The sequence below is a fragment of the Deinococcus aquaticus genome (assembly GCF_028622095.1).
GTDB lineage: Bacteria > Deinococcota > Deinococci > Deinococcales > Deinococcaceae > Deinococcus > Deinococcus aquaticus.
Genome location: NZ_CP115165.1, coordinates 775,172 through 829,354 on the forward strand (window position 1 = coordinate 775,172; position 54,183 = coordinate 829,354).

The following is a 54,183-nucleotide window of genomic DNA, read 5'->3' on the forward strand; positions in this document are numbered from 1 at the left end:
TCAGGTAGTTCAGCTGCGTGGCGCGCTCCTGGAACACGGTGTACACGAGGTTGTGAATGGCGTCCGGGAACGGCAGTTCCCAGGTCTGGGATTTCAGGCGGTCCTTGTACTCCTCGATCCACTTGGGGCTGCGCTGGCCGCTGAACAGCACGGCGTTCTCCCAGGCGTCCGCGTGTTTTTCTTCCTCGCTGCCCCAGCGCATCTGGAAGTGCGAGCGGCCGTGGCTGCGGCGCACCAGGTGAATGAGGTTACTGGTGAAGTCCGGCGCGTACTGCTCGACCGCGAAGAACCCTTCGAGGACGGTGATCAGTTCCTTGGGGAGGTTCTGGTTCAGGGCGCGCCAGTCGAAGGAGCGGTCCGGGTTCCAGTTGCGGGTTTCCTGACTGCGGGCGGTGTACCAGCGGTACAGGCCCAGGAATCCGCGCTCGATCAGGCGGTCCTTCTCGGCGTTGCTCAGCAGGCCTGCGGGGGTGCGCGGGCGGTCGTTCAGCATGTTGGGGGGCATTACGTCAGCCATTGGGAATTCCTCCTCGGGGCCGTCCCGGCTGGGGTGCGGGCGGGGCACGCAAAGAGGTGCAGACGCCGGGGACGGTACCCACCCAGCGTAATCCCACCTGCCGCACGAACCCGTGAACCGGGACGCAGTTCAAAGGTGCAGCGCAGGCTGGGACAGCCGGGCGGGCCGGACACGCAGGCTGGACAACGCCGGGCACGCGGGCCGGACAACTGCCGGAAATCAGGCGGCCCACGGGGGCGCGGCCCGCTACACTGCGGGCATGAGCCTTGTGGGACAGCCTGCGCCGGACTTCACCCTGCCCGCCTCGACCGGCGAGCAGATCACCCTGAGCAGTTACCGGGGCCACAGCGCCGTGGTGCTGGTGTTCTACCCGCTGGATTTCAGTCCCGTATGCTCCATGCAGCTCCCGGAGTACTCGGGCCGCCAGGATGATTTTGCGGACGCCGGGGCGGTCGTGCTGGGCGTGAACCGCGACAGCGTGCACGCGCACAAGGCCTGGGCCGCCGAGTACGGCATCGAGGTGCCGCTGCTGGCCGACATGAAACTCGACGTGGCCCGCTCGTACGGGGTGGCCATCGACGACCGGGGCATCAGCGGCCGGGCCGTGTTCCTGATCGACCGGGAGGGCGTGATCCGCTACCAGCACGTCGAGGAGAAGACCGGGGATTACACCGTGCGGCCCGAGGCCGTGCTGGCCAAGATCCGCGAACTCTGATGGCCCCGGTCGTCCTGAGTTTCATCAACCTGAAGGGCGGCGTGGCGAAAACCACGGCGACCGTGCAGCTGGCCGACACGCTGGCGTTCATGAAGCAGAAGCGCGTGCTGGTCATCGACCTGGACCCGCAGACGAACGCCACCCTGGCCCTGATCGGCGAGGAACGCTGGGAGAAGGCCGACGAGGCGGGCCAGACGCTCGCCCACCTGTTCCTGGACCTGCTGCGCGGCGACGGCACCTTCACGTTCGACGCCACGCGCGCCATCGTGCGCGGCGCCAGTAACCTCAACCGCGTGCCGCCCGAGGTGATGGACCAACTGCCCGAAGGCACCCGCTACGGCCGCGTGGACCTGCTGCCCAGCTCCATCCGCCTGATCGACGTGCAGGACCGCATGCAGGACATCGCGGGCCGCACGCACTACTCGACCGGCCCGATGGAAGTCGTGAAGAAATTCGTCGCGCCGCACTTCGACGCGTACGACTACGTGCTGATCGACTGCCCGCCCAACCTGGGCTTCGTCACGCAGAACGGCCTGGAAATCAGCGACCACTACCTGATCCCCACCATCCCGGACCGCCTGAGCACCTACGGCATCCCGCAGATCGCCGGGCGCATCGCCGAGATCCGCCGCGCCCGCAACCTGCGCCTGAGCTGCCTGGGCGTCCTGATCACCAAGTACCAGAGCGCCAGCAGCCAGCACCGCCAAGGCCTGCAACGCCTCCCCGAAGACCTGAAACGCGCCTTCACCGGCACCGGCGAGAGCACCCCCCCGATCCTGACGACCGTGCTGCCCCAGACGAACGCCAGCGCCGAGGCCATGACCTTCGAACGCAAACCCGGCAACTACCGCGAGAAGTACGGCGGCGGCGTGGTCGCCGGGCAGGGCGCGTACAAGTACGGCCTGGACTTGGCCGACGAGATCGAGGACCTGCTGGCCAGCCGCCCACACCCCGCCCTCCCCTACCAGGACTGGCCGCCGCAGGACTGAGCAGCAAACGCAGGCCAGGGCGACCTACAGCGCCAGGGGGTCCACCAGCAGCGCCGAGTCCGCCTCGAAGGCCTCGGCGTAGCGCACGCGGGCCAGGGTGCCCCAGTAGGTCAGGCGGGCGCGGCGGCGCTCCACGATCTCCGGCGTGACCGTCTCCGAGATGGCCGCCCCCGAGAACTGACTCTCATGCGCCAGGATCGCCGCCGCCCAGGTGTCCTGCACGGCCTCCACATCGACCAGCACGTTCGGGGTGATGTCCGCGTTCCCCTGGTACAGCAGCACCCGCCCCACCCGGTGCGGCGCTCCTCCCAGGTCCGCCTTCGCCAGTTGCGCCAGATGCACGGCCCGCTTGGTCAGGTGGTACGTCCCGAAGTGATCCGGGTGCCGGTCGTGGTGGTGCGGCGCGACCAGCACGCGGGGCCGCACCGCGCGCAGCACCGACGCCAGCGCGTGCGCGCCGTCGAGTGTGTCGCGCAGTTCGCCGTCCGGCAGGCCCAGCTGCCCGCGCCACGTGAGGCCCATGATCGCCGCCGCGCGGGCGCACTCGGCCACGCGCACGTCCGGCGTGCCCTGCGTGCCCCGCTCGCCACGCGACAGCTCCAGAATGCCCACCGCGCGCCCCGCGCGGGCCAGCCGGATCAGGGTGCCGCCCGCACCGATCTCCGCGTCGTCCGGGTGCGGCGCGAGGCACAGCCAGTCCAGTGGCCCTGCCACGCCATGAATCGTCTCGAACGCCTCCGGGGTTCCTGCGGTTGCCATGCCCGCCAGCATAGAGTCACCACCGAGGCCCGCACCCGGCGCCTTGACACTCCCCGACGCACTCCATATACTTTTTGAGCTTCCGTCGGAAGTGTCCCAACCTGTATCCCGCCAGTGTAGCTCAGGGGTAGAGCAACTGATTCGTAATCAGTAGGTCGTCGGTTCAAATCCGACCTCTGGCCCCAAGGAAGGCCCCGCCGTGTGCGGGGTTTTTTCGTGTTCGGGGGTGCTGGTGGGCGGGCTATTGTGTTGACAGGATCTCTGGCCCGGTTGGTGTGCGGTGTACGCTTATTCGCATGACGAATGACGCAGCGGCAGGCAGTGGGCAGGGTCCAGTGGCGGATATCGGTGTGATCGGGCTGGCGGTCATGGGTGAGAACCTGATTCTGAACATGGCGAGCCGGGGGTTCACGGTCGCGGCGTTCAACCGCACGGTCAGCAAGGTCACGGCGTTCACGGGGGGCCGCGCGGCCGGGAAGTCCATCGTGGGCGCCGGGTCGCTGGAGGAACTGGTGGGGCAACTCAGGGCTCCGCGCAAGGTGATGCTGATGGTGAAGGCGGGCGCGGCGGTCGATGAGTTCATCGGGCACCTGCGGCCCCTGCTGAGCCCCGGCGACATCATCATTGACGGGGGGAACAGTCACCCGGCGGATTCGACGCGCCGCACGCGGGAACTCGCGGCGGACGGACTGCTGTTCGTGGGGACGGGCGTGTCGGGTGGTGAGGAGGGCGCGCTGACCGGCCCGAGCATCATGCCGGGTGGGAACCCGGAGGCGTGGGAGGCCGTCAGGCCCATCTTCCAGAGCATCGCGGCGAAGGTCGGGGACGGCACGCCCTGCTGCGACTGGGTGGGGCCGGAGGGTGCCGGGCACTTCGTGAAGATGGTTCATAACGGCATCGAGTACGCCGACATGCAGATGATCGCGGAGGCCTACCAGTTGCTGCGTGACGGCGCGGGCCTGAGCGCCCCGGAGGCCGGTGAGGTGTTCGCCCGCTGGAACGAGGGCGAACTGGACAGTTACCTGATCGAGATCACGGCCGACATTCTGGCCAAGACGGACGACCTGACCGGGCAGCCGCTGGTGGACGTGATCCTGGACGCCGCCGGGCAGAAAGGCACCGGGAAGTGGACGTCGGTGGCGGCGCTGGATGCCGGCAGTCCGGCCGCGACGATCACGGAGGCCGTGTACGCCCGCGCCATGAGCGCCCTGAAGGCCGAGCGTGTGGCGGCCAGCCGCGTGCTGAGCGGCCCGACCTTCGCTGCGCCCGCCGACCGCGAGGCGTTCATCGAGGGCGTGCGACAGGCGCTGTACGCCAGCAAGATCGCCGCGTACGCGCAGGGCTTCCAGCTGCTGCACCTGAGTGCGCAGGACGCCGGGTGGACGCTGGATTACGGCCGGATCGCGCAGATGTGGCGCGGCGGGTGCATCATCCGCGCGGCGTTCCTGGACCGCATCAAGGAAGCGTTCGATGCGCAGCCGGACCTGGCGAACCTGCTGCTGGCCCCGTACTTCCGGGACGCCGTGCAGGGCGCGCAGACGGCGTGGCGCGGGGCGGTCGCGGCGGCCGTGGTGGGCGGCGTGCCCGTCCCGGCGTTCAGCAGCGCCCTGGCGTACTACGACGGGTACCGCGCCGAGCGGCTGCCCGCGAACCTGCTTCAGGCACAGCGTGATTACTTCGGCGCGCACACGTACGAGCGCACGGACCGCGAGCGGGGCGAGTTCTTCCACACCAACTGGACCGGGCGCGGCGGCGATACGGCCAGCAGCACGTACAACGCCTGAGCGAGGAGGCTCCCGGCGGCGGGCGGCGTGACCGGCGCCAGCGGCCCGCGCCGGGGGCATTGTGGGGCGGGCGCTTGGTGTGCCCGCCCCCGCTGGGCTACAGTAGGGGGCTGACGGAACACCCACCCGCCTCACGCGGGACGGCAGTGTTTCAGGGAGGTTGCGAGAATGGCGGAAAAAGACATTGACAAGCTGTTGTCCATGACGGACAGCAAGTACCGACTGAGTGTGGTCACGGCCAAGCGCGCCCTGCAGCTGCGTTCCGGCGCGCCGAGCGTGCTGCCGGTCGAGCAGCGCGTGCGCCACCGGAACCTGGTGACGCAGGCCATGCGGGAACTGGCGACCGGGAAACTCACGGTCGGCACGAACCTGATCGACGAGCCGCGCTTCCAGCAGGATTACGTGCGGCAGCGTCAGGCTCAGCTTCAGGCTCAGCTGAACGCCGAACGCGAACGCGAACGCGACTGAACCCGCGATAGGCAGGACTGACAGCGCCCACACCGGGGCGCTGTTTCCGTTCACCGGGCGGCGCGGACGGATATGGTGGTCGGCATGTTGAGTGCGTTTGCCATCCTGCTGTGCGTCACGGCCCTGCTGGCGTTCCTGAACGAGCGGTTCCTGCATTTTCCGACCACGGTGGGCGTGACGCTGGCGGGCGCGCTGGCCAGCATCGTGCTGATCGCACTGGACGCGCTGGGCCTGCCGGGCCTGCGCGGCTGGGCGTCGGGCGTGCTGAGCACACTGAACTTCACGGAGTTCGTCCTGAACGGCATTCTGAGCGTGCTGCTCTTCGCGGGGTCGCTGAGCCTGAACGCGCGGCAGCTGCTGCGGCAGCGGGGCAGCATCCTGACGCTGGCGTTCCTGAGCACCCTGATCAGCACCTTCCTGATCGGGTTCGCGGCGTACGGGGTGTTCGCGCTGGTGGGCCTGAACGTGTCCCTGATGTGGTCGCTGCTGTTCGGCGCACTGATCAGCCCGACCGACCCGGTGGCGGTACTGGACCTGCTCAAGCGCGCGAAGGTGCCGGTGAAGATCGAGACGCTGATCGCCGGGGAAAGCCTCTTCAACGACGGGGTGGGCGTCGTGATCTTCCTGGCGCTGGCGAGCGCCGCCGGGATCGGCGGGCACACCGGCGACGTCAGCGCCGGGAGCGTGCTGGGCCTGTTCGCGCGCGAGGCGCTGGGCGGACTGGCATTCGGGGCGCTGCTGGGCGGCCTGGGGTACGTGATGCTGCGCAGCATCCAGGAGCACGCCGTGGAGGTCCTGATCACGCTGGCCCTCGTGATCGGCGGGTACGTCGCGGCGGCCGCCCTGGGCATCAGCGGGCCGCTGGCGATGGTCGTGGCGGGCCTGCTGATCTCCGCCTGGAAGGAGGACGTGTTCAGCGACAGCACGCGCGAGCACGTCGAGGGCTTCTGGGAGACGATCGATCAGGTGCTGAACATCGTGCTGTTCGCGTTCATCGGCCTGGACGTCCTGCTGACCGAGACGACGGGCGCGCAGCTGCTGGCGAGCGCCCTGCTGATTGCCGTGGCGCTCGCGGCCCGCTGGATCAGCGTGGCCATCCCGTTCTCGCTCCTGCGGGCGCGCGAGGGGTACGGGGCGTACACGGTGCGGCTCCTCACGTGGGGCGGCCTGCGCGGCGGGATTGCCATCAGCCTCGCGCTGGGCCTGCCGGACAGCCCTTACCGGACGCACGTGGTGACCGCCACGTACGCCGTCGTGCTGTTCACCATCGCCGTGCAGGGCCTGACGATCATGCCCATCGTGCGCCGCGCCGTGGAGGCCTCACCCGAGGAGGGTTAATGGTCAAAAGTTGATGGTTGATGGACTGGGGATTGCCCCGATCTATCAACCATCAACTTTCAACCCTCGACTTATTTCTCGACGAGGTACGCGGTTTCGATCACGTCGGGCGTGCCGCGCATGCCGGGCTCGATGCGGGTCAGGCGGTCGAGCACGTCCAGGCCTTCCACGATCCGGCCGAACACAGTGTGGCGACCGTCGAGGTGGGGGGTGTCGGTGAAGGTGATGAAGAACTGGCTGCCGTTGGTGTTCGGGCCACGGTTGGCCATGCTCAGGACACCCTTGCCCTGGTGGCGGTGCTGGTTGTGCTCGTCCTCGAAGTCGTAGCCGGGGCCGCCCGCGCCGGTGCCGGTGGGGTCACCGGCCTGCGCCATGAAGCCGTTGATGACGCGGTGGAACTTGATGCCGTCGTAGTAGTGGTGGCGCAGCAGATACGCGAAGCTGTTCACGGTGACGGGCGCGTCGTCGGCGTGCAGTTCGACGACCATGCGGCCCTTGCTGGTTTCCAGCACGGCGCGGTAGCTCTTGCCGGGTTCGATGCCGTCCCCGAGTTCCGGGGCCGCCTTGAAGCTGGTCTGGCGCTCGGCGCTGAGTTCGGGGCTGGGCGTGAAACCGTCTGCCTGGTAAAGGTCGCTCATGAGGCACAGTCTACAGAAAGCGCGTGAACGGGGGCACAGAGGACCCTCAAGGAGTGGACGCGCCCCCCTGTACGGATTCCGTCTCGCTCTGCTCGGATTGAACGGCTTTTACAGACCATTCAACCCGGGTCCATCTTACTCGCCGGTGCGGGCGCGGCGTTTCTGGTACGCGCCGGTCAGGAGTTCCGCGACGTACTCGCGCGTGAACGGCATGTCGCTGGCCTCGGCGGCGCTGATTTCCTCGTCGCGGTCGTAGGTGAGGCGCACGAAGGTCGCGGTGTGGTTGGGGCTGTGCGGGTCGAATTCCAGGATCAGGTAGCACGGCAGCGTGGAGTCCAGCGGGTTGCCCACGCTGCCGCAGTTGATCAGCGGGCGGCCTTCCACGTCCAGCAGCAGGGCCTCGTGCATGTCGGCGTATACCAGCGCGTCGGCGTGCTGGGTCAGGCCGTGCTGCGCGTTGGGCGCGAACGCCTCGAGCTGGTCATGCAGGCTGCTGTGCGGGTACAGGCGGTGAAACAGGCCGCGGCTGCTGGCATGCACGAAGCGCCACCACGCGCCCCCGAACTGCTCCTCGATCCCGTAGGGCAGTTCGCCCAGGTACGTGAGTTGCGCGGGCGTCAGGCGGCTGCGCGGCCAGAGGTCCTGGGGGCGGTGGGTGGCTCCGGCCACGCGGGCGTCCCAGTTGCCCTGAATGACGCGCGTGGCGTGCGCCTGCGCCCAGTCGAGCACTTCGCGGGGGCGGGGGCCCTTGCCGACCAGGTCGCCCAGAATCCAGATGTCGGTCAGACCGCGCCGCTGAAGGTCTGCGTGAACCGCGAGCGTGGCCGCCAGATTGGCGTGCAGGTCCGCGAGAATGGCGAGGCGAATCATAATCCGGAGTGTAGCCCACCCCCCCGCGCCGCCCGGACGCACCCGCCACGGCCACCTTCACCTGACAGGCCGGTCAGCTGGGCAGCGTGGGCGTCAGGGCGCGGACCATGGCCCAGGTGATCAGGGCCGCCGTGACCAGCCCGGTCAGCACGAACCACGCCGGCGCGCCGCCCCGGCCGCCCGGCACGCGGGCCGCGCCAGCGTGATTCGCGGCGCCCCACGCGATCCGCAGGTTCACGAGGGCCAGGACCAGCAGCGCGGCGTCCAGCGCGTCCACCCATCCGCTGCCCACTGCCAGCGGGTACGACAGCAGGGGCGTCAGGCCGACCAGCACCAGCGCGATCAACAGTTGCAGCGCGTAAGGAGGCACGCTGCCAGTATGCACGGCACGCGCGGCCCAGTCTGCACGGCCCGTGCGGGCGCGGAAACTTACCCCAGCTCGTGGTACTGCCCGCGGAAGTACACCAGCGGGTCGTCGTCGGTGTAGCGGCTGTACTCCACGAAGCCCATGAACAGCGTGTGATCGCCCGCCGTGATGACCTGCTCCTTGCGGCACACCAGTTGCGCGATGCTGCCGCCGATCAGGGGCAGGCCCTCGTGCTCGAACCACGGCACGCGCTCCTCGGGGCCGGGCTTCCCGGCAAAGTGGTCACTCAGGTGCCGCTGCGTGGCCGACAGGACGTTCACGCCGAAATGCGTGACCGACTCGCCGGACAGCAGTTCATGCATCTGCGCGCGGGTATCCACGCTGACCAGAATCAGCGGCGGGGTCAGGCTGACCGACACGAACGCGCTGGCGGTCATGCCCCGGCGCGTCTGGCCGTCCGTGGCGGTGATAACCGTGACGCCGCTCGCGAAGCGGCCCAGGGTCTGACGGAATTCCGTGGCGTTCAGTCCGGCGGAGGGGGTGTCACTCATGCGGCGAGTGTACCCGCCCCGCCGCCCCCCCGAAGCCAGGTACAGCACCTGCCGGGTCCAGCCCCCGGGGTCTTTACCGCTTGACGGGCAGGACCGGCACGACCGGCGTGTCGCGCACCAGCAGGTCCGGCAGGCGCACCACGCCCCGCTCGGGAATGGTGTCCGCCCAGCGCTGACCGCTGACGCGCACCTCGGTTTTCCCGGCGGGCAGCGCCGCGAACCCGTAGTATCCCAGGGCGTCCGTCACGCTCTCGGCCACCACCCGGCCCTGCTGGATGGCCTGTACAGCCCGGCGGCCCGGCGTGGCCGTGCCCGTCACGCGGCCCAGCAGCCCCCGCACGGTGGGCGGCGCGTCCGTCCAGGCCAGCGGGCGTTCCAGGGGCATACCCGGCGCGCCCAGGACGTTCATGACGGACTTCAGGCCCTGCGCGGTCGACTCACGCTGCCCGTACACCCCGGCGGTCGGCGTGCGGTACGAGTACCCCACCCAGCCCATCCCGGTCTGCACGGCCCGGCGGGCCTGCGCGGCCGTGATGTCCGGCGTATTCAGGTACATGGCCGTCCCGGCTGCCAGCGCAGTCCGCGCGCCGTCCGGGCGGTCCCGGACCGACAGCGCAAACGCGTTCCAGCCGTCAAACCAGTCGGCCTGCGGGGCGACCGTGTCCCGCTTGTAGTTCATCAGGACGTTCAGGTCGATCAGGCCGCTCTGCATCCACGCGGGCCAGTCCTGAAGCACGTCCCCGTACGTGCGGGTGCGCGCGAAGGCGTTCAGGTCGCCGGGGCGAGGCGCCGTCTGGTACGTGATGGTCGCCGCGCTGACCCACGCGTCCGGCCGCAACGCCTTGACCTCCAGCGTGATGCGCCGCACGAGGTTCGTGACCTGCTCGCGCTTCCACGCGGCCCACTGCGGGTCGGTCGTGGCGGGCGTCCCGGCGCGGCCCGTCTCGGCGCGGTAGCGGGCCAGGGTCTTCGGGTCGTAGCCCCACACGTCCCCGTCCGGGTAGCGGATGCGGTCCAGTTGCACGCCGTCCACCGGGTAGTTCCGGACCAGACTGACGACCGCCTCGGCCATGTACGCCGCCGCGTCGGGAATCCCGGCGTCCAGCCACGTATCACGGCCCTCCTGCCAGGTGCCGTCCGGGCGGCGCGCCACCCAGGACGCCGCGCCCGCCTGCGCGCCATGCTGGCGCAGCACGTGCGCCGGGTTGGTGTTCGGCGCGGCCGTGTTGCCCACCCCGGTCACGCTGACCCACGCGATCACGCGCATCCCGCGCGCGTGCGCCAGCGTGGTAATGACCCGCAGCGGATCGAAGTTCTTCTCCAAGTCCGGGTCCGTCACGGTGGGCACGCTGGCCTTCAGGCACAGGCAGTCGGCGCGGCGGATGGCCTGCACGAACAGCGTGTTCACGCCCATGCGCTGCGCGTCCGCGACGGTCTGCGCGACCTGCGCCCGCGTCTTCAGGCCCGGCCCGAACGCATCGATCCACAGGCCCCGCAGGTTCGCGCCCGGCTCGGCCACCGGAGCAGCGGGCGCAGGCACCACAGCCGCAGGGGCCGCAGACACGGGCGCGGCCGGGGTGGACACGGCAGGCGGGGACGCAACTGGCACCGGCACAGGGGGCGTCGCCTCCGGAGAGGCGGGGGCGGCAGAAGCGGGTACCGCCGGGGTGGGCGCGGTGGGCGCGGTGGCCTGAACGCCCCCCAGGGCCAGCGTGCAGGTCAGGATCAGGGGCGCGGCGCGGCGCAGCAGAGGAGGCGTCATAGTCGTTCCCGGCAGGCTAGCGCACCCGCCCACCGGGCACATGAACACCCGCGCTCACTCGCGCAGCCGGGCAGGCCGGTCGCGTGTTACGCTCGACTGGCACCACAACCAACCGGAGGAAACACCATGAACAGACTTGCCCTGCTGGCCCTCGTCGGTACCATCGCCCTCGCCTCCTGCAACATGAACAAGGCTCCAGATGTCACTGGCACGACGAAAAGCGTGGCCTTCACCGCTCAGTTGAACAGCACGGCCGGGTCCGGTTACACGGGCGCCGCCGGCACCGCGAAATTCGTTGACCTGACGGGCGGCGACCGCCGCACCACGCTGACCGCTACCGGACTGAAACCCGGCGTGAACTACATCGCGCACTTCCATGCACGCGGCGCAGCGGCACCGGCCAGCACGGGCGACTGCGCCTCGGGAGGAGCCGTTGTGGGCGGGATGATCGGCGGGGACACCCTGTTCACCGCCGCCGCCGACGGCACCCTGACCATCAAGGGCTTCCAGAGCACGGCCGACCTGAGTAGCGCCGCATACATCAACATTCACGAGAAGGCCGCCGCGTCGGTTATTCCGCTCTGCGCCGACATCTGATCCGGATTCCCTGAGCAGCAGGCCGCCCCGTTCAGCGTGGGCGGCCTGTCTGCGTCTGGTGTGGGCGGAGGTTACACGTCGCTGTCGTCTACGTCCTCGGTGTCATCGTCGCCGGGGGTCACGGTGGGGGGCACGTTGCGGTTCTTGCCGATTTCGCGCACGCGCCCGCCAAAGCGGCTGCGGATGTCCTCGTACATGGGGTGCGCGCGGATGTCGCCCGGACGCGACGGCGCGGGCGCGGCCGCAGCAGTGGGCGCAGGGGCCGACAGTCCAGCCGGGGTCACGGCGGAAGCGGCGACCGGCGCGTGGACGGCGGCGGCGCGGGGAGACGGGGGAGGCGGGCTTTCCTGAACGGGGGTCAGGGGGCCGCTGTCGTCGTAGGGGCCGCCCAGGGCGTTCCAGTCGGGTTCCTCGGTGATGGGTTCCACGATGTACAGTTCGCGGCTGGCACGGGTGGGCGGCAGGCGATCGCCGCCCTGCGCGTCCGCAGGGGCCGGGGGCTGGTCGGCCACGTGGTCGGCCCCCTCCCCGAAGGGTTCCGTTCCGAAAGGATCGTCACCACCGAACGGATCGTGGGGCAGGGGCGCGGGCGCCACGTCGTCCGGGCTGCGCGGCCCGTGGCGTTCCGGGCGGGGGGGCAGCGCGGCGACCAGGGACGGGCTGGGGGCCACGGCAGCCACGGCCTGCTCCGTGTCCTGCTGGACGGCAGACTGGACTGGGCCGGACTGCGCTGGGCTGGTCTGGACTGGGCCGGACGGGGCAGCGCGGCGCGCCGCGGCCCGCACCGGCTCGAACGGTGCGATCTCTTGCACCATTTTCCCCAATGGTGCAGAGCTATCCGAAACGTGCAGTTCACCAACAGCAGCCACGCTGAGATTTTGCACTGATACATGAGTGCCGCCAGAAACCCGTTCCCGATCTCTGCTTTTACTTATAGATTTCTGAACGCCCTTGCTTGTAATGAGCTCGACATCAAGATTAGGGTAGGTTTTCCAAATTAAATCACACAAATCCTGAAATTTATCTACCAACTGATTGGTATGGAATGTCCACTTTGAATCAAGCTCGACAACAAATACTCCTTTATCAACCCTGACTTTAGCTTCTCGAATAAATGGCTTAAAGGATATCGCCGCCGATTCGCGCAACTGCTTCCACTGAGCATCACTAATGTGTAATTCAGCTTCTGATAAATCATGTGAAACGGCAACCGACAATCGCCGCTCCTCACTGCCTTGCCGGTTAACTGGCTGCGTTGCAACTGACCTAACGGCGCCGGGGTCGAAGTCCGCGACCGGGGCGCTCACCACCGGCCCACCGGCGGGGCGGGCGCGCAGGCTGGCGAGTTCCTTTTCCAGTCGGTTGAGGCGTTGCGTGAGGTCCGCCGGGACGGACGCGGCGGGGCCTGTGGCGGCCCCGGCGGCGGGCCGGCCAGCGGCACCGCTGCTGGCGTCGGCGGCCAGCAGGGCGTGCGTGAGGGCCAGTTCCAGGCTCTGCTGGTCGGCGGCGCGGGCAAAGCGGGATTCCTGCTCGTCCAGCGCCGCCTGAAGTTTCAGGAGTCTGGGAACGTCCGCGCCGTCCAGGCGGGCTTCCGGACCGGTGTCTTTCAGGCCCAGTTCGGCGTGCAGGGCCGCGCCAAGCGCCGCGACGAGACCCTCGACGACCGTGCGGGCCGCAAACCCGTCGCGGTACAGGGCGGCTGCGCCGCTGATGGCGGCTCCCGCGTCCCCGCCCACCAGCGCGGCGGCAATGCCGCGCACCCGTTCGCCCGGCGGGAGGCCCAGCGCGTCCTCCACACCCGCGCGGGTGATGGCGGTCCCGGCGGCCAGCATCCGCTCCAGCAGGCTCTCGCCGTCGCGCATGGCGCCGTCGGCCAGTCGGCCGATCAGGTGCAGGGCGTCCGGTTCGGCGCGCGCGCCCTCGCGCTGTACCAGTCCGCCGAGCTTCCCGGCGATCTCCTCGGGCGTCAGGCGGCGAAAACGGTAGTGCTGGCAGCGCGAGAGGATGGTCGGGATGATCTTCTCGGGTTCGGTGGTCGCCAGGATGAAGATCACGTGGCTGGGTGGCTCTTCCAGCGTTTTCAGGAGGGCGTTGAAGGCCGCGCGGCTCATCATGTGCGCCTCGTCGAGGATGTAGATCTTCTTGCCGCCGTGCATGGCGGCCAGACTGACCTTCTCGCGCAGGTCGCGCACGTCGTCCACGCTGTTGTTGCTGGCCGCGTCGATCTCCATGACGTCCGGGTGCGATCCGGCGCGGACGCTCAGGCAGGAGTCGCACTCACCGCAGGGTTTGGGCAGCGGCCCGGTGCAGTTGGCGGTCATGGCGATCAGGCGGGCCGTGGTGGTCTTGCCGACCCCGCGCGGCCCGCTGAACAGGTACGCGTGCCCCACGCGGCCCTGTTCCAGCGCGGCTTTCAGGACGTCCTTGACGTGCTCCTGCCCGACCACGTCCTCCCAGCGCACAGGCCGGGCGCGCTGATAGATGGCGCTCACGGGCGCCCTCCGGCGGCGCGGAGGCGAGGCCCGAACGCTGAACCACACGGCCTGACGCCGCTCAACCCGACCCCACCACTGCACACACGCCGCTTCACCTCAGCATTCTAGAGCCCAGGCGGGAAGCGGCGCAGTGAGACAGGGAACATGGGGGTCGGGGCAGGCACCCTGGAAACGCCCGCTGTCAGGTGGCCGACAGGGGTTCCTGCGGTGAGCGTTGCAGGGCCGCCCTGAATTCAGCGAATTCCTCGCGGGTGACGGGCGGCACTTCCAGCGCATTCATGTGACGGACGATCAGGTAGACGAGGCAAAGCAGAACGACGCACGCAGTCAGCAACACAGAGACCTCCTGTCTCAAGTCAATTAAGGTTGGATCAGGAATATACATGGAAATCAGCTTAAGATCGTGTAGGTCGTCTCATAACATGTGACAACAGTGAGAAAGTTCCCATTTCCGCCTTCCTCCCCACCGCACTGCTGGGCCGGACGGTGGCGTGCCGGTACGGAAGCCGCAGAAGCCCCCGCCACGCACGGTGCTCATGGACTGGCCGACCGGAATTCGTCCCACAGGCGGCGTCCCAGACAGACAGAAGGTGTCGCCTGGCAGGCGACACCTTCTGTCTGTTTCATGTTGTCTTTTTGTCGTTCCGTTGCCTGCCCTCAGGCCGGGCTCTGCTTTCCATCACCCATCACCTGTCAACCATCAACCCTGCCGCAGTGGGAGGTAACGCGGTTGCCACGCGCGGTCGCGGATCACGGCTTCCAGTTCGTCGCGGGTCATGTTGCGGATGCGGCGCTCGGCGCACACGCCGTCCCGGATGCTCTGCAGGGCGACGTTCACGGCCACCTGGATGCTCAGTTCGCGCAGTTCGCTGATGGGCGGGTACACGCGCTCGCCGTACGCCTGCGTGAACTCGGCGAGGGTGCGGGCGGCTTCCATGACCATGTTGTCCGTGATTTCACGGGCGCGGCTGGCGACGGCTCCGAAGCCCAGTCCGGGGAAGATGAAGGCGTTGTTGCCCTGCCCGACCGGGTAGCGTTTCCCTTCGTACTCCACGTCGGGGAACGGGCTGCCGGACGCGATGATCGCGCCGCCGCGCGTCCAGTGGATCAGGTCGGCGGGGCGCGCCTCGACGTGGCTGCTGGGGTTGCTCAGCGGGAACACGATGGGCCGGGGCGTGAAGTCCAGCATGGCCTGCACGCTCTCCTGCCGGAACAGGCCGGGCACGCCCGTGAAGCCCAGTAGCGCGGTGGCGCGGGCGTTCACGATCACGTCGTGCATGCTGGGGTACTCGCCGTCGAACACCCAGCCGCTCAGGTCTTCCGGGCGGCGCGCGAAGCTCAGCTGCTGGTCTTCCAGGTCCGGCTGGCCGTGCATCAGCAGGCCGTAGCGGTCCACGACGAACACGCGGGCGTTCGCGTCCTCAGCGCTCAGCCCGTCGGCCTGAAGGCCGTGGCGGATGGCCATGGCCACGCCGATCCCGGCGGCCCCCGCGCCCACCACCACGAACACCTGTTCGCTCAGGCGTTCGCCCTTGAGGCGCGCGGCGCTGATCAGCCCGGCCAGCGCCATGGCGCCCGTGCCCTGAATGTCGTCGTTGAAGCTGGGCACCACGCGGCGGTAGCGTTCCAGCACCCGGAACGCCGTGCCCCGGCTGAAATCCTCCCACTGGATGATCGCTTTCGGGTAGCGGGCCGTGACGGCCTCCACGAAGGTATCCAGGAACTCGTCGTAGGCCTCGCCGGTCAGGCGGCGGTGGTGCACGCCCAGGTACAGCGGATCGTCGATCAGGTCCTGACGGTTGGTGCCGACGTCCAGCTCGACCGGCAGGGTCTTGTCCGGCCCGACGCCCCCGGCGGCCGTGTACAGCGACAGTTTCCCGATGCTGATCGCCATGCCCCCGAAGCCCTGATCCCCGATGCCCAGGATGGCGCTGCTGTCGGTGGCGACGATCATGCGCACGTCGTTCACGGTGACGTTCTCCAGCATGTCCTCCACGCGGTCGATGTCGCCCGTGCTGACCGTGAACCCGCGCGGGTAACGGTAGTTGCTGGAGTAGTGACGGACCGCCTCGCCCACCGTGGGCGTGTAGATGATGGGCAGCATCTCCTCAAGGTGATCTTCCAGGATCGCGTAGAACAGCACCTCGTTGCGGTCCTGCAGGGCGCGCAGGTATTCGTGCTTTTCCAGGTCGGAACTGCACTTGAGGTAGCGCAGGTACGTGCGTTCCTTCTGCTCCTCGAAGGTGCTGGTGTGCGGCGGCACGAGGCCCTCGAGGCCCAGTTCCCGGCGTTCCTCGGGCGTGAAGGCCGTGGTCTTGTTCAGCAGCGGATTCTGCAGCAGCGCCAGTCCCGACACGTGCACGTCGATGAAGCGCTGTCCCTGAGGGTCGCGTTTCACGTCGTAGTACCGGGAGACAGGAAGATTTTTCGGCATGACGCTCCAGCATAGCCGCCGGCCGTTGTACCCGGTCCAGGCACGCCACGCACACAATGCACGCAGCCGCCCAGACAGGCACGCAGCTCTGTTCAGCCCGTGAACAGAAAGGGGCAGCGGGGCGCGGTTCGCGGGGGGCGGTGGGTCACGGCGTCCCGGTATGCTCCGCCCAGCGTTGCCGGAGGGTGTCGAAATTCGCGTCGATGCGCGCCTGCGGCAGCACCATCTGCGTGGTCGTGCCGTGCCCGATCTGGTCACCGAGTTCGTTCACGGCGACCATGCGGGCGGTCACGCGCCGCCCCTCCTGCCGCTCGAAGGTGGCCGTCACGGTGACGCGCATGCCGGGCAGGGCGCTGGCCGTGTGCGTCACGTCCACCTGCGTGCCGATACCGCCCTCGCCCTCTTCCAGGAACGGCAGGATGATCTTGCGGCCCGCCTCCTCGAAGTGCCGGGCCATCCAGTACGTGGCGTACACCGGGTGCAGTCGGCCCAGTTCCCCGAAGTTCACGGTCATCTCGTCGGTCACGGTCACGCTCAGCGTCTGCGTGAATTCCTCTGGAATGGCTTGCATGCCCAGCAGGCTAGTACGGACCGGGCCTGTCCTGCCGGGGCCGGGCAGCCGGGCGAGCGGTCAACGGTCCCTTAATCCGCTCTGGCGCACAGCTCACCGGGGCGGCACGTACACTGCCGGTCATGAAGGACCGCCCGTGACCCTCAAGCCCGCCGATCTGTTCACGCTGCTGCGCGACGCCTTCCTGGCGTTCGGGCAGGACAAGGCCCCCCGGCTGGCGGCGGCCATCGCGTACTACGCCATGTTCAGCCTGGCGCCGCTGCTGCTGCTGGCCGTGCTGGTCGCCGGGCAGTTCCTGAGCAGCGGCACGGTCCTGGACGACCTGTTCGGCCCGGCCGGGATCGTGGCGCAGAACCTGGGCGTGGAAGCGGCGGACTTCCTGCGCGGCCTGATCGACACGGACGCCCTGCAAAAAGGCAGCGTGATCGCCACCATCGCCGCGTTCGTGACGCTGTTCATGGGCGCCACCGGGCTGTTCGTGCAGCTTCAGGACGCCCTGAACTCCATGTGGGGCGCGGACCCCGGCCCGCCGCAGGGGTTCCTGAACGTCCTGTGGACCCGCGTGAAATCGTTCCTGATGATCCTGGCCATCGGGGTGCTGCTGATCGCGTTCCTGGGCGTGAACACGTACCTGTCGGTCATCGCGCAGCGTCTGGGCGACACCATCGGCGCCGGGGCGTTCTTCGTGCGGGCCGGGACGGCGCTGCTGTCCGTGCTGTTCCTGGCGCCGGTGTTCGCCGGGATCTACAAACTGCTGCCCGACGTGAAACTGGAGTGGCGGGAAGTGTGGGTGGGGGGCTTTTTCACGTCCACACTGTTCACGCTGGGGCAACTGGGCATCGGCCTGTACCTGGGGCAGGCCGCGCCGGGCAGCGCGTTCGGGGCGGCCGCCACGCTGATCGTGCTGCTGCTGTGGATCTACTACTCGGCCATGATCTTCTTCTTCGGGGCGGAGGTCACGTGGGTGTACTCGCAGCGCTTCGGCACGCACGCGGGCGGCGCGGCGAACACCGCCAAGAAGGAAGCCCTGGCCGCCCAGGGAGCCGAGATCGACCCGACCGAAAGCCAGCAGGAACGGGAATCGAAACGGCAGGCGCGGCGCCCGGTCCGTGACAGCCGGGGCCGGGTGCTGGGCGTGCCGGTACCGCGCGTGCTGCCCAGGGTGCCGCGCCGCGAGGAAGGCCGCGTGCTGCCCACCGTCCGCGCCGCCGTGTGGAACGCCGTGACCGCCGTGCTGGCTGTGCCCGCCGTGATCGTGCTGCGCGTGCTGGGCATCACGGGCGGCCGGCGCAGGTAGTTCCCTGGACGGCCGTCAGTCCAGCGTGACGGGGTACGGCAGCGTGCCCTCGTAGATGGCGCGGCCCACGATGGCTCCCTCGATGCCCTCGTCCTGAAGCAGGCGCACGTCGTCCGTGTTGGCCACGCCGCCGCCCACGATCAGGGTGTGGGCCCACAGGCCGCGCACCTGCCGCATCAGGTCGCGGTCCAGGCCGCGCAGGGTGCCGTCGCGGGTCACGTCCGTGAAGATCAGGGTCTCTAGGCCCGCATCGGCCAGGGCGGGGGTCAGGTCGCCGACCATCACGCCGCTGCCCTGCGCCCAGCCGTGCGTGGCGACCTCCAGGCCGCGCGCGTCCAGGCTCACGACCACCCGCTGGGAGCCGTGCTCGGCGATCAGGTCGGTCACCATGGCGGGGTCCTTCACGGCGGCCGTGCCGATCACGACGCGCTGCACGCCCAGGCGCAGCAGTTCCCCGGCGGCCTCGCGGCTGCGGATCCCGCCGCCCACCTCGACCGCCACGCCCAGTTCGGCGGTGATCTGCGCGATCACGGCGCGGTTCTCGCCGCGTCCGGTGGCGGCGTCCAGGTCAACCAGATGCACCAGGGACGCGCCCAGGCTCACCCAGTGGCGCGCGGCGTCAAGCGGCGAGTCGAAGTACACGGTCTCGCGGTCCGGGTCACCCTCGAACAGGCGGACGGCGCGGCCGGACTGGATGTCCACGCAGGGAATGATCAGCGGCAAACTCATGCGCCACAGGATACGGGCCGCAGGCGGCGGCCGGGTCACGCGGGAGGCTGCGGGAAGCTACACTGCCCCCGTGCGCGTCGGGATTGTCACTGCTACCTACCTGCCGTCCCGCAACGGGGTGGCGACCAGCACGGCCCTGTTCGCGCGGGGCCTGCGGGACCTCGGGCACGAGGTGCGGATCTTCGCGCCCCGCCACCCGCAGATGCCGCCCCGCGAGGACGGCGTGTACCGCCTGAACTCCTCGTTCGCGGGCGCGCGGGCGCTGGGCGCTCCGGCCGATTACCCCGTGATGCTGGCGCCCGGGCCGCTGCTGACCTCGCGCCTGCCGCTGCGGGACCTGGACGTGCTGCATACCATGCACCCGTTCCTGGCCGGACAACTGGCCCTGAGGTGGTCGCGGCTGTCGGGGGCGCCCGTGGTGTACACGGCGCACACGCAGTACGACCAGTACCTGCACTACGCGCCCATGCCGGGGCGGGTGGGCCGGGCCGTGCTGCGCCCGCACGTGAGCGCCTTCGCGCGCCGGGTGGACGCGGTGCTCGCGCCGGGCCGGGCGATGGTGGACATGCTGCGCGAGTACGGCTTCGCGGGACGCGTGGACCTGCTGGCCAACCCGGTGGACCTCGCGTCGTTCCGCGCGGCGAGCGGCGCGGCCTTCCGCGCCGAGTTCCACGTGGGACCAGACACGCCGCTGGTCATGTACCTGGGTCGGCTGGCCCCGGAGAAGAACCTGGACGTGATGCTGCGCGCCTTCACGCGGGCGCGGGCCAGCCGCCCGGAACTGCGGCTGCTGGTGGTCGGCGACGGCCCCAGCCGCGCGCCCCTGCAGGCACAGGCCCCGGAAGGCGTGACCTTCACCGGCCCCGTCCCGTACGCCCGCGTGCCCGAAGCCCTGGCGGCCGCCGACGCGTTCATCACGGCCAGTACCAGCGAGGTGCTGCCCATGAGCATGATCGAGGCGCTCGCGGCGGGCACGCCCCTGGTCGCCGCGCAGAGTCCCGCCGCGCTGGACCTGATCGAGGAAGGCGTGAACGGCACGGTCCGCCACGCCACGCCCGAAGCCCTGGCCGACGGCCTGCTGGGCACCCTGCACCCGGACCGCCTGCCGGCGTTGCAGGAGGGCGCGCGCCTCAGTGCCGCCCGGTACGACCTGCCGGTGCGGGCCGCCGCGCTGGCCGCCGTGTACGAACGCGCGCGGCAGGAACGCACCCGCCGCTGACCCGCCGCGCGGACCTTCCCGAAATTCTCAGAGGCCGCCGCCCTGCCACAGCAGCAGGAGTGCCAGTCCGGCCGCCACCGGCAGCGCCAACCACAGCCAGCGGCCGGGTAGGCGCCACACGGCGGCGATCAGGGCGGCCGCCAGGGTCAGGCCGCCTGCCTGCGCGGCCAGCAGCGCCCGGCGCGGCACGCTGAACGCGTAGGCGCTCATGTACAGCCCCAGCAGGGCGCACGCGGCGATCAGGATTGACAGCAGCAGTCTGGCGGGAAGACCCATGTGCAAGCGTACCGCGCAGGAATACCGGAGGCCGGAATGCAACAAGAAAGCCCCGGCATTGCTGCTGGGGCCTTCCTTGTGGTGCCGAAGATGGGACTTGAACCCACACGCCTCGCGGCGCTAGTCCCTGAAACTAGTGCGTCTACCAATTCCGCCACCTCGGCACACCTTTGGTAATCTCGCCCGCGCTCGGGCGCGTTTCAGGGCTCGCTTACTTTATAGGCGAGTGCCAGAACTGTCAACCCCCACCCCGGAAATGAACGGGCCGCGCCGGGTTACCCTCTCCCGGCGCGGCCCAGGGCAGGGGTTCAGGCGACGGGTTCGCCGCGTTCGCGCATGCGTTCGAGCAGTTTGCCGGGTTCGAACAGGCTGGCGCCCGCGCCGTAGCGGGCCTGCACGGCGCGGTTGACCAGCCAGAGCGCGCCGGCCACGCCCACCAGACTGATCACCAGGCCCGGAATGCGCATCAGGGCGTTCACGGCGGCCACCTGCGCGTTGAATTCGTCCGTGCCGAACTTGGCAGTCACGCGCCCGTAGTTCACGACGCTGTTCACGACGCCGCCGATCAGGTCCACCACCGCGAACACGACGGTGCCCAGCACCAGTCCCCGGTGCACGCCCGGGTCGCGCATGGCCTGCTGCGTGGCGGCGCGGTGCTCGGGGCTCTCGCCGATGGAACTGGCGTCCAGGAACACCCGGAACAGCGGCACGCTGGTCGCCGCACTGATCAGGAACAGCAGCCCCGTCAGGTACGAGCGGGCCGAGTCCTTGATGGCGTACCAGAAGCCGTCCACGTACCAGAAGGCCAGCGCGCCGCTGAACAGCGCGCCCGCCCCGCCGATCAGCGCGACCGGGCTGACGTTGCGGTTCACGGTCAGGTCCCACAGCACGTACCCGACGGGAATCAGGGCGGCCAGCAGGTACGCGCGGACGTTCCCGGCCGTGCCGCCGCCGAACACCTGCTCGGCAATGCTGATGCCGCTACCCAGGATGTTCGGGCTGAGAATCAGGATCGGGATGACCAGCGTGAACACCAGGTCCCAGACGGTTTTCGGAACGCGGGCCTTCGGGCTGGGGTGGGCATCGGGAGTGGGGGTGGGGGCCGCTTGGCTCATGGCCGGCATTCTCTCATCCGCAGGTGAGGAGTGCGCCGCGCCTGGCACCGGCCCACCACGTCCTGACCTTCGGCCTGTACGATCCGGAGGATGCGTGTTCTGGAAGTGTTTCTGGTGTTCCTGCGGCTGGGCCTGACGAGTTTCGGGGGTCCGGTCGCGCACCTGGGGTACTTCCGCGCGGAGTTCGTGACGCGCCGCGCGTGGCTGGGCGAGGCGGCGTACGCGGATCTGGTGGCGCTGGCCGGGTTCCTGCCCGGCCCGGCCAGTTCGCAGGTGGGCCTGAGCGTGGGCCTGCTGCGCGCCGGCTGGCCGGGCCTGCTGGCCGCCTGGGCGGGCTTCACGCTGCCCAGCGCCGCCATGATGACCGCGCTGGCGCTGGGCCTGACCCGCCTGGGCGATCCGGGTCAGGCCGGGTGGCTGACCGGCCTGAAGCTCGCGGCGGTCGCAGTGGTCGCGCAGGCCGTGGCGGGCCTGTGGGCGTCGCTGGTCACGGACCGGGTGCGGGCGGGGCTGGCGCTGGGCACGGCGGCGGCGTTGCTGCTGTGGCCCGGCGCGGGCGCGCAGGTGCTGGCGCTGCTGGTGTGCGCGGGCGTCGGCTGGCGCTGGCTGACTGGGAAGGTCGGCGCGGGCGGCGCAGCCTTGCCCGCCGTTCCAGTGTCCCGCCGCGCCGGGACCGCGCTGCTGCTCCTGGCCGGGGCGCTGCTGCTGGCACTGCCGCTGCTGGCGCCGCTGGGGCCGGGCTGGGCCACGCTGGACGCCACATACCGCGCCGGGGCGCTGGTGTTCGGAGGCGGGCACGTGGTCCTGCCGCTGCTGGAGGGCAGCTTCGCGGGCGCGCTGCCGCAGGGCACCTTCACAGCCGGGTACGGCGCGGCGAACGCCATGCCGGGACCGCTGTTCACCTTCGCCACGTTCCTGGGGGCCGCCGCGCACGGCCCGGCCGGGGCGCTGATCGCCACGCTGGGCATCTTCCTGCCCGGCGCGCTGCTGATGGTCGGCGCTCTTCCCCACTGGGCGGCGCTGGCCGCCCGCCCGTCTGCCCGCGCCGCGCTGGCCGGACTGAACGCCGGCGTGGTCGGCCTGCTGCTGGCCGCGCTGTATGACCCGGTCTTCACCAGCGCCGTGCGCGGCCCGCGTGACCTCGCGCTGGCGCTGCTGGCCTACGCCGCCCTGACCGTCCTGAGGTGGCCCGCCTGGGCCGTCGTGCTGGCCTGTGCGGGCGTCGGGTGGGCGGCGCTGTAGGAGCCGCCTCCGTCCTCAGGCTCTACGGACAGGCCTCGTCCTGAAGGCCGTAGATGGTCAGGAAACGCCCCACGCGGGCACCCAGGGTGGGCAGGGGCGCGACCTCGCCGCACACCCAGTCCGGCTGGTACGCACGGCACACGTCGGGGCGCGTGTCGTACACGGCGCACAGGTGCCCGCACCCCTGATCGGGTCCGAGGTTCACGCACGGCACACCCAGCGGTTTGCCCAGCGCGTGAATGTCCGGCGCGGCGCAGCAGGCCCCGCAGGCGGCGCAGTCCCGCGTGACCGGACTGCGCGGGGCCACACCGGCGGGCGGGGTGAACCGGGCAGCCTCCTGCGCGTTGAGGTGCAGCGGCCCGGCGACCCTGGTCAAGCCAGTTCGGCCAGCGCGGCCAGCAGCGCGTCGTTCTCGGCGGGCGTGCCGACGGCCACGCGCAGGCAGCCTTCGAGCAGGTGCAGGCGGTCCTGGCGGCGCACGACGATCCCGCGTGACAGCAGGTGCGCGTAGGTGGTGCCGGCGTCCGGGGAGCGCAGCAGGAAGAAGTTCGAGCCGCTGGGCAGCGCCTCCAGGGTCGGGTGCGTGGCCAGGGCCTCCAGCACCCGCCCCCGCTCGCGCAAGCCCTCGGCCACACGCTCTTGCACATAGGCAGGGTTTTCCAGCGCGACTTCCAGGGCCGTCTGAGCCAGCAGGCTGACGTTGAAGGCCGGCACGAGCTTCTGGAGCTGCCCAGCCAGTTCCGGGTGTGCCAGCGCGTACCCGAGACGCAGGCCCGCCAGTCCCCAGGCCTTGCTGAAGGTGCGCAGGCTCAGGCAGTGGGGGTGCGCGCGGATCAGGTCGCGGTGATCCTGCCCGCCGTACTGGTAGTACGCCTCGTCGATCACCACGATCCAGCCCTGCGCGGCGTCGATCAGGGCGCGGATGTCGCGTTCGGCGTCCACGTGTCCGGTCGGGGCGTGCGGCTGCGTGATGTACAGCACGCCGGGCGCCCGCGCGGCCAGTTCGGCCTTCAGCGCCTCGACCGGCAGGCTGAAGTCCGCCTTCAGCGGCACCTGCACCAGTTCGGCGCCCAGCAGCTGCGCTTCGAGGGTGTACACGCTGAAGGTGGGGTTCACGGTCAGGACCGTCTGCCCGATGCCGCCCAGCTCGGTCAGCAGTTTGATCAGCACGTTACTGCCGGGCGTGACGACCACGCCCGCCGCGTCCCAGTCCTCGAACGCGGCGATGCGTTCACGCAGGGTGTCGGCGTGCAGGTCCGGGTAACGGTTCCAGGGGCGGGCGGCCATGCGCGCCAGGGCCTCGGCCTTCAGGTCCGCCGGGAAATCGTACGGGTTCTCGTTCTGGTCGAGCTTGATGGGTACGTCCAGCGGCGTGAACGGGTAGGCGGGCACGTCGCGCACGGCGGCGCGCACCCCGGCCGGAGTGATTCCGGCATCGGCAGAGGGCGTGGAGGTCATGGGGTTCGTTGTATCACCCGCCCCCCGCCGGGCGTCCACCCAGGCCAGACCCGCCCAGCCGTCCGCACCGGGCCGGGGCCGCGCACCCACCGGTACAGACGCCGCACCAAACGCCCGTTTGGGCGCGTGCTACCCTTCCCTTCAGGAGCGCCGCGCGCCCACCCCACCACCATGACAGACACTGCCAAACCCCGCCGCGAGCAGATTCTCGACTCGGCCAGCCGCCTCTTCTCCGAGCGCGGGTATCACGCGACCAGCATGCGCGACCTCGCCGGGGACCTGGGCATGCAGGGCGGCAGCCTGTACGCGCACATTTCCTCGAAAGAAGAACTGCTGATCGAGATCGTCAATCAGGCGTCCCGGCAGTTCGACACGGCGCTGTTCACGCTGCGCGGCGAGGCCATGCCCGCCGACCAGAAACTCCGAGAGGCCATGTACCGCCACATCCGCGTGGTCGCGGACAACATGGACAGCGCCACCGTGTTCTTCCACGAGTGGAAACACCTGTCCCCCGAGGCGTACGCCCGCGTGACCGGCTGGCGCGACACCATCGACGCCTTCTACCGCGAACTGATCACGCAGGGCGTGCAGGAAGGAACTTTCCGAGCCGACCTGGACATCAAGATGACCTCGTACCTCGTGCTGTCCGCCGTGAACTGGGCGTACACCTGGTACCGCCCCGGCGGGAACCTCGGGCCGCGCGACGTGGCCGAACAGTTCGCGGACATGCTGCTCGGCGGCCTGCGCGCGCCCACCGGAGAGCGGCCGTGAGTCACCCCACCGTCACCGTCCCCATCCGCGAGGCGATCCGCTACGCGCAGGGCCGCGCCGAACGCCTGGGCCGCACCCAGCAACTCGAGATCGGCACGGACCTGTTCATCCGCATCGGCCCCGGCGGCCGCAAGTTCCTGCTGTTCAGCCTGGAAGACGAACCGCAGCGCAGCAGCGCCGAAGCCATCGCCGCCGCCCTGGGCCTGAAAAACCCCACGTACGGCTGGCATCAGGGCGCCACCCTGCGCTCCCTGACCGTCATCGAGGAAGGCGCCCAGAGCCTCCCCGAAAGCGGCCCCGCCGAAGCGGACGACGGCACGCTGTAAGGCACGCCGCGCCGGACGACGCAACAGAACGGGGGTGGCAATCGGCCTGAGCCAGTTGCCACCCCCGTTCCAGTGACTTAATTCTTGGCGTTGCCTTCGAAGGCGGCCTTGAACTTCTGGAGGTCCTCGGCGATCTGCTGGCTGGGTTCCTCACCGAACAGTTTCGCCACGGCCGCGCCGAGCGGGCCGGCCGGGGGGCGGTACGAGAGGGCCACGTGCACGCGGGTGCCGCCGTTGGGGAGCGATTCGAACTGCACGCTGCCGGCGTTGTCGACGGTCGCGCCGGGCAGGGAGTGCCAGCCGATGCGCTGGCCGGGCTTGTCGTTCACGATCTCGGCTTCCCACTCGACGTGCGTGCCCAGCGGGGCCTTGGCAACCCAGCGGCTGCGTTTCTCGTCGAGGGCCGTGACGCTCTCAAGGTGGCTCATGATCTGGGGAAGGTTCTCCAGTTTGCGCCAGAAGTCGTACACGTCCTGCGCGGGGCGGTCGATGACGACGCTGTGCTCCACGAAGATCGGCTTGGCGGCCGCGCTGTTGCCACTCAGGCCGGCGGCGGCCATCACCGGGTCGTTGCCGGTCGCGGCGCGGTACGCGAGGTACCCGCCGACGGCGGCCATGCCCAGGCCCAGCACGCCTCTTTTGCGCAGTCCCATCAGCAGCAGGGCGCCACCGGCGGCGCCGCTGATCATGCGGGTCTGATCCATTCCACTTTCGTTGTTGGTCATAATTCGTCCTCCGTGAGGGTCAGTGTAATAACGCCCGGCACCCTCGGGGTGAAGTTCCGGGCAGAACTCATTAAGTACCCTTGATCTTCGCGGCGCCGTCCGGGGGTGCGTGGCCCTGTTGTTCGCTGCCTGCGTGCTGGTCCTGAATGACCTGCGCGGCCGCCCGGTCCTGCTGCGTGACCGGCCCGCCCTGCACGGACGCGTCCAGGTTGGTGTTGGCGCCCTGGGTCGCGTGGTCACTGCCGGAGTGTTCACTGGCGGCCTCGGGCGTGCTCACGGGGTCAGGGCCGGGTTGTGCCGCCTGTCCGGCGCCGTTCTGTCCGGCTTGCTGCTGTTCAGTTCTGTCTGCCACCATCTACCCCCAGTCAGGAGACCGCTGCGGTCGCGGGTGCGAACGGCGTCCTTGCAGTTTGAGGCTTTCATCCTGGCCCACCGACCCGCCCCGCAACATGTGGCGCGGCCCAATGCACCTCCATACAGTCCCGCCCGCACAGTCCTGCCCGCCATCCGCGTCCCCGGCTGACGTGGGCAGGGCGGCCGGCCTCCAGACGCCCGCTTCCAGACACCTGTGCGGGCCGGTCTGCGGCGGCGGGCGTTCCTGGGCTACCCTGCCCTCTATATGAGATCCTCCCCTGCTCCGGGCCGACTGGACGGCCTTTCACTGGCCGCGATTCTGGTCACGATCGTGTTCTGGGCGTCGGCCTTCGCGGGGATCCGGGCGGGGCTGGAGGTCTTCACGCCGGGGCACGTGACGCTGTACCGCTTTCTGGTCGCCAGTCTCGCGCTGGGCGTGTACGCGCTGATTGCGCGGATTCCGGTGCCTCCGCTGGCGGACCTGGGGCGGATCGCGGCGCTGAGTTTCTCGGGGATCACGCTGTACCACGTCTGCCTGAATTACGGCGAGGTGAGCGTCCCGGCGGGTACGGCCAGCCTGATCATTGCGGCGGGGCCGGTCATCACGGCGCTGCTGGCCACGCGTTTTGGTGGGGAGCGGCTGAACGCGCTGGGGTGGGCGGGCACGCTGGTCAGTCTGGGCGGCGTGACGCTGATCGTGCTGGGCAGCGGTCAGGGACTGAGTTTCACGCGGGGGGCGCTGCTGATCCTGGCGGCAGCTGTGTTCACCAGCGTGTACTTCGTGTTCCAGAAGCCGCTGCTGCGGCGCATGAACCCGCTGCACTTCACGGTGTGGTCGCTGATGCTGGGCACCGTGCCGATGCTGGTGTTCCTGCCGGGCTTCGGGGCCGAGCTGCGGGCCGCGCCGCTGCACGCGCACCTGGCGATGGTGTACATCGGGTTGTTCCCGGCGGCGCTGGCGTACCTGACCTGGACGTTCGCGCTCTCGCGGGTGGGGGCGGGCGTGACCACGTCGTTCCTGTACGTGTCGCCGGTGTTCGCGGTGCTGATCGCGTGGGCGTGGCTGGGTGAACTGCCGACCCTGATCAGCGTGCTGGGCGGCGTGATTGCCGTGGCGGGCGTGGTGCTGGTGAACACGCGCGGCCGCCCGGCGCTCATGACCGCACCCGTGCCCGCTGCGGCGCCGGATGTGCGGTCATGAGCGCCGGGACGGGACCGCTGGGCGTGCAGGACGTGACGGTCCGCCTGGGCGGCGAGGTGATCCTGAGTGGCGTGACGCTGGACGTGCAGCGCGGCGAGTTCCTGGCCCTGATCGGCCCGTCCGGTGGCGGCAAGAGCACGCTGCTGCGCATCCTGGCGGGCCTGCTGAAGCCCGCGTCCGGCACAGTGCGGATCGGGACGCCCCCGGCGCTGGTGTTTCAGGATTACCGGTTGCTGCCGTGGCGCAGCGCCCTGCGGAACGTGGCGCTGCCCGCCGACCTGGGGGCCGGGGGGGGCCTGCCGCCCGCCGAGGCGCTGAAACTGGTGGGCATGGAGGAGTATGGCTCTTACTTCCCGGCGCAGCTGTCGGGCGGGATGCGGGCGCGGGTGGCGCTGGCCCGCGCGCTGGCGCAGAGCGGGGACGTGCTGCTGCTGGACGAACCGTTCGCGGCGCTCGACGCGCTGGTCCGCGAGCGCTTCAACGCCGAGTTGCGGCACCTGCACGAGAAGACGGGCCGGACGACGGTCCTGGTCACGCACTCGATCCGCGAGGCGGTGTGGCTGGCCGACCGGGTGGCGGTCCTGCGGGACGGGCAGATCGTCGAGGTGCTCGATACGCGCGGCGAGGGCCGCGTGAGCGCGTACACGGACGGGCTGGAGGCGCACCTGCGCTCGGTGCTGGGCACCGGGGACAGCACCCGCGTGCGCTCGGACGTGCCCGCCCCGCGCAGCGCCGGGTGGCTGCTGCCGCTGCTGGCGGTGGGGCTGGCGCTGGCCGGGTGGCAGCTGGGCGCGTCGGCGCTGGGTCAGCCGTTCCTGCTGCCCACCCCGGCCGCCGTGTGGCAGGAGGCGGTGCGGACCGCTCCGGCGCTGGCGGCGGCGTTCTGGGTGACGGTCCGCACGGCGCTGCTGGGCACGCTGCTGGGCGCGCTGGGCGGCGTGCTGATCGGGTACCCGCTGGCGAAGTGGCGGGCGCTGGAACGCTTCCTGAGTCCGTTCATCGTGGCGTCGCAGAGTACGCCGATCGTGGTGCTCGCCCCGCTGCTGGTGTCGTGGCTGGGTTTCGGGTTCCTGCCGGCCGTGGTCGTGTCGGCTCTGAGCGCCCTGTACCCGATCATGGTGGCGACCCTGGTGGGCGTGCGCGAACTGGAAGCCACGTACCACGAGCTGTTCAGCACCCTGCAGGCCAGCGCGTGGCAGCGGCTGCGGCGGCTGGAACTGCCGGGCGCGCTGCCCGTCATGCTGGGCGGCCTGCGGCTGGCGGCCAGTCTGGCACTGATCGGGGCGGTCGTGTGGGAGTTCGTGGACCCCAACCAGAAGGGCCTGGGCCTGTCGGTGCAGGTGGCGGGCGTGTACCAGAACAAGGCGGCGCAGTTCGCGGCGATCGCGTTGCTGATCGGGTACGGGGTGCTGGTGTACGCGCTGATCACAGGCCTGGAACGCCGCGTCATGCAGCGGCGGGGTCGGTAGGCGTTCACCCGGACGAATGGGCGCGGCGGGCGCTACCCTGGGCCGCATGGACAGACCGCTGGTGTGTGTGGGGGCGCTCGTGTGGGGCCAGGATGGCCGGGTGCTGCTGGTGCGCACCACGAAATGGCGTGGGCTGTGGGGCGTGCCCGGAGGCAAGGTCGAGTGGGGCGAGACGCTGCTGGGCGCCGTGACCCGCGAGTTCCGTGAGGAAGTGGGCCTGGAGTTACGGGACGTGCTGTACGCGCAGACGCAGGAATCGGTCCTGAACCCGGAGTTCCATAAGCCCGCGCACATGCTGCTGGTGGACTTCTTTGCCAGCACGGACGGGCACGAGATCACGCCGAACGAGGAGATCGAGGAGTGGGCCTGGGTGCACCTGTCTGGGGCGCTGAAATACCCGCTGAACGGCGTGACGCGCACGCTGGTGGAACTGGCCCTGCGGCGGGGTGAGCAGTGACGGAGCGCACCGACACCACGCAGGGTCGGGGGACGGCGCTCGTCACGGGCGCGTCGCGGGGGATCGGGCGGGCGCTGGCCGTCGCGCTGGCCGCCGAGGGCTTCGACGTGGCGGTGCATTACCGGGGCAGCGAGGCCGACGCGCAGGAGACCGCGCGGCTGTGCCACGAGTACGGCGTGCAGGCGACTGCGTTGCAGGCGGACCTGACCGACCCCGCCCAGGCGCGCGCGCTGGTCCGCGCAGCCCACTCGGCCCTTCCGGGGTCGGGGCTGGCGGTACTGGTGAACAACGTAGGCAACTACGTGAACCGCCCGCTGCTGGACACCACCGACGCCGAGTGGGCCGACATGCTGGGCAGCAACCTGACCGCCACCTTCGCCACCTGCCAGGAGGCGGCGCCGCTGCTGCGCGCGCGCGGCTGGGGGCGCATCGTGAACCTGGGGTACGCGGGGGCCTCCTCGAACGTGGCGCGGCCTGGGATCGTGCCGTACGTGATCGCCAAGGCCGGGGTGCTGCAACTGAGCCGGTCGCTGGCGGTGGTGCTGGCCGGCAGTGGTGTCAGCGTGAACGTGGTCAGTCCCGGCGTGATCGAAACGAGCGTGAGTCAGCCGGTCGCGCAGATTCCGGCCGGTCGGCCCGGCACCGTGCCGGAGCTGGTGCAGGCGGCGCTGTCGTTCGTGCGGGCCAGTGATTACCTGACCGGGCAGGAACTGGAAGTCGCGGGCGGCTGGAACCTCTGATACGGACTCCGATTGAATGGCTTGCAAAGCCGTTCAATCCGAGCGGACGCGAGTAGGAGCAATGAGGATTCCGGGCGTGGAGTTGGCAACCCGGTGTGGTTCCGGGTTGTTAACGAAACAGACGGAATCCGTATGACATGGACTCCGGTTGAATGGCCTGCAAAGCCGTTCAATCCGAGTGGATGCCGGGAGGAGAGAACCACCCCTCCGGGTCTGGGGGTCAGCGGAGGTTCAGGACGGCGCGGGGCGTGGCGGGCAGGGGCGCGGGGGTACTTTTCCAGAGGGTCTGTCCGGTGGGGCTGGTCAGGGTCGCCTGCACGGTGTAGGCGTGGCCCCGTTGCAGACGGACGGGGTTGAACAGGACCTGGTAGGGGGCGGGCAGGCGGCTGACCGGGAAGCGGACGGTGACGGGCGCGCGGTCGGGCGCGGTGGTGTCGCGGATGGTGACGGTGGCCTGCGTGCCGGCCGGGAAGTTCTGGCGGGTGTTCGTGGCGGTGCGCAGTTGTCCGCGCAGTTCGTGCCAGCCGGTGGGAATGTCGCGGCTGGGTGCGGCGTCCACGGGTGTGAGGGTGATCTGGGCCAGGACCGGGCTGAGGATGACGCTGCCAGCGCGGTTCTGGGCGTGGGCGGCGGAGAACAGCAGGCCGGGCAGCAGCGCGGCGGGCAGCAGAGCAGAGCGCAGGGTGTTTGTGAAAAACTTCATACCTTCATGGTGCGCGTCTGACCGGGTCCGTGCAAGACCCTGTCGCACCAGCGGGGCAGCGGCTGTCAAGCAGACCTGCCTGCCCGAGGGCTCAGAACCTCATGAGTCTTTGCCGGGCGGCGACTTTCGGGGCCGGGCGTGACGGGAGCGACTTCATAAGACTGCCGGTCAGGACGGCGTTCTGGACGGCACTTTCTCTTTCTACGGACACGCACCAAAAAATGAGCAATATGAGAGCTGGCTCATGACGCGGGTGCTGTTATACACCCGTTCGTCTATTCTGGACAGATAAACAGACGTGAGGAGCGCACTTTTCAGGCATTCCGAACCTGCAAAAAACAAATGTGGTGAATTCGACACTCGTTTCATCCACCCGCGCCCGCAACCTGCGTATGATCACTACCAGTTCCAACCACTCATCTTCAGGGCCGCGCCACACACGACTTTTCCGGTCGTCGTGTCAGAACCTCATCGTTCCTGACCGCCCGTGTCCGCCGCACCCAGCGCCCGCCAGCCCGGCCAGCCGGGTCCGGCGCGGCCCTGAACGCCCCACCCCGGAACGCCCCAGGAGGTCCACCATGAACGCACGTACCGCTCTTGGAACACTTGCCCTTACCCTGGCCCTCGCCTCTTGCGGCACGCAGAACGCCGCCACCCCCAGCGCCGAGACCGCCACCGACGCGGCCATCACCCGCACGCAGGCCCCCCTCCTGGGCACCACCAACCCCGACGCCATCCCCGGCCAGTACATCGTCGTCCTGAGCGGCGGCCAGAGCGCCGGCAGCATCAAACTTCAGGCCGACACCCTGGTCAGCTCGCTGGGCCTCGACCCGCAGGGCGTGCAGGTCCAGCAGGTCTACACCCAGACCATCCAGGGCTTCGCCGCGAAACTCAGCGCCCAGAACCTGAGCCGCCTGCAGGCTGACCCCCGAGTCAAGTACATCGAGCAGGACGCCGTCATGCGCATGAGCGCCACCCAGACCGGCGCCACCTGGGGCCTGGACCGCATCGACCAGCGCAACCTCCCGCTGGACGGCAGCTACACGTACAGCACCACCGCCAGCGGCGTCAAGGCGTACATCATCGACACCGGCATCAACACCGCGCACACCAGCTTCGGCGGGCGCGCCGTGTGGGGCACCAACACCACCGGCGACGGCAACAACAGCGACTGCCAGGGCCACGGCACGCACGTGGCCGGCACGGTCGGCAGCGCCACCTGGGGCGTCGCCAAGGGCGTCAGCCTGATCGCCGTGAAGGTGCTGGACTGCTCCGGCAGCGGCAGCAACTCCGGCGTGATCGCCGGCGTGAACTGGGCCGTGAGCAACAAGGGCACCAGCAAGGCCGTGGCGAACATGAGCCTGGGCGGCGGCTTCAGCCAGGCCGTGAACGACGCCGTGAACAGCGCCGCCAGCCAGAACCTCGTGATGGTCGTCGCGGCCGGCAACGAGAACCAGAACGCCTGCAACGTCTCCCCCGCCAGCGCCGCCAGCGCCATCACGGTCGGCAGCACCACCAACACCGACGCCCGCAGCTCGTTCAGCAACTTCGGCACCTGCGTGGACATCTTCGCGCCCGGCAGCAACATCACCAGCACCTGGATCGGCTCCACGACCGCCACGAACACCATCAGCGGCACCTCCATGGCCTCCCCGCACGTGGCCGGCGCCGCCGCACTCGCCCTGGCGAACGGCGGCAGCACCAGCAGCGGCGTCACCAGCACCCTGACCGGCAACGCCACCACCGGCAAGGTCACGGGCGCCGGCACCGGCAGCCCCAACCGCCTGCTGTTCACGGGCACCGGCACCGTCACCCCGCCGCCCGCCGGCACCACGTACACCGGTACGGTCGCTGCCGCCGGGAACTCGTACCAGCCCGGCACGGCCGGCTTCAGCTACGCGGGCGGCACGCTGAAAGGCAACCTGAGCGGCCCCAGCGGCACGGACTTCGACCTGTACCTGCAGAAGCTCTCGGGCAGCACCTGGACGCAGGTGGCGGCCAGTGAGGGCAGCACCAGCACCGAGGCGATCACCTACACGGCCACCAGCGGCACGTACCGCTGGCGCGTGTACGCCTACAGCGGCAGCGGCAGCTACAGCCTCACCGAAACGAAGTAAACGCATTCCCGGGGGACGTCCACAGCAGCGTGGGCGTCCCCCTGACCGCGCCGCCACTCGCCTCTCCCTCCCCCTGCCCGAGGTCACCCATGTTCAAACCCCTGCACGCCGTCCTGACCGCCGTGGGCATGCTGGCCCTGTCCGCCTGCTCCAGCCAGACCGCCCCCAGCGCCGGGGCCGCCCTGCCCGCCGAATCGCAGACCGTGACCGGCACCACCCCCGCCTTCAGTGACCTGAGCAGCCAGATCGTGTACGGCACGGTCACCAGCGTCACCAACCGCCCCTATCAGGTCAGCGTGACCCCCAGCACCGAACTGGCCGGCGGCTGGTGCGGCGGCACCCTGATCAGCGCCAGCTGGGTCCTGACCGCCGCGCACTGCGTGGAAGGCCAGAGCACCAGCTCCATGCGCGTCCGCGCCGGCATCAATAACCTGACCACCAGCACCGGTCAGCTGCGCAGCGCCAGCAGCATCCTGCTGTACCCGGGCCGCAGCACCAGCAGCGACGCCTACGACATCGCGCTCATCAGGGTCAGCAGCCCCTTCACGCTGGGCAGCACCGTGCAGCCCGCCGCGCTGCCCAGCAACACCGTCGAGGCCATCCTGGACGTGAACGGCAGGAGCGCCACCGTCAGCGGGTGGGGCAAGACCGAAACCGGCGCCTCCAGCCCCACCGCGCTGCGCGAGGTCACCATTCCCATCACGCCCACCGGCACCGACTGCGGCACCCGCCCCGGCAACACCATCTGCGGGAAGTACGCCAGCGGCAAGGACTCCTGCAACGGCGACAGCGGCGGCCCGCTGGCCGCCACGTACAACGGCAAGTTCTACGTGCTGGGCGCCGTCAGCTACGGCCCGACCGCCTGCCGCGGCTACGGCGTGTACACCCGCGTGAACGGTTACATCAACTGGATCTACCAGCAGACCGGCGTCGCCGCGCAGTAAACCCGCGCTGACCACTCCTCTCCGCAGCGAACCGAGGCTTCCCCGCCCGGTTCGCTGTTCTCTGCCGGGCTGCCCCCCGCATCCGCGAGAATGTGGGCGTGTCCTTCTCCACTCCGCTGACCAGCCATACCCAGGCGACCGCGCACCTGTCCCTGGACCCCGTTCTGGCCGAAGTGATCGCCCGCGTGGGTGAACTGCCGGTCCTGACGCCCACCCCGGACCCGTTCGGGACGCTGATCCGCAGCGTGACCGGGCAGCAGCTGAGCGTGAAGGCCGCCGCCAGCATCCACGCCCGCGTGACGGACACGCTGGGCGAGGTGAACGCCGACACGCTGCTCGCCACGAGTGGGGATACCCTGCGCGGCGCGGGCCTGTCGTGGGCAAAGGTGCGGACCGTGCAGGCCGCCGCGCAGGCCGCAAAGACCGGCGCGGTGGATTTCGCGCACCTCGCCGCGCAGGACGACGAGGACGTGATCGCGGCGCTGCTGCCGCTGCCCGGCATCGGCCGCTGGACCGCCGAGATGTTCCTGATGTTCGCTCTGGCCCGCCCGGACGTGTTCAGCCTCGGGGACCTCGCGCTGCGCCAGGGCCTGGCCCGCCTGCACCCGCACGAGGCGCCCGCCGACGTGCTGGCCCGCTGGAGCCCGTACCGCACCCTGGCCGCCCGCTACGTCTGGGCCGACAACGCCCGCGTGAAAGCGGGCGGCCAGCCGGTGTGATGGTTGATGGCGGATGGCGGATGGCGGATGGCGGATGGCGGATGGTCAACAGCGTGTGCGCGGCGAACCTGCCTGCGTCAACCCCACCCAGTCCCTACTGCCCCCGGCGCCACTCCTCATAGGGAATGCGGTCGATGGTGAAGGTGTCGCGGGTGTGCGCGTACGTGCCGCGCCCGCCCAGGCGGCCGATCAGGTCCAGGGCAGCGGTATCCACGTGGTGGCGTTCGGCGTCCTGCACGGCGTCGGCGCGCATGGTCAGGCCCAGCACCTCGCCCAGGATGATGCGGGTGCGGCCGATGGTGAGGGTCTGCACCTCGCGGCATTCCAGGGCGGCGGGCGCGGCGGCCACGCGCGGCACACGGACCTTCACGCCCGGCGTGAGCGCAATGCCCAGCGCGTCGGGTTCGGCGTGCCCGTGCGGGAAGTCGGTGGCGGTGGCGTTCATGGCGTCGGCCAGGGCGGCGCTGACCATGTTCACGGTGAACTCGCCGCCGGGCGGAATGTTCAGTGCGGTGTCCTTGGGGGTGCCGTCGGCGCGGTCACCGGGTGCGAACGCCACGACGGGCGGGTCGCTGCCCATCAGCCCGAAGAACGAGTACGGCGCGAGGTTCACGTGCCCGTCCGCGCCGAGCGTGCCGACCCACGCGATGGGACGCGGGACGACGGTGGCGGTCAGCAGCTTGTAGCGCGCGGCGGCGGGCAGCGCGGTCAGGTCGAAGTGCTGCACGTCCGGCGGGGTGGTGGGGGCCTGGGTCATGCGCGCAGCGTAGCGGTAGCATGCCGGTCATGACTGAGCCTCAGCCCACCCCGCCCGGCCCCGTCCCGTACCGCGAGGCGTACGCACGGCTGTCCCGCATCGCGGCCGAACTGGAATCCGGCGAGGCCGACCTGGACCGCGTCCTGCCGCTGCTGGAGGAGGCCCGCGAGGCGTACGCGCAGTGCCGCGAGCGGATCGAGGCGGTGCGCGGTGTCCTGGCGGGCGACTGGGCGGACAGCGACCCGGAAGACGAATCCGACGCTGACTAGGCAGTAGCGGGTGGGGAGTGGGTCGTGACTGACCTGCGACCCTCCCTCCCGCTGGCTACTGCACTTCCTGCTGGCTACTGCCCGCCGATGGCCTCGCGGACGGGTGTGCTGCCGCTGACGAGTTCGGTGGTCTGCCCGGCGCTGCCCGGTTGTTCCAGGGCGGCCAGAACGGCGGCGGCCACGTCGTCGCGGGGGATCATGCCGCGCGGGGCGGGCATTCCGGCACTGACCTGACCGGTGCCGGGCGTGTCGGTCAGACCGCCGGGGCGCAGGATGGTCCAGTCGAGCCTGCTGGCCTGCACGTGCGCGTCCGAGGTGGCCTTGACGCGCAGCACGGCGTTCAGGAAGGGCGGCATCTGGTCCGGGCGGTCCACGCCCATGGAACTGACGACCACCAGGCGGCGCGGGCCTCCGGTGGCGGCGCGGCCCGCGAGTTCGTCGGTCAGGGCGATCAGGGCGTCCCCGTCGATGGCCTGGTAGCGGCCGCTGGTGCCGGCCCCGGCGGCCCACACGACCGCTTCTGCGCCGTCCAGGGCGTGCTGCCAGTCGCCCGTCAGGTCGCCCAGGATGGGGACAGCGCCGTGCAGGGCGACCATGTCCGCCTGCTCCTGCGTGCGGACGAGAGCGGTGACGGCGTGACCGGCCTGCGCGGCCTGATGCACGACGCGGCGGCCAACGCCTCCGGCCGCTCCGATGACAGTGATCTTCATGCCGCCCAGCCTACGCCCGGCCCCCACGCGGGTCACTGTCGGCCCGCTCACGTTGGGCGGCAGGCGGCCTTCACGCGCTGCTTACCGTTCCGGGTGCGGCGGCCGGTCGGCCTGCGCCTCTGCGGGGGCGCGGCGGGCGTATCCTCTGCATTGATGAGTGAAGTTGCCCGCCCTGACCTGAACGGCTCCGGCTCTCCAGACCACACCGCTTCCGTTCCTGCCGCGCGTACCGCACCGGAACCCGCCGCGCCGCGCGTGATTCCGTCCGTGTACCGCTTCGTGGTGAACGTCACGTACCTGCCGGTCCTGGCGAGCGGCATGCACCTGGAAGTGCACGGCCGGGAGCACGTGCCGGTCGCGGGGACGCCGCTGGTCGTGGCGGCCAACCACGTGAGCAGCCTGGACCCGTTCCTGGTGGCGCGGGCGCTGCCGCACGGGCGATTCATGCAGTTCATGGCGAAAAAGGAACTGTTCGTGCCGCTGGTCGGGGACATCATCCGCGCCGGGGGGTCGTTCCCGGTGGACCGCAGCGGCAACGACCTGGGCGCAGTCCGCACGTCCCTGCGGATCCTGAAGGCAGGCGGCACGGTCGGCATCTTCCCGCAGGGCACGCGCGGCGGCGGCGAACTGCACGGCGGGGCGGCGCTGATCGCCGCGAAGGGCCGCGCGCCCATCCTGCCGGCCGGGATCAGCCGCGACGGGAAACGCTGGATCGTGCGCTTCGGCGAGCCCATCTCGCCGCGCGGCGGGATCAAGAGCGTCACGGCGGAACTGGGCGTGGCCCTGACGGAACTGTCCCACCCGGTCGGGCAGCCGTACTGACGGTCGGGCACACCGTGACGGCTGTCCGGAGGCCAGGAGGCGGCGTGCGGTATGCTGGGGGGTGACGGCTGCGGGGGGAAATCCGGTGAGAGTCCGGTCCTGTCGCGCAACGGTAACCCGCCCCTGGTGGCGGTCAAGGCCGAGCACCCCCGCCGTTCACGCCTGCCCGGCACTGGGGGGGCGTGTGGCATGACCTCTCGCGGAGTAGGGGCACGCCGTGGTTGGCCCGCCCCTGGCGCGCGCCTGCCCACGGACTGCTGATCCCTGCGCCGCCCCACTCCGGGGCGGTGTTGTCGTTCCGGGCGAGGGGCGAGGAGCACCCCATGAACCGCACGTTTCTGATTGCAGCCCTGACCGGCTTCCTGACCCTGGGCGGCGCGTCCGCCGCGACCACCTACCCCCTGACCCTGAAAGACGACCTGGGCCGCACCGTGACCGTGAAGGCCGAGCCCAGGCGAATCGTGAGCATGCTGCCCAGCACCAGCGAGACGCTGTGCGCCATCGCGGCCTGCGAGAAGCTGGTGGGCGTGGACGCGTACAGCGACTACCCGCAGGCGGTCACGAAACTGCCGAAGATGGGCGGCCTGTACGACCCGAACATTGAGGCGATCATCGCGCAGAAACCGGACCTGGTGCTGGTCAGTCAGTACGGGAAGCTGGAGGGGCCGCTGACGCAGGCGGGCATCACGGTGGTGGCCGTGAACCCGGAAACGTACGACGAGGTGTTCAGCAAGACCCTGACGCTGGGCCGCATCGTGAACCGCGAGGCGCAGGCGCGGGGGCTGGTGACCCGCATGAAGAGCGACATTGCCCGCGTGGAGATCCTGACGAAGAACGTGGTGCGCAAGCCCACCGCTTACCTGGAGATCGACCCCACGCCGTACTCGGTCGGCCCGAACTCGTTCATGGGCGTGCTGCTGACCAAGGCAGGCGCGCGGAACATCATTCCGGCCAGCATGGGCGACTTCCCGAAAGTGGACCCGGAATTCATCGTGAAGGCCAACCCGCAGCTGATCCTGGGCGTGGATGCCAGAACGGCGGGTGCGCGGCCCGGCTGGAACAGCATCAGTGCACTGAAGACCGGGCGGGTCGTGAGCATCCCGGACGAGCTGAACACCATGCTGGGCCGCCCCGGTCCGCGCCTGCCGCAGGCGCTGCGCGGCCTGGCGAAGATCGTTCACCCGGAACTGTTCAAGTAAGCCGGTGGAGGCCGCCGCGAGTGACCGCCGGGGAGCGGCCGGTGCCCTGGCGCTGCCCCTGAAGACGGCCGGGCTGGTGCTGCTGCTGATCTCGGCGGTGGTGCTGGGCACCGGGCTGGGCAGCGTGAACGTGCCACCCGGCGAGGTGCTGGGCGCGCTGTGGCGCGGCCTGACCGGTCAGGCCCTGGCCGGGAACGACGTGATCGTGTGGCAGATCCGCCTGCCGCGCGTGGTGATGGGCGTGCTGGTGGGCGCCAGCCTCAGCGTGTGCGGGGGCGCGTTTCAGGGCGTGTTCCGCAACCCGCTGGCCGACCCGTACCTGCTGGGCGTGGCGAGCGGCAGCGCGCTGGGCGCCACCATCGCCATCGTGGCGGGCTGGCCGCGCACCCTGATTCCGGTGACGGCGCTGCTGCTGGCGCTGGCCGCCGTGACCTGCACGCTGGCCCTGGCGCGCGAGGGCCGCCGCTTTCCGCCGAACCGCCTGATCCTGGCGGGCGTGGTGGTGGGCAGCGTCCTGAGCGCGGCCACCACGGCGCTGATCCTGCGCGGCGAGGACCGCGCGCGGCAGGTGCTGGCGTACACGCTGGGCGACCTGGGCTTCAGCGGCTGGCCGGACGTGCTGACGGTCCTGCCGTACGCGGCGCTGGGCGGCGGGGCGCTGCTGCTGCTGGCCCGCGCGCTGGACACGCTGCAACTGGGGGAACTCACGGCCCGCAGCCTGGGCGTGCCGGTCGAGCGGCTGCGGCTGATCACGGTCGTGGCGGCCAGCGTCGCCACGGCGGGCGCGGTGGCGTACGTGGGCGTGATCGGATTCGTGGGATTGATCGTGCCGCACGTGGTGCGGCTGATGTTCGGCCCCGGGCACCGGACGCTGCTGCCGCTCTCGGCGCTGCTGGGCGGGGCGCTGCTGGTGTACGCGGACCTGCTGGCCCGCACCACGCCCCTGTCGCAGGTGGGGATCGTGACCACGCTGCTGGGCGGGCCGTTCTTCCTGTGGCTGCTGAGGCGGCAATCCAGTGAGTAGGCCCATGCAGAGCCCGGTCAGCAGTCCGGACCGGCTGGTGGCGCACGACGTGCACGTGCAGGCCGGGTCGTTCCCGGCGGTGCGGGGCGTCACGGTGGCCTTCGCGCCGGGCGAGTTCACGGCCGTGATCGGCCCGAACGGCGCGGGGAAAAGTACGCTGCTGCGCGCCGTGACCGGCCTGACCCCCGTCACGCGCGGCGAAGTGCGGCTGGCGGACCGCCCACTGCGGAGCTGGAGCCGCGCGCAGCGGTCACGGGCACTGGCGTTCCTGGCGCAGAGCGAGGGCCTGCCGGCCGCCGCGCGCGTGCGGGACGTGGTCGCCCTGGGGCGCGGCGCGGGCGAGTGGCGCTTTGGTCTGCTGCCCCGTTCCCCCTGGACCGCCGAGGACGAGGCCGCCGTGGACGCCGCGCTGGACCGCACGGACACCCGCCGCTTCGAGGACCGGCGCGTGTCGGAACTGTCGGGCGGCGAGGCGCAGCGCGTGGCCCTGGCCCGCGCGCTGGCCGCGCAACCCCGGTTCCTGCTGCTGGACGAACCCACCAACCACCTGGACCTCGCGTACGCGCTGGACGTGGTGCGGTACCTGCGCTGCGAGGTGGCCGGGGGGCTGGGCGTCGTGGCGGTCCTGCACGACCTGAACCTCGCGGCCCGCGCCGACCGGCTGGTGCTGCTACACGCCGGGCAGGTCCTGGCCAGCGGGCGGCCCGCCGAGGTACTGACGCCCGCGCACCTGCACGCGGCGTACGGGGTGCGGGTCAGGGTGGTGCAGGACTCAGACCGCCTGCTGGTTATCCCCGAGGATTAGGGCGATGTCTGCCAAGTACTTCCGAACGAACGGCCACCTGCTGGTCTGCCAGGGCCCCAACTGTCAGGCGCGCGGGTCGGCGCTGCTGCACAGAGCCCTGTGGAACCACCTGGAACGCGAGTCCCTGGCGTACTACAAGCGGGGCGGCACGCTGCGCCTGACCGAGAGCGGCTGCCTGGGCTCGTGCAGTTTCGGCCCGAGCCTGTGCGTGTACCGCGCCGCGCCCGGCGTGGGCCTGGAAGAAGCGTGGTACGCCGCCGTGGATTTCCCGCTGGCCGCCCGCATCGCGCAGGCCGTGCACGAGCAGGGACCGCTGCCCGCCGAGCATCAGTACGGCCCGGAGTGAGCGCGACTGGCCTCCGCTCCAGGCTCAGGGTCGGGGGAGGTCGGCAGCGCTGCGGGGTTCCGGGATGGGTTCGTCGTTGTGCTCGCGGCGGAACTGCACGGACATCTCGTACACGCGGCGGCGGGCGCGCATGGCGTTCCCCATGGGCCGGTGGGCTGCCAGGGCGTGCCACGGGTTGAAGCTCAGGCGTTCGTCCGCGAACACCAGCTTGTCCGGACGGGCCGTGTCCTGCGGCGGCACGGTCAACCGGGCGACCACCTGAAAGGGACTCAGGGTCTCGTCCCACTGCACGGAGCCGTCCTCGATGGGCATGCGCTGCGGGTCGGTGCACAGCTGCACCCGCAGTTCCCACACGCCGCCTTCACGGCCCACCGTGTCGGCCATGGCGCGGCGCAGCGCGTCGGCGCGGCCCGGCCCGAGGACCTTCACCGGCTGGTCTTTCAGCGCGGTCAGGTGCGCGGAGGCCGGCGCGAGCGACACCTTGCCCACGTAGTCTCCCCAGCGCTGCGGCAGTTGCGTGTAGTACGTCTCGCCCAGCGGGTGCGTGTGCGGGTGCCCGCCCAGTTGCTTCAGGGCGCCCGCCAGCGGCCCACTATCCCCCGTGACGCGCGCCGCGACCTGCGCGCCCAGCGCCGCCGCGACCTTCAGTTCCTCCGGGGCGTTCAGGGTCAGGCGGATCGGCAACTGGTTGTTCAGGAAGCCGTTGGTGTCCTTCGCGGCGAACACGGGACCGTTGTTCATCAGGAAGTCCTGCGTCACCTCGCCCACGTGCCCGTCCACCATGTCCTGCCCGGCCGGACCCACGATCTTTAGCGCCAGGGCCCGCGGCGTGGACACGCTGTCCGGCAGGATGTCACCGGGAGGCGCGGACAGCCGCAGAACGACCGGGTAGCGGCCCGCCCGCGCGAACAGCCCCTGCGCCAGCGGGGCCGGCAGGTCGCCCGGCACCTCCAGTTCGCCGATCAGCACCCCGTGGGATTTGCTGTGCACGCTGCGAACGGCATGCTGGTAGCGTCCCTGGAAGGCCTCACTGTACCCGCGCATCACCTGCGCGAGCCGCTCGGCGGTCTGCGCCTCGTCCGGTTGCGCCTGCTCAAGCTGATCGTGGTACCGGGCGAACGCGGAAGTCCCGTCGTGAGTCATGACGCAGGCTAACAAGGTGACCGTGGTCATGACCAGCGGGGGCACTTGACGCTCCGTTCAGCGGGCGTTCATGGGCACGCGCCGACCGGTCACGCCCTGGCCCCGGCCCGATCACGCCCTGATCATGAACGGCATGGTGAACTGTACCCACGAAGACCTGCCGACGCACCCGCGCAGACGGGAACCAGGGACAGGTTTTCAGGGAGACCAGCATGAACAGCCACCGTCCTGCCCGCCGACCGGCCCGCCACCTGACCCTGCTTGCCCTCTGCGCCGCGCTGGGAGGCGCGCACGCACAGAACACCGTCAACCTGAACTTCAAGAACCTGACCCTGCAACCTGTGCGGGTCGCGAACCTGGATCTGAACGTGCTGCGCGTGGACCCGGACCTGTTCCAGCAGACCCTGAAAGCCCCGAACGCCCTGCAACTGAACCTGACTGACCTGCCCGCCCGCATCCAGGCCCGCGACGCCGAGGTGCGCCGTAGCCTGGACGTCGTGGGCACCCTGGCCCGCTCGACCGAACTGCGCGCCGACATTGCCCGCACGACCCTGAGCCTCCCGCGCGGCCTGACCGTGCCAGCCACCGTGAAACTCCGGGGCGGCGAGGACAAGGAAGTGCTGCTGTTCGGGCAGGAAACCGTGGCCCTGAGCGTCGCGAACGCCGAGGCCAGCGCCGACCGCAACCGCGCCGCCGTCCTCAACTCCTTTGGCCTGAGCGACCAGAATCCCGTCCCGCGCGAGTTCCTGTCCCAGGACTCCCCGGGCGGCGTGACGCTCGCCGCGAACAGCCGCATCAACGTCGCGGCCCTGAACACCGCCGCCCTGAACCGCCTGCAGACGCGCCTCGCGCCGCCCAAGCCCTCGCAGCCGGGCGGGGAACTCGGGGACGGGTTCGTCAGCAACCCCAGCGACGGCGCGTGCCGCTTCACGCCCACCAGCGCCCTGTTCGGCCAGATGCGCGGCAACGCCATCGACCAGATCACCACCATCAAGGACCAGGGTCGGCGCGGTACCTGCATGGCCTTCGCGTACACCTCCGCGCTGGAAAGCCTGATCGCGCGGCGCAAGAAGATCACCTTCAACCTGTCCGAGCAGTACGCGTACTACTGGCTGCGCGGCGACGACGGCGTGCTGGGAGACGGCGCCGGCTGGGGCGATTTCGATGACGCCATCACCCGCCAGCGCATGCTGCCGACCGAGATCCGCTGGAAGTACAACCCGTCCCGCAGCCGCGTACGCGTGCCCGCCAACACCCAGCAGCCCATCACGGCCTTCAAGAACTCCTGCGTGAACTACGCCGATCAGGCGTGCAGCGACACCACCGCGCAGGCGCAACTGGTCTGCCAGAACGGCACGAACAACTGCGCCTGGAAACCCGAATGGGACATCGCCCCGAACGCCGCGTTCAACTTCCGCGCCACGCAGGGCAACGAAGTCTGGGTGGCGCTCGCCAACAACGCCCTGGGCAACGGGGACGCCGCCCGCGCCTACCGCCGCGCCATGCTGCGCCAGATGATCGACCGGGGCGACCAGCTGATCCTGGGCTTCACGGTCGACGGCGCCTTCGACTCCATCGGCGCCAGCGGCCTGCCCAACACCGGCCTGATGGGCCAGAACCCACGCGGCGGCCACGCCATCCACGTCGTTGGGTACGTGAACACCGGCACGCAGACGTACACGGCGAAGATCGCCGGACTGGTCAACGTGAAACTGGCCCTGCCCACCGGGTACTTCGTGATCAAGAACTCCTGGAGTTGCGGCTTCGGCGACGGCGGCTACGCCTACCTGCCCGACAACTTCATGGATAAGGAAGTGTACGGCGTGTACAACATCCCCGCGAACGCCGTCGCCAGCGACATGGCCGGATTCTGAACCCAGGGTAAGAGAAGGGGGGCCGCAGCCAGTCGCGCTGCGGCCCCCTTCTGCTGGTGGGTCGTTACTCGACGGTGACGCTCTTGGCGAGGTTGCGGGGTTTGTCCACGTCCTTGCCCAGCGCGGCGGCCGTGAAGTACGCCAGGAGTTGCATGGCGACGGCGTTCACGACGGGGCTGACCATCTCGTGCGCGCGGGGGACGTAGATCACGTCGTCGCCGTGGCGGGCGTTCTCGGTGTCGCCGTCGCTGAGGAACAGGATGACCTTGCCGGCGCGGGCGCGGACTTCCTGCACGTTGCTGATGGTTTTTTCCAGCAGGCGGCTCTCGGTGGCGATCACGGCGACCGGCAGGTTCTCGTCGATCAGGGCGATGGGGCCGTGCTTCATCTCGCCGGCTGCGTAGGCCTCGGCGTGGATGTAGCTGATCTCCTTGAGTTTCAGGGCGCCCTCGTAGGCGGTGGGGCTGTTCACGCCACGCCCCAGGAACAGGTAGTCGCGAGCGTGCGCGTACTTCTCGGCGACTTCCTTGATGCGGGCCACGCGTTCGGGGGCCAGGGCTTCCTCGACCAGGCGGGGCAGTTCGCGCGCGGCTTTCAGGAGTTCGGCGCCCTGCTCCTCACTGAGCGTGCCACGGGCGCGGCCGAGCCAGAGGGCCAGCATCAGGAACGCGCTGACCATGCTGGTGTACGCCTTGGTGCTGGCGACGCCGATCTCGGGTCCGGCGTGGATGTACAGCGTGTCGTCCAGTTCGCGGGTCATGGAGCTGCCCTTGGCGTTGATGACGCCCAGGGTCTTCGCGCCGAACTTCTTGGCCTCGCGCAGCGCTTCGAGGGTGTCGATGGTCTCGCCGCTCTGGGAGACGACGATGGCCAGGGTGTTCTCGCTGACCAGGGGGTCGCGGTAGCGGTACTCGCTGGCGACGTCCACCTCGACGGGGATGCGGGCGAGCTGCTCGATCAGGTACTCGCCGACCAGTCCGGCGTAGAAGGCGGTGCCGCACGCGATGATGCTGATGCGCTTGAAGGAGCCGGGGTCGAGGTTGATGTCGAGGTTGACCTCGCCGGTGTCGTCGTGCAGGCGGCCGATCAGGGTATTGGTGAGGGCCTGGGGCTGCTCGTAGATTTCCTTGAGCATGTACGTGTCGAACCCGCCCTTCTCGGCGGCCTCGGCGTCCCATTCGATGTGCTCGATGGTGCGTTCCTGTGGGTTGCCGGCAAGGTCCATGACGCGGAAGCCGTCGTCGTGCAGGACGACCATGTCGCCGTCGTGCAGGAAGACCATGTTGCGGGTGTAGGCCAGCAGGGCGGGCACGTCGCTGGCCAGGAACATCTCGCCCTCGCCGACGCCCATGACGAGCGGGCTGACGGTGCGCGCGGCGACGATCTCGCGGTGGTCGACGTGCGTGACGACGATGCCGTACGCGCCGCGCACCTGCGCGAGTGCCGCGCGGACCGCTTCTTCGAGGTTGCCCGCGTAGGCTTCCTCGATCAGGTGGGCCAGCACTTCACTGTCGGTTTCGCTCTTGAACTGGTGCCCGCGTCCCTGGAGGCCCTCTTTGAGGGTCAGGTAGTTCTCGATGATGCCGTTGTGAATGATGACGATGCGGCCGTCCTCGGTGGCGTGAGGGTGGGCGTTCGTGTCGTTCGGCAGGCCGTGCGTGGCCCAGCGGGTGTGCCCGATGCCCAGCGAGCCGGTCATGGGCTGGCCGTCGAGGAGGGTGCTGAGGTTCTCGAGCTTCCCGGCTTTCTTCTTCACGTCGATGCATTCGCCGTCATGGATGGCGATGCCGGCGCTGTCGTAGCCGCGGTACTCGAGTTTGGCAAGCCCGGAGATCAGGACTTGCTGGGCTTGACGGGGGCCGATGTATCCAACGATTCCACACATGGTGACTCCATCCCGCCGGCGGCGCTGGGGCCGGGCGGGGGTGCCTGTCTTTGAAGTTGTTGTGCGTCGTGCGCGGCCTTATGCCCACGTTGCCGTGGGGGTTATCGCCGCGCTTCCCGCCCCGGCGTGGGGCGGCGGGTAGGCGCCTGAACGCGCGCCTGGAGGCATCCGCAGATTGCTCGCTGACCTCCACCTCGTCTCCCCCGAGTGTGTCGGGGGCCTTGCGCTGCCCTGTTTGTGTGAACCGGACACCAGCGGTTCATGTCGCAGCATAGCGCGGGCGGGGGGGCGAGCGCATGTGAGTGCCCGCCGCCTGTGAGTACAGCACTCATGGAGGGCAGCAAAGGGACCGGCGGGAGGGCAGCTGAAGAAAGGCTCAAGCCTGCGCCGGGCGGGCAGTGTGGACGCGCGGCCCCTGCGGAACAGACCGGGCGCGGCGGTCCTTGCTAGGATAGGCGCGGACGTGCCCGGAACGCGCGCGCGTCCGGCTGAACCGCCCCGGCGTGCGGAAAGCAGCGGCCGCCCCGCATCCGCTGCGCGGCCAGACGAACGCAAGCACGCAAGTCAGAGCGTCACGACCAGAGGACACCGTAACCACCATGCCCACGTACCTTTACAAGAACATCGAAACCGGCGAAGTCTACGAGTTGCAGCAGAGCATGCGCGACGAGGCCTACACCACGCACCCGGAAACGGGCGTGCCCGTCAAGCGGATCCTGGCGCGGCCCGGCATTGCCTTTAAAGGCAGCGGGTTCTACGTGACCGATTCCCGCCCCAAGGGCGGCGGCGAGGGCGGCGGCGGCGAGTGACTCCGCCCGGCACCCCGGCCCGCCCGGCAGCCCGCACCGGGCGGCTGGGTCTGCGCGTGCTGGGCGCGGCGCTGCTGCTGAGCGGCGCGGTCGCCGGGGCGTACATCACGGGACGGGTCAGCGCCGAGCGGGCCCTGGTCACGCCGGACGAGGTGAACACCGTCGAGGTGGCCCAGAAAGCCATTCAGGCCGTGGTGCGCATCGACAACCGCCTGCAACGCGAGAGGTTGCAGGTCGGGGATGACCCCATCGACACCGGCACGGGCTTCTTCTACAAGAAGGACCTGATCGTCACGAACTACCACGTGGTGCAGTACCAGGAGTCCCTGACGGTCACGCTGTTCAACGGGCGGCGCGTCAGTGCGAAGATCGAGGGCATCGACCCCGGCATCGACATCGCGATCCTGCGCGTGACCGGCGTGACGGCGCCTGCCACCCTGAGTTTCGGGTCGAGCGCGCGCCTGATTCCGGGGCAGAAACTGCTGACCATCGGCACGCCGCTGCGCATTCAGAATTTCGTGGGCAGCGGCGTGTTCAGCGTGGCCGCCAGCGCCCGCGACCTGAACCGCAACGACGGCTTCGCCAACGAGGTCGGGCAGTACATCGTCACGACGGCCAGCATCCAGCAGGGCAACAGCGGCGGCCCGGTCCTGGATTCACGCGGAGCGGTGGTGGGCGTGGCCGACGCGAACGTGTCGGCCAACGGCCTGATTCCAGGCGTGATCGGGATTGCCGTGCCCGGTGATCTGGTCAAGCAGAGCCTGGACGACCTGGAGAAGATCGGGGTACCGCAGCGTGGCACGCTGGGCGTGACCATGGTGGACCTGGACAACCTGGACCCGGCGCTGCGGCAACTGGCGGGCCTGAACAGTTCCGAGGGCGCCCTGGTGGACGAGGTTCCGGCCGGTACGGCCGCCGCCCGCGCTGGCCTGCGCGGCAGCCTGCGCAACAGCAAGGATCAGCTGCTCGCGCCGCTGGGCGACATCATCGTGGCGGTGGACGGCCAGCGCGTGCGCGACTCGTTCGACGTGATCCGGCTGGTGGCTGCCAAGCGCCCCGGTCAGACCGTCACCCTGCGCGTGTGGCGCAACAAGAAGAGCGTGGACGTGAAGGTCACGCTGCTCAAACGCACCCTGCAGTAAGGGTTGATGGGGAGAGGTTGATGGTTGATGGACGGGCGCTCCCCCGCTGTCAACCATCAATCTTTTACTGTTGACCGCTCACCCCTGTCTTTCCTCGCGGGCCGGGCGACTGGTAAATCCTACCTGAAAGTGATATCACTTTGATAGGTATTCGAGATCACCGGAGGGTTCATCATGAATGATCTGACACAGGCTCCCACCCCCAACCCCCACGGCGGCGTCTCCACCCGCAGCGGCGTCGCCAGCACCGAGCGCCCCGCCTTCGGGCTGCCCGGCATCCCGGTATTCCTGATCTGGCTGCTGCTGTGCGGCCTGACCATCTGGACCTTCGTGGCCCGGCAACCGCTCCTGAGTGTCCCCCTGATCCTGGCCGTGATCTTCATGGTCGTGGGCTTCTTCATCGTGCAGCCCAACCAGGGCACCCTGATCACCCTGTTCGGCCGCTACGTGGGCACCGAACGCCGCAACGGCCTGTACTGGACCAACCCCCTGACAGTCCGCAAGAGCGTCAGCCTGCGCATCCGCAACTTCAACTCCGAGCGGCTGAAGGTCAACGACTTGGCCGGGAACCCCATCGAGATCGCCGCCGTGATCGTCTGGCGCGTCGTGGACACCTCCCGCGCCGTGTTCGACGTCGAGGACTACAACGAGTTCGTCGCCATTCAGGCCGAAACGGCGCTGCGGCACCTCGCCAGCCAGTACCCCTACGACAACTACACTGACGACGCCATGAGCCTGCGTGGCAACGCCGACGAGATCGCCGACGCCCTGGCCACCGAACTCGCCACCCGACTGCGTCACGCCGGCGTGGAAGTTCTCGAAGCGCGCCTGTCGCACCTCGCGTACGCCCCGGAAATCGCGGGCGCCATGCTGCAGCGCCAGCAGGCCAGCGCCATCATCGCCGCGCGCAGCCAGATCGTGCAGGGTGCGGTCGGCATGGTCCAGATGGCCCTGAAGGAACTCAGCGAGCAGGACATCGTGCACCTCGACGAGGAACGCAAGGCGCAGATGGTCAGCAACCTGCTCGTCGTCCTGACCAGCGAACGCGGCACGCAGCCGGTCGTGAACGCCGGAAGCCTGTACTGACGGTATGGCGCGCAAGAACTTCCCCCTGCGCATCAGCCCGGAGCTGTACGCCGCGCTGGAACGCTGGGCGGCAGACGACCTGCGCAGCGTGAACGCCCAGATCGAGTACCTCCTGACCCGCGCCGCGAAAGAAGCTGGGCGCCTGAAGGAGAAGAAGAAAGAGGACAGCGACTAGCAGGCGGAGGATGGAACCCACCCCATCCTCCGTCTGCCGTTCACCCCCCGGCTTCCCGCGCGTGTCAAGGCGTTCATCCACCCTTCAGACTCCTGGGGGGCGCTATGCTCTGGCCTGTCATGTACGTTGTCGTCGAAGGGCCCATCGGGGTCGGGAAAACAAGCCTCGCCGGGCGCCTCGCCGCGCGTCACGGCGCCGAACTGAACCTGGAGATCGTCGAGGAGAACCCCTTCCTGGCGAAATTCTACGAGCAGCCCGAAGCGTTCTCGTTTCAGGTGCAGGCGTTCTTTCTGCTCTCACGCTTCAAGCAGCTCTCGGCGCTGTGGCAGCCGGGCCTGTACAAGGGCAGCGTGGTCAGCGACTACCTGTTCGACAAGGACTTCATCTTCGCGTCCATGAACCTGCGCGACGCCGAGTTCGCGCTGTACGAGGACCTGTACTCGCACCTGTCGCCGCGCCTGCCCACCCCGGACCTCGTGGTGTACCTGCGCGCCGACACCGACGAACTGCTGCGCCGCATCGCGCTGCGCGGCCGGCCGTTCGAGCAGGACATGCAGGCCGCGTACCTCGCGGACCTGACCAGCCGGTACGACGAGTACTTCCGCACGTACCCGCACCCGCACGTGATCATCGACGCGGCCGGCATCGACTTCGTGAACAACCCGGGCGACGAACAGGACCTGATGGACCGCATCGACGGCGCCCTGCGCGACACGCAGGCGGCCGACTGATGTACCTCGCGATTTCCGGCAACATCGGCAGCGGCAAGAGCACCCTGACGCGCATGCTGGCCGACCGCTACGGCCTGCGCCCCGTGTACGAACCGTACGCCGACAACCCCTACCTGGAAGACTTCTACCGCGACATGCGGCAGTACTCGTTCCACTCGCAGGTGTACTTCCTGTCCCGGCGCCTGGAGCAACACCTGAACCTCGTGACCGGCGCCCGCTACGTCATTCAGGACCGCACGGTGTTCGAGGACGCCAACATCTTCGCGCGCAACCTGTTCGAGAGCGGACAGATGGCGCGGCGCGACTGGGACACCTACCTCAGCCTGTACGAGGGCGTCCTGAGCGCCCTGCGCGTCCCGGACCTGCTGATCCACATCGACGCCAGCCTGCCCACCCTGAAACGCCGCATCGCGCAGCGCGGCCGCGAGTACGAGCAGGCCATCCCGGACGAGTACCTGGGCGGCCTGAACCGCCTGTACGACAGCTGGGTCACGGGCTTCGACGCCTGTCCGGTCGTGCGCGTGCCCGGCGATCAGCTGGACTTCGTGGCCGACCCGCAGGCCTTCGAGTGGGTGTGCGCGCGCGTGCAGGCCAACGGCTTCGGCCTGCCCCTGCTGCGCTGATCCGGACTCCGGTTGACTGATCTGTAAAACCGTTCCACCCGAGCAGACGGCCGCCTCTGCGGCTCCGGTGCCGACACCCGGGGCGCCGGGCATCCGGTCAGATCTGTGTGCGTCCGGTCAGATCTGTGTGCGGCGGGCCGGGCTGCCCGCATGCGCCTTACCCCTGCCCTGACCCTGACCGTCACCCTGACCGGGCTGATCCCGAACGCCGCCGCGCAGACGGAGCAGCCGGCCCGGACTGCGGATGTCTGCCCGGCGTGGCAACTGTTGAACCCGGCCGACCTGCGCGCCGCGCGCGTCAAAACCGCCCACGCATTCCTGACCGACGTGGGCGGGAAGGCCCAGACCGGGAGTCTGAACCGGGACGACCTGCTGCTTCAGGGAGGCAGTCAGGACGGCCGCCGCTGCAGTTACCTGATCCGGGACGGGCAGGTGACGGGGCGCGCCGGATTCCTGTCGAACTTTCAGGTGCAGACCGAGACGACCGCCCCCACCCTGAACGGCCGGTGGCAGCGCCCTGGCCCGTCCGGCCCGGCTGGCGGGGACTCCGCCGCCGAACTGAGCCTGAGCCGCACCCCGGACGGCCTGAACGTGCAGGGCGGTTCCAGCGTGCCCGGCATTACCGCCCCCCTGAGTGGCGTGGCCCTGACCGAACAGCCGGGCAGCTGGGCCCTGCAGAGTCAAGGGTGCCGCCTGAACCTGTATCCGGTCGGGCCGTGGCTGGTCGTGGCGGCCGACGCCGGGTGCGGCGACCTGAGCGCCGCGTTCGGTGGACTGTACTCACGCGTCCGCTGAGGGGGCCATGACCACTTCCCGAGCCGGCCGCGCCCGGCACTGCGCCCCTATCCGGCACTGCGACCCTGGCCGTCATAGCGGCTGCTCAGGCCCACCATTCTTCCCGGCGTGGCGCGGTACCCTGCGCGGATGACGGCTTTGCGTTCCGGCGCCTCCACGTACCCGCTGACCTTGCGGCGGTTCCTGGGTCGGGTGGCGCTGCTGTCCCTGACCTCGCCGCTCGCTGCGGCCACGGCCACGGCCACGGCTCCCACCAGCCCGGGGATGGTCTGCCCGGCAGACTGGACGGAACTGAACCCCGAGCAGTTGCGGGCCGCGCAGGTCGGCGTGCCGCGCGCGACCTTCAGTGACGCGCGCGGCGTGGCCGGCCGGTTCAGCGTGCGGGCCGGCGACCTGCTGCTTCAGGGCCGCAGCGTGCAGGGCCGCCGGTGCAGTTACCTGCTGCCCAGCGGCGGCCTGCCGGATCAGGTGATGCGCGGGTTCCTGCCGGACACGCAGGTGGAGGCGCTGCCGGCCCCGGCGGACCTGCACGGAACGTGGGCGCGGGACGCCAACGCGGGCCTGACGGTCCGGCAGGCCGTGAGCGGCGCGCTGACCCTGAACGGTTCGGCCACGCACGCCGGGGCGGACGGCAGCGTGAACATGGGCAACCTGAACGGCCCGCTGCGCCGGCAGGAGGGAGCGTGGCCGCTGGCGTACAGCGACGGCGGGTGCAGCGTGCGTCTGCGGCCGGTGGGGCCGTGGCTGCTGGCGACCGACAACGGGCAGTGTGGCGGGTTGAACGTCCGGTTCGACGGGCTGTACCAGCGCGTCCGCTGAGCGGGAAGCTCAGCCCGTATCATCCCCCCATGCGTCTTTCCGAGCTGGCCGCCCACCTGAACGTTCCCGCCCCCACCGAGAATCCGGAGGTGACGGGCGTGACGCACAACGCCGACTGGGCCGCCGCTGGCTCTGCGTTCGTGGCGATTCGCGGCGCACGCTTCGACGGGCACAGTTTCCTGGAGCGGGTGGCGGCGGCCGGCGCGGTCGCGGTGATCGGCGAGGGCCTGCCGGACGGCGTGGTCAGCCCACTGCCGTACCTGCGGGTCGCCAGTGCCCGCGCCGCGCTGGGGGACGCGGCCGCCGCGCTGGCCGGGCATCCCAGCCGCGCGCTGCGGGTGGTGGGCGTGACCGGCACGGACGGGAAGACCACCACCAGCTGGATCACGCGGCACCTGCTGCGCGCCGCCGGGCTGCGCACAGGCCTGCTGAGCACCGTCGGGTACGAACTGCCGGACGGCGAGCTGCGGCACTTCCCGGCGCACTTCACGACTCCCGAGGCCCCGCAGGTGCAGGCCACGCTGGCCGACATGGTGCGCTCGGGCGCGGACGCGGCGGTGCTGGAGGCCAGCAGTCACGCCCTGGCCCTGGAGCGCGTGCGCGGCGTGAACTGGGACGTGGCCGTCTGGACGCACCTGAGCAGCGAGCACCTGGACTTCCACGGGACGCTGGAGAACTACTTTGCCGATAAGCGCCGCCTGATAGAGGCCGCGCCGTTCGCGGTCCTGAACGTGGACGACCCCTGGACGGCGCAGCTGCGCGGCATTGCCCCCGCCGAGACTACCTACAGCGCCGAGGGGCAGCACGCCGACTGGCGGGCCACGGATGTCGAGGAACGCAGCACGGGGCTGCACTTCCACGTGATCAGTCCCCTGGGCGAGTTCGACGCGCACCTGCCCATGATCGGGCGCTTCAACGTGGCGAACGCCCTGGCCGCCATGGCCGCGAGCGCGCACCTGGGCGCCGGCTGGGAAGCGCTGGTGGCAGGCCTCGCGTCGTTCCGGGGCGTGCCGGGCCGCATGGAGCTCGTGCCGGACGGGCGTGGGCGGCGCGTGGTCGTGGATTTCGCGCACACGCCCGCCAGCCTCGCAAAGGCGCTGGGCACCCTGCGGACCACCACGCCCGGCCGCCTGACCGTGGTGCTCGGATCGGCCGGCGGCCCGCGCGATCCGGGCAAACGCGCCCCGCTGGGCGAGGTCGCCACCCGCGTGGCAGATCACGCGGTCTTCACCGAGGAGGACTGCCGCGACACGCCGCTTGCCGACATCCTGAGCGAAATGGAACGCGGCGCCCGCGAAGCCGGACACACCAACTTCCAGTCCATTCCCGACCGCCGCGAGGCCATCCGCGCCGCCATTGCCCTGGCCCAGCCGGGCGACACAGTCCTGCTGGCCGGGAAGGGCCCCGAGGACACCCTCGAACGCGCCCACGAGACCATCACCTGGAACGAGACACAGGAAGCCGTGGACGCCCTGAAGTTGAGCTGACCGGGTGCCCAGCGACATGGTATGAAGGCGACATGCGTCCTCATCTGTGCGTCCTGACCCTGGCCCTGCTGAGCACCGGCGTGGCGGCCCCCACGCCGTACTCGCTGCCCGTGAACCTGAACGCCCTGAAGTCGCCGCTGGTCAGCGGGAAGGCCGACCTGGGCCTGGACCCACTGAACGCCGCGCAGCGTTCGGCTCTGGCCCGCAACGGCTTCGTGATCACGCCCGCGCAGTGGCGGCAGTTCGACGCCGTGTACGAGGCGACGCGCTACGCAGAGCAGCCGGTGTTCGTCACGTCGGACGCCACGCTGCACGTGTACCACCTGATCTTCGACAAGCTGCTGCGCGACCTGGAACGTGAGTCCCTGGCCCCGGCCGCACGCCGCCTGACCGCGCTGCTGGTGGCGGATTCCCGCCGGCAACTGACGGCGCTGAAGGGCACCCCGCTGGAGGCGGACGCGCGGCTGACACTGGCGTACCTGTCGGTCGCACAGAAACTCGCCGATCCAGCCGTGACCCCGCCCGCCGAGGTGGCGGCGCTGGTGGCGGCGGAACTGAAACTCATCGACGCGCACCAGGGCATTGCCCCCTCGGCCATCTTCAGCGGCACGGAACTGCTCGAGGACTACTCGCAGTACGTGCCGCGCGGGCACTACACGAAAAGCGAGGCGCTGAAACGCTACTTCCGCTCCATGATGTGGCTGGGCCGCCTGAACCTGCGCGTGGATAAGGACAGCGAGACGCGCGTGGCGGGCCTGCTGACCGCCCTGATGGGCGCGAACGCCGAGGCGCAGAAGCTGTGGGCGCGCGTGTACGACCCGACCGCGCTGCTGGTGGGCCGCAGCGACGACCTGAACTACCGGCAGTACGCGGCGGCCCTGAAAGTCGCGGCGGGCGGGCAGGTGCGCCGACTGGCGGAACCGGCCATCCTGACAGCCTTCCAGGCCGAGTTGCGGAAACTGCCG

58 protein-coding genes and 2 tRNA genes (2 of these 60 only partly in view) are annotated in these 54,183 nt (G+C 70.0%); 36 read left to right on the forward strand and 24 right to left on the reverse strand.

Annotated features, from left to right (window positions below; genetic code table 11):
* Positions 1 to 517, reverse strand: the beginning of a protein-coding gene (locus M8445_RS03720) for an acyl-ACP desaturase (RefSeq protein ID WP_273989778.1). It extends 575 nt beyond the left edge of the window; the window shows 517 of its 1,092 coding nt (coding positions 1-517); its start codon is at positions 515 to 517; the stop codon falls past the left edge of the window.
* Between the two features lie 259 nt (positions 518 to 776).
* Between M8445_RS03720 and M8445_RS03725 the strand changes: the two genes are divergently transcribed.
* Positions 777 to 1,232, forward strand: a complete 456-nt coding sequence (locus M8445_RS03725; RefSeq protein WP_078301725.1) for a peroxiredoxin — start codon at positions 777 to 779, stop codon at positions 1,230 to 1,232.
* Positions 1,232 to 2,221, forward strand: a complete 990-nt coding sequence (locus M8445_RS03730) for a ParA family protein (protein WP_273989780.1) — start codon at positions 1,232 to 1,234, stop codon at positions 2,219 to 2,221. The genes M8445_RS03725 and M8445_RS03730 overlap by 1 nt, the downstream gene beginning before the upstream one ends.
* A 24-nt stretch (positions 2,222 to 2,245) precedes the next feature.
* Here the strand turns inward: M8445_RS03730 and bshB1 are convergent, their stop codons facing one another.
* Entirely contained in the window at positions 2,246 to 2,980 is a 735-nt protein-coding gene (gene bshB1, locus M8445_RS03735) for a bacillithiol biosynthesis deacetylase BshB1 (protein ID WP_273989781.1), read from the reverse strand.
* A gap of 110 nt (positions 2,981 to 3,090) precedes the next feature.
* Here bshB1 and M8445_RS03740 point away from each other — a divergent pair.
* The 4 genes from M8445_RS03740 (at position 3,091) to M8445_RS03755 (ending at position 6,570) form a co-directional block, all read left to right on the forward strand.
* Positions 3,091 to 3,165 (forward strand) — tRNA-Thr (locus tag M8445_RS03740).
* A 111-nt stretch (positions 3,166 to 3,276) separates the two neighbouring features.
* Positions 3,277 to 4,764, forward strand: coding sequence for a decarboxylating NADP(+)-dependent phosphogluconate dehydrogenase (gnd, locus tag M8445_RS03745; RefSeq protein ID WP_273989784.1), 1,488 nt, complete (start codon positions 3,277 to 3,279; stop codon positions 4,762 to 4,764).
* A 168-nt stretch (positions 4,765 to 4,932) separates the two neighbouring features.
* Positions 4,933 to 5,232 (forward strand): DNA-directed RNA polymerase subunit omega, encoded by a 300-nt coding sequence (gene rpoZ / locus M8445_RS03750; RefSeq protein WP_055363817.1) that lies wholly within the window; start codon positions 4,933 to 4,935, stop codon positions 5,230 to 5,232.
* An 84-nt stretch (positions 5,233 to 5,316) separates the two neighbouring features.
* The gene (locus M8445_RS03755; RefSeq protein WP_273989786.1) at positions 5,317 to 6,570 is read left to right on the forward strand and encodes a cation:proton antiporter; all 1,254 of its coding nucleotides are present in this window, start codon (positions 5,317 to 5,319) and stop codon (positions 6,568 to 6,570) included.
* A gap of 71 nt (positions 6,571 to 6,641) precedes the next feature.
* On the opposite strand, the gene M8445_RS03760 is transcribed toward M8445_RS03755, so the two are convergent.
* From M8445_RS03760 to M8445_RS03780, 5 genes are all read right to left on the reverse strand, one after another.
* Positions 6,642 to 7,208 (reverse strand): peptidylprolyl isomerase, encoded by a 567-nt coding sequence (locus M8445_RS03760; protein WP_273989788.1) that lies wholly within the window; start codon positions 7,206 to 7,208, stop codon positions 6,642 to 6,644.
* A 135-nt stretch (positions 7,209 to 7,343) separates the two neighbouring features.
* The gene (locus M8445_RS03765; RefSeq protein ID WP_273989790.1) at positions 7,344 to 8,078 is read right to left on the reverse strand and encodes a metallophosphoesterase family protein; all 735 of its coding nucleotides are present in this window, start codon (positions 8,076 to 8,078) and stop codon (positions 7,344 to 7,346) included.
* Positions 8,079 to 8,151: 73 nt separating this feature from the next.
* Positions 8,152 to 8,448: a hypothetical protein gene (locus tag M8445_RS03770; protein ID WP_273989792.1), complete on the reverse strand. Its 297-nt coding sequence runs from the start codon at positions 8,446 to 8,448 to the stop codon at positions 8,152 to 8,154.
* A 59-nt stretch (positions 8,449 to 8,507) separates the two neighbouring features.
* On the reverse strand, positions 8,508 to 8,996 hold the full coding sequence (locus M8445_RS03775) for a flavin reductase family protein (protein ID WP_273989795.1): 489 nt from the start codon (positions 8,994 to 8,996) through the stop codon (positions 8,508 to 8,510).
* A gap of 73 nt (positions 8,997 to 9,069) precedes the next feature.
* Positions 9,070 to 10,758 (reverse strand): glycoside hydrolase family 10-like protein, encoded by a 1,689-nt coding sequence (locus M8445_RS03780; RefSeq protein WP_273989796.1) that lies wholly within the window; start codon positions 10,756 to 10,758, stop codon positions 9,070 to 9,072.
* Between the two features lie 126 nt (positions 10,759 to 10,884).
* Between M8445_RS03780 and M8445_RS03785 the strand changes: the two genes are divergently transcribed.
* On the forward strand, positions 10,885 to 11,355 hold the full coding sequence (locus M8445_RS03785) for a hypothetical protein (RefSeq protein WP_273989798.1): 471 nt from the start codon (positions 10,885 to 10,887) through the stop codon (positions 11,353 to 11,355).
* Positions 11,356 to 11,426: 71 nt separating this feature from the next.
* Here the strand turns inward: M8445_RS03785 and dnaX are convergent, their stop codons facing one another.
* The 4 genes from dnaX to M8445_RS03805 all read right to left on the reverse strand — a co-directional run bounded on the left by dnaX (position 11,427) and on the right by M8445_RS03805 (position 16,855).
* Positions 11,427 to 13,847: a DNA polymerase III subunit gamma/tau gene (dnaX, locus tag M8445_RS03790; RefSeq protein WP_273989799.1), complete on the reverse strand. Its 2,421-nt coding sequence runs from the start codon at positions 13,845 to 13,847 to the stop codon at positions 11,427 to 11,429.
* A gap of 184 nt (positions 13,848 to 14,031) precedes the next feature.
* On the reverse strand, positions 14,032 to 14,235 hold the full coding sequence (locus M8445_RS03795; RefSeq protein ID WP_273989800.1) for a hypothetical protein: 204 nt from the start codon (positions 14,233 to 14,235) through the stop codon (positions 14,032 to 14,034).
* Between the two features lie 315 nt (positions 14,236 to 14,550).
* On the reverse strand, positions 14,551 to 16,284 hold the full coding sequence (locus M8445_RS03800; protein WP_273989801.1) for an NAD-dependent malic enzyme: 1,734 nt from the start codon (positions 16,282 to 16,284) through the stop codon (positions 14,551 to 14,553).
* 145 nt (positions 16,285 to 16,429) lie between these two features.
* Positions 16,430 to 16,855, reverse strand: coding sequence for a thioesterase family protein (locus M8445_RS03805; protein WP_273989804.1), 426 nt, complete (start codon positions 16,853 to 16,855; stop codon positions 16,430 to 16,432).
* 136 nt (positions 16,856 to 16,991) lie between these two features.
* On the opposite strand from M8445_RS03805, the gene M8445_RS03810 reads away from it, so the two are divergent.
* Positions 16,992 to 18,152, forward strand: a complete 1,161-nt coding sequence (locus M8445_RS03810; protein ID WP_273989805.1) for a YihY/virulence factor BrkB family protein — start codon at positions 16,992 to 16,994, stop codon at positions 18,150 to 18,152.
* Positions 18,153 to 18,167: 15 nt separating this feature from the next.
* On the opposite strand, the gene hisA is transcribed toward M8445_RS03810, so the two are convergent.
* Entirely contained in the window at positions 18,168 to 18,881 is a 714-nt protein-coding gene (gene hisA / locus M8445_RS03815) for a 1-(5-phosphoribosyl)-5-[(5-phosphoribosylamino)methylideneamino]imidazole-4-carboxamide isomerase (RefSeq protein ID WP_273989806.1), read from the reverse strand.
* A gap of 70 nt (positions 18,882 to 18,951) precedes the next feature.
* Here hisA and M8445_RS03820 point away from each other — a divergent pair, with 70 nt between their 5' ends.
* The gene (locus tag M8445_RS03820) at positions 18,952 to 20,100 is read left to right on the forward strand and encodes a glycosyltransferase family 4 protein (protein ID WP_273989808.1); all 1,149 of its coding nucleotides are present in this window, start codon (positions 18,952 to 18,954) and stop codon (positions 20,098 to 20,100) included.
* A 27-nt stretch (positions 20,101 to 20,127) separates the two neighbouring features.
* Here the strand turns inward: M8445_RS03820 and M8445_RS03825 are convergent, their stop codons facing one another.
* The 3 genes from M8445_RS03825 to M8445_RS03835 all read right to left on the reverse strand — a co-directional run bounded on the left by M8445_RS03825 (position 20,128) and on the right by M8445_RS03835 (position 21,491).
* Positions 20,128 to 20,376, reverse strand: coding sequence for a hypothetical protein (locus M8445_RS03825; protein WP_273989810.1), 249 nt, complete (start codon positions 20,374 to 20,376; stop codon positions 20,128 to 20,130).
* A 79-nt stretch (positions 20,377 to 20,455) separates the two neighbouring features.
* A tRNA-Leu gene (locus M8445_RS03830) sits at positions 20,456 to 20,540 on the reverse strand.
* A 144-nt stretch (positions 20,541 to 20,684) separates the two neighbouring features.
* Positions 20,685 to 21,491 carry a VC0807 family protein gene (locus M8445_RS03835; protein ID WP_273989811.1) on the reverse strand — a complete coding sequence of 269 codons (807 nt, stop codon included), beginning with the start codon at positions 21,489 to 21,491 and terminating at the stop codon, positions 20,685 to 20,687.
* A gap of 90 nt (positions 21,492 to 21,581) precedes the next feature.
* On the opposite strand from M8445_RS03835, the gene chrA reads away from it, so the two are divergent.
* Entirely contained in the window at positions 21,582 to 22,733 is a 1,152-nt protein-coding gene (gene chrA, locus M8445_RS03840; protein WP_273989813.1) for a chromate efflux transporter, read from the forward strand.
* A gap of 22 nt (positions 22,734 to 22,755) precedes the next feature.
* Here chrA and M8445_RS03845 read toward each other — a convergent pair whose 3' ends face one another.
* Together M8445_RS03845 and hisC are read right to left on the reverse strand one after the other, a co-directional pair.
* On the reverse strand, positions 22,756 to 23,109 hold the full coding sequence (locus M8445_RS03845; RefSeq protein ID WP_380091026.1) for a YkgJ family cysteine cluster protein: 354 nt from the start codon (positions 23,107 to 23,109) through the stop codon (positions 22,756 to 22,758).
* Positions 23,106 to 24,191: a histidinol-phosphate transaminase gene (gene hisC, locus M8445_RS03850; protein ID WP_273989815.1), complete on the reverse strand. Its 1,086-nt coding sequence runs from the start codon at positions 24,189 to 24,191 to the stop codon at positions 23,106 to 23,108. The genes M8445_RS03845 and hisC overlap by 4 nt, the downstream gene beginning before the upstream one ends.
* A gap of 171 nt (positions 24,192 to 24,362) precedes the next feature.
* On the opposite strand from hisC, the gene M8445_RS03855 reads away from it, so the two are divergent.
* The gene (locus M8445_RS03855) at positions 24,363 to 24,962 is read left to right on the forward strand and encodes a TetR/AcrR family transcriptional regulator (RefSeq protein WP_273989816.1); all 600 of its coding nucleotides are present in this window, start codon (positions 24,363 to 24,365) and stop codon (positions 24,960 to 24,962) included.
* On the forward strand, positions 24,959 to 25,288 hold the full coding sequence (locus M8445_RS03860; RefSeq protein WP_273989817.1) for a hypothetical protein: 330 nt from the start codon (positions 24,959 to 24,961) through the stop codon (positions 25,286 to 25,288). Before M8445_RS03855 ends, M8445_RS03860 begins: the two co-directional genes overlap by 4 nt.
* Before the next feature lie 77 nt (positions 25,289 to 25,365).
* On the opposite strand, the gene M8445_RS03865 is transcribed toward M8445_RS03860, so the two are convergent.
* Positions 25,366 to 26,013 (reverse strand): SRPBCC family protein, encoded by a 648-nt coding sequence (locus M8445_RS03865; protein ID WP_273989819.1) that lies wholly within the window; start codon positions 26,011 to 26,013, stop codon positions 25,366 to 25,368.
* Positions 26,014 to 26,083: 70 nt separating this feature from the next.
* Entirely contained in the window at positions 26,084 to 26,365 is a 282-nt protein-coding gene (locus tag M8445_RS03870; protein ID WP_273989820.1) for a hypothetical protein, read from the reverse strand.
* A gap of 267 nt (positions 26,366 to 26,632) precedes the next feature.
* On the opposite strand from M8445_RS03870, the gene M8445_RS03875 reads away from it, so the two are divergent.
* Genes M8445_RS03875 through tmpR form a run of 4 tightly spaced genes read left to right on the forward strand, consistent with a single transcriptional unit; the run spans position 26,633 to position 30,234 of the window.
* Positions 26,633 to 27,568 carry a DMT family transporter gene (locus tag M8445_RS03875; RefSeq protein WP_273989821.1) on the forward strand — a complete coding sequence of 312 codons (936 nt, stop codon included), beginning with the start codon at positions 26,633 to 26,635 and terminating at the stop codon, positions 27,566 to 27,568.
* On the forward strand, positions 27,565 to 29,037 hold the full coding sequence (locus tag M8445_RS03880; RefSeq protein ID WP_273989823.1) for an ABC transporter permease subunit: 1,473 nt from the start codon (positions 27,565 to 27,567) through the stop codon (positions 29,035 to 29,037). The genes M8445_RS03875 and M8445_RS03880 overlap by 4 nt, the downstream gene beginning before the upstream one ends.
* A 46-nt stretch (positions 29,038 to 29,083) precedes the next feature.
* Complete coding sequence (locus M8445_RS03885; protein WP_273989824.1) at positions 29,084 to 29,494, forward strand: NUDIX domain-containing protein; 411 nt, start codon at positions 29,084 to 29,086, stop codon at positions 29,492 to 29,494.
* On the forward strand, positions 29,491 to 30,234 hold the full coding sequence (tmpR, locus tag M8445_RS03890; protein WP_273989826.1) for a bifunctional dihydropteridine reductase/dihydrofolate reductase TmpR: 744 nt from the start codon (positions 29,491 to 29,493) through the stop codon (positions 30,232 to 30,234). The genes M8445_RS03885 and tmpR overlap by 4 nt, the downstream gene beginning before the upstream one ends.
* Positions 30,235 to 30,454: 220 nt before the next feature.
* On the opposite strand, the gene M8445_RS03895 is transcribed toward tmpR, so the two are convergent.
* Positions 30,455 to 30,937 (reverse strand): YbaY family lipoprotein, encoded by a 483-nt coding sequence (locus M8445_RS03895; RefSeq protein WP_273989828.1) that lies wholly within the window; start codon positions 30,935 to 30,937, stop codon positions 30,455 to 30,457.
* A 578-nt stretch (positions 30,938 to 31,515) separates the two neighbouring features.
* Here M8445_RS03895 and M8445_RS03900 point away from each other — a divergent pair.
* The 3 genes from M8445_RS03900 (at position 31,516) to M8445_RS03910 (ending at position 34,717) form a co-directional block, all read left to right on the forward strand.
* On the forward strand, positions 31,516 to 33,054 hold the full coding sequence (locus M8445_RS03900; RefSeq protein ID WP_273989829.1) for a S8 family serine peptidase: 1,539 nt from the start codon (positions 31,516 to 31,518) through the stop codon (positions 33,052 to 33,054).
* Between the two features lie 89 nt (positions 33,055 to 33,143).
* Positions 33,144 to 33,998: a serine protease gene (locus M8445_RS03905; RefSeq protein ID WP_273989830.1), complete on the forward strand. Its 855-nt coding sequence runs from the start codon at positions 33,144 to 33,146 to the stop codon at positions 33,996 to 33,998.
* A 98-nt stretch (positions 33,999 to 34,096) separates the two neighbouring features.
* Entirely contained in the window at positions 34,097 to 34,717 is a 621-nt protein-coding gene (locus M8445_RS03910) for a DNA-3-methyladenine glycosylase family protein (protein ID WP_273989831.1), read from the forward strand.
* Positions 34,718 to 34,811: 94 nt separating this feature from the next.
* Here the strand turns inward: M8445_RS03910 and M8445_RS03915 are convergent, their stop codons facing one another.
* The gene (locus M8445_RS03915) at positions 34,812 to 35,474 is read right to left on the reverse strand and encodes a flavin reductase family protein (RefSeq protein WP_273989833.1); all 663 of its coding nucleotides are present in this window, start codon (positions 35,472 to 35,474) and stop codon (positions 34,812 to 34,814) included.
* Between the two features lie 29 nt (positions 35,475 to 35,503).
* On the opposite strand from M8445_RS03915, the gene xseB reads away from it, so the two are divergent.
* Complete coding sequence (xseB, locus tag M8445_RS03920; RefSeq protein ID WP_273989835.1) at positions 35,504 to 35,743, forward strand: exodeoxyribonuclease VII small subunit; 240 nt, start codon at positions 35,504 to 35,506, stop codon at positions 35,741 to 35,743.
* Positions 35,744 to 35,817: 74 nt separating this feature from the next.
* On the opposite strand, the gene M8445_RS03925 is transcribed toward xseB, so the two are convergent.
* On the reverse strand, positions 35,818 to 36,453 hold the full coding sequence (locus M8445_RS03925) for an NAD(P)H-binding protein (protein ID WP_273989838.1): 636 nt from the start codon (positions 36,451 to 36,453) through the stop codon (positions 35,818 to 35,820).
* Between the two features lie 153 nt (positions 36,454 to 36,606).
* Here M8445_RS03925 and M8445_RS03930 point away from each other — a divergent pair, with 153 nt between their 5' ends.
* The 5 genes from M8445_RS03930 (at position 36,607) to M8445_RS03950 (ending at position 40,649) form a co-directional block, all read left to right on the forward strand.
* A complete protein-coding gene (locus M8445_RS03930) occupies positions 36,607 to 37,275 on the forward strand; it encodes a lysophospholipid acyltransferase family protein (RefSeq protein ID WP_273989839.1) in 669 nt (222 codons plus the stop codon).
* Positions 37,276 to 37,598: 323 nt separating this feature from the next.
* Positions 37,599 to 38,474 carry an ABC transporter substrate-binding protein gene (locus M8445_RS03935; protein ID WP_273989840.1) on the forward strand — a complete coding sequence of 292 codons (876 nt, stop codon included), beginning with the start codon at positions 37,599 to 37,601 and terminating at the stop codon, positions 38,472 to 38,474.
* 4 nt (positions 38,475 to 38,478) lie between these two features.
* Positions 38,479 to 39,498: a FecCD family ABC transporter permease gene (locus tag M8445_RS03940; protein ID WP_380091022.1), complete on the forward strand. Its 1,020-nt coding sequence runs from the start codon at positions 38,479 to 38,481 to the stop codon at positions 39,496 to 39,498.
* Positions 39,499 to 39,502: 4 nt separating this feature from the next.
* Positions 39,503 to 40,303, forward strand: a complete 801-nt coding sequence (locus M8445_RS03945) for an ABC transporter ATP-binding protein (RefSeq protein WP_273989841.1) — start codon at positions 39,503 to 39,505, stop codon at positions 40,301 to 40,303.
* 4 nt (positions 40,304 to 40,307) lie between these two features.
* Positions 40,308 to 40,649: a (2Fe-2S) ferredoxin domain-containing protein gene (locus M8445_RS03950; protein WP_273989843.1), complete on the forward strand. Its 342-nt coding sequence runs from the start codon at positions 40,308 to 40,310 to the stop codon at positions 40,647 to 40,649.
* Positions 40,650 to 40,673: 24 nt separating this feature from the next.
* Here the strand turns inward: M8445_RS03950 and M8445_RS03955 are convergent, their stop codons facing one another.
* A complete protein-coding gene (locus tag M8445_RS03955) occupies positions 40,674 to 41,792 on the reverse strand; it encodes a catalase family protein (RefSeq protein WP_273989845.1) in 1,119 nt (372 codons plus the stop codon).
* A 212-nt stretch (positions 41,793 to 42,004) separates the two neighbouring features.
* Between M8445_RS03955 and M8445_RS03960 the strand changes: the two genes are divergently transcribed.
* On the forward strand, positions 42,005 to 43,666 hold the full coding sequence (locus tag M8445_RS03960; protein ID WP_273989846.1) for a C1 family peptidase: 1,662 nt from the start codon (positions 42,005 to 42,007) through the stop codon (positions 43,664 to 43,666).
* Between the two features lie 64 nt (positions 43,667 to 43,730).
* On the opposite strand, the gene glmS is transcribed toward M8445_RS03960, so the two are convergent.
* On the reverse strand, positions 43,731 to 45,551 hold the full coding sequence (gene glmS, locus M8445_RS03965; RefSeq protein WP_273989847.1) for a glutamine--fructose-6-phosphate transaminase (isomerizing): 1,821 nt from the start codon (positions 45,549 to 45,551) through the stop codon (positions 43,731 to 43,733).
* A gap of 599 nt (positions 45,552 to 46,150) precedes the next feature.
* Between glmS and M8445_RS03970 the strand changes: the two genes are divergently transcribed.
* The 10 genes from M8445_RS03970 to M8445_RS04015 form a co-directional block, all read left to right on the forward strand.
* Positions 46,151 to 46,360, forward strand: a complete 210-nt coding sequence (locus tag M8445_RS03970; protein ID WP_273989848.1) for an FmdB family zinc ribbon protein — start codon at positions 46,151 to 46,153, stop codon at positions 46,358 to 46,360.
* Positions 46,357 to 47,502, forward strand: coding sequence for a S1C family serine protease (locus M8445_RS03975; RefSeq protein ID WP_373290770.1), 1,146 nt, complete (start codon positions 46,357 to 46,359; stop codon positions 47,500 to 47,502). Before M8445_RS03970 ends, M8445_RS03975 begins: the two co-directional genes overlap by 4 nt.
* A gap of 174 nt (positions 47,503 to 47,676) precedes the next feature.
* The gene (locus M8445_RS03980; protein WP_273989850.1) at positions 47,677 to 48,588 is read left to right on the forward strand and encodes an SPFH domain-containing protein; all 912 of its coding nucleotides are present in this window, start codon (positions 47,677 to 47,679) and stop codon (positions 48,586 to 48,588) included.
* A gap of 4 nt (positions 48,589 to 48,592) precedes the next feature.
* On the forward strand, positions 48,593 to 48,763 hold the full coding sequence (locus M8445_RS03985) for a type II toxin-antitoxin system antitoxin (RefSeq protein ID WP_273989851.1): 171 nt from the start codon (positions 48,593 to 48,595) through the stop codon (positions 48,761 to 48,763).
* A 119-nt stretch (positions 48,764 to 48,882) separates the two neighbouring features.
* Positions 48,883 to 49,494 carry a deoxynucleoside kinase gene (locus tag M8445_RS03990; RefSeq protein ID WP_273989852.1) on the forward strand — a complete coding sequence of 204 codons (612 nt, stop codon included), beginning with the start codon at positions 48,883 to 48,885 and terminating at the stop codon, positions 49,492 to 49,494.
* Positions 49,494 to 50,117, forward strand: coding sequence for a deoxynucleoside kinase (locus tag M8445_RS03995; protein ID WP_273989853.1), 624 nt, complete (start codon positions 49,494 to 49,496; stop codon positions 50,115 to 50,117). The genes M8445_RS03990 and M8445_RS03995 overlap by 1 nt, the downstream gene beginning before the upstream one ends.
* A gap of 150 nt (positions 50,118 to 50,267) precedes the next feature.
* Entirely contained in the window at positions 50,268 to 50,912 is a 645-nt protein-coding gene (locus M8445_RS04000; RefSeq protein WP_273989854.1) for a hypothetical protein, read from the forward strand.
* Between the two features lie 129 nt (positions 50,913 to 51,041).
* On the forward strand, positions 51,042 to 51,731 hold the full coding sequence (locus M8445_RS04005) for a hypothetical protein (protein ID WP_273989856.1): 690 nt from the start codon (positions 51,042 to 51,044) through the stop codon (positions 51,729 to 51,731).
* A 29-nt stretch (positions 51,732 to 51,760) separates the two neighbouring features.
* Positions 51,761 to 53,218 (forward strand): UDP-N-acetylmuramoyl-L-alanyl-D-glutamate--2,6-diaminopimelate ligase, encoded by a 1,458-nt coding sequence (locus tag M8445_RS04010; protein ID WP_273989858.1) that lies wholly within the window; start codon positions 51,761 to 51,763, stop codon positions 53,216 to 53,218.
* 32 nt (positions 53,219 to 53,250) lie between these two features.
* A protein-coding gene (locus M8445_RS04015) for a DUF3160 domain-containing protein (protein WP_273989860.1) crosses the window boundary here: on the forward strand, positions 53,251 to 54,183 show its 5' portion. The gene runs 1,113 nt beyond the window's last position; the window shows 933 of its 2,046 coding nt (coding positions 1-933); its start codon is at positions 53,251 to 53,253; its stop codon lies off the right edge, out of view.

Excerpts from the sequence above, each read along its gene's own strand:
- M8445_RS03765 (WP_273989790.1), bottom strand. The coding sequence starts at position 8,078 with ATGATTCGCCTCGCCATTCTCGCGGACCTGCACGCCAATCTGGCGGCC.
- M8445_RS03795 (WP_273989800.1), bottom strand. The coding sequence starts at position 14,235 with ATGTATATTCCTGATCCAACCTTAATTGACTTGAGACAGGAGGTCTCT.
- M8445_RS03875 (WP_273989821.1), top strand. The coding sequence starts at position 26,633 with ATGAGATCCTCCCCTGCTCCGGGCCGACTGGACGGCCTTTCACTGGCC.
- M8445_RS03880 (WP_273989823.1), top strand. The coding sequence starts at position 27,565 with ATGAGCGCCGGGACGGGACCGCTGGGCGTGCAGGACGTGACGGTCCGC.
- M8445_RS03985 (WP_273989851.1), top strand. The coding sequence starts at position 48,593 with ATGGCGCGCAAGAACTTCCCCCTGCGCATCAGCCCGGAGCTGTACGCC.
- M8445_RS03990 (WP_273989852.1), top strand. The coding sequence starts at position 48,883 with ATGTACGTTGTCGTCGAAGGGCCCATCGGGGTCGGGAAAACAAGCCTC.
- gnd (WP_273989784.1), top strand. The coding sequence starts at position 3,277 with ATGACGAATGACGCAGCGGCAGGCAGTGGGCAGGGTCCAGTGGCGGAT.
- M8445_RS03780 (WP_273989796.1), bottom strand. The coding sequence starts at position 10,758 with ATGACGCCTCCTCTGCTGCGCCGCGCCGCGCCCCTGATCCTGACCTGC.
- M8445_RS03725 (WP_078301725.1), top strand. The coding sequence starts at position 777 with ATGAGCCTTGTGGGACAGCCTGCGCCGGACTTCACCCTGCCCGCCTCG.
- M8445_RS03785 (WP_273989798.1), top strand. The coding sequence starts at position 10,885 with ATGAACAGACTTGCCCTGCTGGCCCTCGTCGGTACCATCGCCCTCGCC.
- M8445_RS03805 (WP_273989804.1), bottom strand. The coding sequence starts at position 16,855 with ATGCAAGCCATTCCAGAGGAATTCACGCAGACGCTGAGCGTGACCGTG.
- M8445_RS04000 (WP_273989854.1), top strand. The coding sequence starts at position 50,268 with ATGCGCCTTACCCCTGCCCTGACCCTGACCGTCACCCTGACCGGGCTG.
- xseB (WP_273989835.1), top strand. The coding sequence starts at position 35,504 with ATGACTGAGCCTCAGCCCACCCCGCCCGGCCCCGTCCCGTACCGCGAG.
- M8445_RS03915 (WP_273989833.1), bottom strand. The coding sequence starts at position 35,474 with ATGACCCAGGCCCCCACCACCCCGCCGGACGTGCAGCACTTCGACCTG.
- glmS (WP_273989847.1), bottom strand. The coding sequence starts at position 45,551 with ATGTGTGGAATCGTTGGATACATCGGCCCCCGTCAAGCCCAGCAAGTC.
- M8445_RS04010 (WP_273989858.1), top strand. The coding sequence starts at position 51,761 with ATGCGTCTTTCCGAGCTGGCCGCCCACCTGAACGTTCCCGCCCCCACC.
- M8445_RS03950 (WP_273989843.1), top strand. The coding sequence starts at position 40,308 with ATGTCTGCCAAGTACTTCCGAACGAACGGCCACCTGCTGGTCTGCCAG.
- M8445_RS03855 (WP_273989816.1), top strand. The coding sequence starts at position 24,363 with ATGACAGACACTGCCAAACCCCGCCGCGAGCAGATTCTCGACTCGGCC.
- M8445_RS03935 (WP_273989840.1), top strand. The coding sequence starts at position 37,599 with ATGAACCGCACGTTTCTGATTGCAGCCCTGACCGGCTTCCTGACCCTG.
- chrA (WP_273989813.1), top strand. The coding sequence starts at position 21,582 with ATGCGTGTTCTGGAAGTGTTTCTGGTGTTCCTGCGGCTGGGCCTGACG.
- M8445_RS03925 (WP_273989838.1), bottom strand. The coding sequence starts at position 36,453 with ATGAAGATCACTGTCATCGGAGCGGCCGGAGGCGTTGGCCGCCGCGTC.
- bshB1 (WP_273989781.1), bottom strand. The coding sequence starts at position 2,980 with ATGGCAACCGCAGGAACCCCGGAGGCGTTCGAGACGATTCATGGCGTG.
- M8445_RS03755 (WP_273989786.1), top strand. The coding sequence starts at position 5,317 with ATGTTGAGTGCGTTTGCCATCCTGCTGTGCGTCACGGCCCTGCTGGCG.
- M8445_RS03885 (WP_273989824.1), top strand. The coding sequence starts at position 29,084 with ATGGACAGACCGCTGGTGTGTGTGGGGGCGCTCGTGTGGGGCCAGGAT.
- M8445_RS03960 (WP_273989846.1), top strand. The coding sequence starts at position 42,005 with ATGAACAGCCACCGTCCTGCCCGCCGACCGGCCCGCCACCTGACCCTG.
- M8445_RS03970 (WP_273989848.1), top strand. The coding sequence starts at position 46,151 with ATGCCCACGTACCTTTACAAGAACATCGAAACCGGCGAAGTCTACGAG.
- M8445_RS03835 (WP_273989811.1), bottom strand. The coding sequence starts at position 21,491 with ATGAGCCAAGCGGCCCCCACCCCCACTCCCGATGCCCACCCCAGCCCG.
- M8445_RS03775 (WP_273989795.1), bottom strand. The coding sequence starts at position 8,996 with ATGAGTGACACCCCCTCCGCCGGACTGAACGCCACGGAATTCCGTCAG.
- M8445_RS03930 (WP_273989839.1), top strand. The coding sequence starts at position 36,607 with ATGAGTGAAGTTGCCCGCCCTGACCTGAACGGCTCCGGCTCTCCAGAC.
- hisC (WP_273989815.1), bottom strand. The coding sequence starts at position 24,191 with ATGACCTCCACGCCCTCTGCCGATGCCGGAATCACTCCGGCCGGGGTG.
- M8445_RS03760 (WP_273989788.1), bottom strand. The coding sequence starts at position 7,208 with ATGAGCGACCTTTACCAGGCAGACGGTTTCACGCCCAGCCCCGAACTC.
- M8445_RS03825 (WP_273989810.1), bottom strand. The coding sequence starts at position 20,376 with ATGGGTCTTCCCGCCAGACTGCTGCTGTCAATCCTGATCGCCGCGTGC.
- M8445_RS03895 (WP_273989828.1), bottom strand. The coding sequence starts at position 30,937 with ATGAAGTTTTTCACAAACACCCTGCGCTCTGCTCTGCTGCCCGCCGCG.
- M8445_RS03905 (WP_273989830.1), top strand. The coding sequence starts at position 33,144 with ATGTTCAAACCCCTGCACGCCGTCCTGACCGCCGTGGGCATGCTGGCC.
- M8445_RS03955 (WP_273989845.1), bottom strand. The coding sequence starts at position 41,792 with ATGACTCACGACGGGACTTCCGCGTTCGCCCGGTACCACGATCAGCTT.
- M8445_RS03730 (WP_273989780.1), top strand. The coding sequence starts at position 1,232 with ATGGCCCCGGTCGTCCTGAGTTTCATCAACCTGAAGGGCGGCGTGGCG.
- M8445_RS03980 (WP_273989850.1), top strand. The coding sequence starts at position 47,677 with ATGAATGATCTGACACAGGCTCCCACCCCCAACCCCCACGGCGGCGTC.
- M8445_RS03995 (WP_273989853.1), top strand. The coding sequence starts at position 49,494 with ATGTACCTCGCGATTTCCGGCAACATCGGCAGCGGCAAGAGCACCCTG.
- rpoZ (WP_055363817.1), top strand. The coding sequence starts at position 4,933 with ATGGCGGAAAAAGACATTGACAAGCTGTTGTCCATGACGGACAGCAAG.
- M8445_RS03945 (WP_273989841.1), top strand. The coding sequence starts at position 39,503 with ATGCAGAGCCCGGTCAGCAGTCCGGACCGGCTGGTGGCGCACGACGTG.
- hisA (WP_273989806.1), bottom strand. The coding sequence starts at position 18,881 with ATGAGTTTGCCGCTGATCATTCCCTGCGTGGACATCCAGTCCGGCCGC.
- M8445_RS04005 (WP_273989856.1), top strand. The coding sequence starts at position 51,042 with ATGACGGCTTTGCGTTCCGGCGCCTCCACGTACCCGCTGACCTTGCGG.
- M8445_RS03865 (WP_273989819.1), bottom strand. The coding sequence starts at position 26,013 with ATGACCAACAACGAAAGTGGAATGGATCAGACCCGCATGATCAGCGGC.
- M8445_RS03800 (WP_273989801.1), bottom strand. The coding sequence starts at position 16,284 with ATGCCGAAAAATCTTCCTGTCTCCCGGTACTACGACGTGAAACGCGAC.
- M8445_RS03900 (WP_273989829.1), top strand. The coding sequence starts at position 31,516 with ATGAACGCACGTACCGCTCTTGGAACACTTGCCCTTACCCTGGCCCTC.